Source organism: Rhizobium sp. Leaf311 (assembly GCF_001423445.1).
In the GTDB taxonomy this organism is placed as follows: Bacteria; Pseudomonadota; Alphaproteobacteria; order Rhizobiales; family Rhizobiaceae; genus Agrobacterium.
Window position 1 is genome coordinate 766,810 of the sequence record NZ_LMNZ01000001.1, and the last position, 57,671, is coordinate 824,480.

The following is a 57,671-nucleotide window of genomic DNA, read 5'->3' on the forward strand; positions in this document are numbered from 1 at the left end:
TTTTCGAACTGCCCGATCTTGCCAGCCTTGAAAAGATGGGAGGCTGATATGCTACGGACCTTTGATTTCATTCTCATGGGCGTGATGGTGGCGGCAGCGGTCGTTACCTATTCCATCAAGCATCAGGCCGACCTGAAGCTCGATTCCGTGCGCAAGCTCGAAGCCGAGATCAAGCTTGAGAAGGATACGATCGATCTTCTGCGTGCGGACTGGGCGCTGCTGACGCAGCCAAACCGTCTGCACCGGCTGGTCAATGCCTATCAGGGCGACCTTGCGCTTGCGCCAACACAGCCCACGCAGCTATCGCAACCCAAGGAACTGCCGATGCTGCGCTCGCAATTGCCGCAGCCGCCGGAGCCGCAGGGCATGAGCGTCGAGGATGTGATTGCCGCCGCGATGAGCGGCTCCAAGCCTGGCGCAACATTGGGTGGTGTAAAGCCGAAATCAGCGCCTGCGGGGCAAATTGCAGCGACGGGCGGTGTGCCCGTGCCGCAGCCGCGTGCGCGTGTCACACGTCAGCCAGTTCCCGCACCTGTTGTGCGTGCGCAGCCGGGTGACGAGTCTGGTGACATGGATGAAACGATAACTGGATCGGTGGACTGATGTCTTTTCTCTCCCGCGTCATGGTTCTGAAAAGCAGGGCTCATTTTTCCGCCAGCACCACCGGCTTTGCCGATCATGCTGCCTTTGAGGGTGCCCGCAAGCGCCGCGCCACGCAGGCAAAGACGCGTGTCGGTCTCCTGATCGTCGGTTTCGTTGCATTTTACGGTGTCGTCGGCGGACGTCTTGTGCAGTATGGGATGACACAGCCGGAAACCGTATCCAGCATCGCGCCTGCCGACCGCCTGATGGCGTCGCGTCCCGATCTCCTGGACCGTAACGGTGAAGTGCTGGCAACGGATATTCGCACCGTTTCACTGTTTGCCGAACCGCATCGCATTGTCGACGTCGATGAAGCCATCGAGAAACTGCGCACCGTTCTGCCCGACCTCGACACGCGCGGAACCTACCAGAAGCTCAAATCCGAATCCCGCTTCCAGTGGCTGCGCCGTCAGTTGACGCCCAAGCAGCAGAGCCAGATTTTGGCGCTCGGCATTCCCGGCATCGGCTTCAGGCCTGAGAAGCGACGCTTCTATCCCGGCGGGCCGACCGCTGCCCATGTCGTTGGCCACGTCAACATCGACAACCGCGGCGTGGCTGGCATGGAACGGTATCTCGACAGCCAGGGCCTTGCAGACCTGACCGCGCTTGGCATGACATCCGATCAGCCGCTGGAACCGGTCAAGCTGTCCATCGATCTGCGGGTACAGGCCATCGTTCGCGAAGTCGTCGTGAACGCAATCCAGAAGTTCGAAGCTCTCGGCGCAGGCGCCGTGGTGATCAATGTTCACACCGGCGAAATTCTCGCCATGGTTTCAGCACCGGATTACGATCCCAACAATCCCGCCGAAGGCGCCAAGGAAGGCTGGCTGAACCGCATGTCGAACGGTACGTTCGAGATGGGCTCCACCTTCAAGTCCTTCACCATTGCCATGGGTCTTGATTCCGGAAAGGTTCGCATCGGCGATACTTTCGATGCGCGTTTTCCCATCCGCATCGGTGGCTTCACCATCAAGGATTTCCACGGCAAGGGACGCGTGCTCTCGGTGCCGGAAATCTTCCAGTATTCCTCCAACATCGGTACCGCGAAGATTGCCGATACGGTTGGCATCGAGGGACACAAGGAATTCCTTACGCGTCTCGGCCTGTTGACGAAGATGCAGACGGAACTGCCTGAAGTCGCTATGCCGACGCAGCCGCGTCAATGGAAGAAGATCAACTCCGTTACAATTTCCTTCGGTCACGGCGTTTCAACGACACCGCTGCAAACAGCCATTGCAGGTGCTGCCCTCGTCAATGGCGGCAAACTTATCGAGCCGACATTCCTGCCCCGTTCGCAGGACCAGGCCGATCAGGTTGCCAAGCAGGTGCTGCAGCCCGGCGCCAGCAAGGACATGCGCTTCCTGTTCGAGTGGAATGGCGTCAACGGCTCTGGTCGCAACGCGCGTGTTGAAGGCTTCAATGTCGGTGGCAAGACCGGCACGGCCGACAAGGTTGTCAACGGTCGCTACGTTCACGACAAGAACTTCAACGCCTTCCTCTCCGCTTTCCCGATGGACAAGCCGGAATATGTCGTTCTGTCCTTCATCGATGAGCCGAAGACGGACAAGGGCAATGGCGCAGCACTTGCCGGTTCCTCTGCGGCACCGATGGTGCACGATATCATCACCCGTTCAGCGGCAATTCTTGGTGTAAAACCCAAATTCGGTAAGGACGGTTCGGCCTTGCTGGTGTCTTATTGATTGGTACAGCTTACGACGGACCGGCGAATCACGCCGGGGGGACAAGACGGACACATTCATGAATTTGCGAGATCTATCCGGGAGCGAGTTCCCGGAACTGAATGAAATGCTTCAGGCAGAGGCCGGAGCTATCGAGGTAACCGGGATCACCGCTGACAGCCGCAAGGTCCAGCCCGGATCGATCTTCGTTGCCGTGGCCGGAAGCAAGGCGGATGGCAGCGCCTTTGTGCAGGATGCGGTCGCCAAGGGTGCGGTTGCCATCGTTTCAGGTCTCGAAATCGACGCCCACGTGCCTGTGTTGGTCGTTTCCGATCCGCGTCGCTTCCTCTCTCTTGCTGCCGCCCGATTTTACGGAAAACAGCCTGAAACCATGATCGCGGTTACGGGTACGGCGGGCAAGACCTCGGTCGCCTCCTTCGTTCGCCAGATCTGGGCCTTTGCAGGCCATGCGGCAGCCCAGATCGGCACGACGGGTGTGATTGCGCCCGGTCGCGAAGATTATGGCTCTCTGACCACCCCGGACCCTGTTTCCTTACACGCGCTTCTGGCAGAACTTGCCGCAGAAGGTGTGACCCATGCGGCGATGGAGGCATCCAGCCATGGGCTGGACCAGCGTCGTCTTGATGGCGTTAAGCTTGCCGCCGCCGGATTTACCAATCTCGGCCGCGACCACATGGATTACCATCCAACGGTCGAAGACTACATGGCAGCGAAAATGCGCCTGTTCGATACGCTCCTGCCAAAGGGTTCGCCGGTTGTCATCTTCGCGGATGATCCGTGGTCGGAACGCGCGATCAAGGTGGCGACAGATGCAGGCCACGATGTCCGCACGGTCGGTCGCAAGGGTGAATATCTCGCACTGAAGCGCGTCGAGCATTTTCGCCACAAGCAGATGATCGAGGTCCATCATGAGGGCCAGATATATGAAGTCGACATGCCGCTTGCCGGAGATTTCCAGGTTGCCAATGCGTTGGTGGCGGCAGGGCTTGCAATGTCTACCGGTGTCTCGCCCTCGGTGGCAATGAAGGCGCTGGAAAAGCTGTTCGGTGCTGCGGGCCGTCTGGAGCTTGTCGGCCAGACCAAGAACGGTGCCTTGGCTTATGTTGACTACGCCCACAAGCCCGACGCGTTGGAAAATGTTTTGACCTCTGTGCGTCCATTCACCTCGGGCCGCATCATTACGGTGTTCGGCTGCGGGGGAGACCGCGACAAGGGTAAGCGCCCCATCATGGGCGAAGTGGCAACGCGGCTTTCAGACGTCGTGATCGTAACGGACGATAATCCGCGCTCCGAAGAGCCGCAGATCATCCGTTCCGAAATCATGGCGGCAGCACCGGGTGCGCTGGAGATTGCAGACCGGGCAGAGGCGATCAATCACGCCGTATCGATGCTGGGGAATGGAGATACACTGATCGTTGCGGGCAAGGGGCATGAGGAAGGTCAGATCGTCGGCAATATTACGCTGCCGTTTTCAGACCATGAACAGGTGCGTACTGCGCTGGAAGGATTGAAGATTTGAGCTGGTTATGGACAGTACCGGATATGGTTGCCGTCATGGCGGGCCGTCCGGTTGGCAATCTGCCTCAAGGCATCACAGGCATTTCCATCGACAGCCGCACGGTGCAGCCGGGTGAAGCATTTTTCGCCATCAAGGGCGACCGTGTGGACGGCCACGACTATGCGAGCTTTGCGGTCGCCAACGGGGCGGGCCTGCTCGTCGTGTCGGAGGCGAAGCTGCCAGCGCTCGGTCGGCTAACGGTGCCGATGATCGTGGTCGAAGACGTGCTTGCGGCCATGGTCAAGCTTGGACAGGCCGCGCGTGAGCGCACATCGGCCCGCATCATTGCCATCACCGGTTCTGTCGGCAAGACGACGACAAAGGAAATGCTGCGTCAGGTTCTGGGACCGTCGGGCAAGGTCCATGCAGCCGTCTCGTCCTTCAACAATCATTGGGGCGTTCCGCTCACCCTGGCGCGTATGCCTGTCGATACGGAATACGGGATTTTCGAAATCGGCATGAACCATTCCGGCGAGATCAGTCCGCTGGTAAAGCAGGTAAAGCCGCATCTTGCCATCATCACGACAATCGCGGCTGCGCATCTCGGCAACTTCAAAAGCCTGGAAGAGATTGCTGCGGCAAAGGCCGAAATTTTCGATGGTGTTCTGCCCGGCGGCGCTGTCATCCTCAACCGCGACAATGCGCAGTTCGAGCAGCTTGAACAGGCGGCCTATAATGCGGGCATCGAGCATGTTCTGACATTCGGCCAGCACGCCAAGGCCGAGTTCCGTCTGGCCGATTATGAAAGCACACCCAATGGTTCAACCATCTGGGCAATCATCAACGGTGAAACAAGCGAACTGCATATTGGTGCAGCTGGCCGCCACATCGCTGAAAACGCCATGGCGGCCCTTGGCACGGTGGCCGTGACCGGCGCCGATCTCGACAGGGCATTTGCTGCGCTCGGCACACTGGAAGCGGTCAAGGGCAGGGGGCAGCGACATCGCCTTTCGGTTGGCGACGGCTCTTTCCTGCTTATCGATGAAAGCTACAATGCAAACCCGGCCTCTATGCGTGCGGCGATTGCGCTGCTCGCTGCGGCAGAGGTGCGTGGAAGCGGCCGTCGCGTCGCCGTGCTCGGCGATATGCTCGAGATGGGTGAATTTGCCGCCGAAGTGCACGAGGATCTTTCCGGGCCGATCCTGTCTGCGGGCATTGAGCATGTATGGCTTGCCGGTGAGTCGATGGCGGCACTTCGCGACGCGCTTCCTGAAAGCGTCCATGTTGCATGGTTCCCCACGACTGCCGAACTCAACGAATTTGTCCTGAAATGGGTCCAGCCGGGCGATGTGGTGATGATAAAATCGTCACTTGGTGTGGGTTTTGGCAAGATCGTTGCGGCGCTTCTTGACAAGTATCCGGCATTCCCCGAGACGGAACGCCAAATCTAAAGCATTTAACCAAACGCTAAGACAGCATGTTCTGTGCGTTGGTGGTGAAACGAAAACTTGGAGCGGCACAGGACGTCCCACCGTCCGTCTGCCGCTTTAACGGCCTTTTGAAAGGGCAAATATGCTGATCTGGCTCGTTGAACTGTCGGACAAAGTTCAAATCTTCAATCTGTTCCGCTACATCACGTTCCGGGCAGGTGCTGCATTGTTCACCTCTGCCCTCATCGTATTTCTTTTCGGACCGGCAATCATCAACTCCCTGCGCATTCGCCAGGGCAAGGGTCAGCCGATCCGCGCCGATGGTCCGCAGACCCATTTCAAGAAGGCCGGCACGCCAACCATGGGCGGGCTGATGATTCTTGCGGGCATCCTCGGCGGCTCTCTGCTGTGGGGTGATCTCTCCAATGTTTATGTCGTTGCGGTTCTGATGGTGACGCTCGGCTTCGGCGCCATCGGCTTCTATGACGACTATCTAAAAGTCACAAAGCAGAGCGATAAAGGCTTTTCCGGCAAGGCACGCCTTGGTATCGAATTCCTGATTGCCGCCATCGCTGTGTTCTTCATGATGGAAGTTGCGCTGGCAACAGCGCCGCATGGTGGCACGCTTGGCAGTTCAATCGCTTTCCCGTTCTTCAAGGAATTCGTCATTGATCTCGGCTATTTCTTCGTCCTATTTGGCGCTTTCGTCATTGTCGGCGCGGGCAATGCCGTCAACCTGACCGATGGACTGGACGGGCTTGCCATCGTGCCGGTCATGATTGCCGCCGCGACATTCGGCGTCATTTCCTATCTCGTCGGCAACGCGATCTTCGCGAATTACCTCCAGATCAATTTTGTACCCGGCACGGGCGAACTGGCTGTCATCGTCGGCGCCGTCATCGGTGCTGGTCTCGGCTTTCTATGGTTCAATGCCCCGCCTGCGGCCATCTTCATGGGCGACACCGGCTCGCTGGCGCTCGGCGGTCTGATTGGCTCCATCGCGGTTGCGGTCAAGCATGAGATCGTCATGATCATCGTTGGCGGATTGTTCGTCATGGAAACGCTGTCGGTCATCATTCAGGTCTTCTGGTTCAAACGCACCGGACGGCGCGTCTTCCTCATGGCACCCATCCATCACCATTTCGAGAAAAAGGGATGGACCGAGAGCCAGGTGGTCATTCGTTTCTGGATCATTTCTGTCGGGCTGGCGATGCTTGGCCTTGCCACATTGAAGTTGAGGTAGTCGATGATTCCTGTCACCTCATTTGCGGGAAAGAAGGTTGCACTGTTCGGCCTTGGCGGCTCGGGCCTTGTCACGGCGCGGGCGCTGGTAGCGGGCGGTGCTGATGTGACCGCATTTGACGACAATCCCGACAGTGTTGCCAGGGCGCAGGCCGAGGGCATTCCGACCGGGGATCTTCGCACACTGGATTGGTCGAAGCTCTCGGCCTTCGTTCTCGCGCCCGGCGTGCCGCTGACCCACCCCAAGCCGCATTGGTCCGTCGATCTTGCCCGTGCCGCCGGCGTGGAGGTGATTGGCGATATCGAACTGTTTGTTCGCGAGCGCAGGGCGCATTCACCCGATTGCCCCTTCATCGCGATTACGGGCACCAATGGCAAATCCACCACCACGGCGTTGATTGCACATATTCTGACGGCCTGCGGTCGCGACACACAGCTTGGCGGCAATATCGGCACAGCTGTTCTCAGCCTCGAACCGCCGAAGGCGGAACGCTTCTATGTGGTCGAATGCTCGTCCTATCAGATCGATCTCGCGCCGACGCTCAATCCAACAGCGGGCATCCTGCTCAACCTCACCCCTGACCATCTGGATCGTCACGGCACGATGCAGCATTATTCCGATGTCAAGGAGCGTCTGGTCGCGGGCAGCGGAACGGCGGTTGTCGGCGTGGACGATAGTTTCTGCACCCTGATTGCCGATCGTCTGGAGCGGGCCGGTGTCACGGTCTCGCGGATTTCCAAGCGCAACGTGGTTGCAAATGGCCTCTATGCCGAAGGCAGCCAGATATTCAGGGCAGACGGCGGTACATCCTCGCTGCTGGTCGATCTGGACGGCATTCAGACGCTGCGTGGCAGCCACAATGCGCAGAATGCGGCGGCAGCGATCGCAGCCTGCCTTGCCGTTGGCGTTTCGGTCGAAGAGGTGAAGGCGGGGCTGAACTCTTTCCCCGGTCTGAAACATCGCATGCAGCCGGTTGGCCGTCGAGGCAACGTTACCTTTGTCAATGACAGCAAGGCGACCAATGCGGATGCGGCGGCTCCCGCGCTGTCCAGCTATAACCGCATTTACTGGATCGCCGGTGGCCTGCCGAAAGCGGGCGGCATTTCAAGCCTGTCGCCGCTATTTTCCCATATTGCCAAGGCATATCTCATTGGCGAGGCGGCGGCTGAGTTTGCGGCAACGCTTGGCGAGGCGGTGCCCTATGAAATCTCCGGCACACTCGACAAGGCTGTCGAGCACGCCGCTCGCGATGCGCAGGAAGACGGACGAGATGGAAATGTCGTCATGTTATCACCGGCCTGCGCAAGCTTCGACCAGTACAAGAACTTCGAAATTCGTGGTGATTCGTTCGTTTCTCATGTTTCAGCCCTGGCTGGCGTGACGATGTTGGTTGGCTCGGAAAAGGTGGAGTGATGAAATGGTAAGCCGTATTGACCGAGGCCCGGTCGCGGAATGGTTCTGGACCATCGACCGTTTCTTCCTGACTGCGTTCATCGCTCTCATGGGCATCGGGCTGATGCTGTCCTTTGCGGCATCGCCAGCGGTGGCTGAGCGTATCGGTCTCAACAGCTTCTTTTTCGTCGAGCGGCAGGCGATGTTCATGGTGCCATCTTTGGCGATCATGATCGGCCTTTCGTTTCTCTCGCCCCGACAGGTGCGCCGCGTTGCCGTCATCATGCTCGTGGCCTCCCTGCTGATGATGATCTTTGCGCTGTTCTTCGGTATAGAGGTCAAGGGTGCCCGTCGCTGGATTTCCATCGGCAGCTTTTCCATTCAGCCTTCCGAATTCATGAAACCCGCTTTCGTCATCGTCTGCGCGTGGCTGTTTGCGGAACGGGCACGTCATCCGGAAATTCCCGGCAATCTCTTTGCCATCATCACCTTCGGCATCGTTGCCGCACTTCTCATCGCCCAGCCGGACTTCGGTCAGACCATCCTGACATCCGTTGTCTGGGGTGGAATGTTCTTCATGGCTGGCGTTCCCTGGTTCTGGATCATCATGCTGGGTGGCCTCGGCGTCGGCGGCATCATCACCGCCTATCTGATGTTGCCGCACGTGGCCGGTCGTATCGACCGGTTCTGGACGGGCGAGGGCGACACGTTCCAGGTGGATACGGCGCGCGAAGCCATCATCCGTGGCAACTGGTTCGGTCAGGGGCCGGGCGAGGGCATCGTCAAGCGCATCATTCCCGATAGCCACACCGACTTTATCTTTTCCGTCGCGGCGGAAGAATTCGGCATCCTGTTCTGCATGTTGCTGGTGATGATCTTTGCCTTCATCGTGTTGCGCGGCCTGGCCCATGCATTCAAGGAAAAGGACGATTTCGTCCGCTTTGCGGTGGCTGGTCTGGTGTTGCAGATCGGTATGCAGTCGATGATCAATATCGGCGTCAATCTTGAACTCATGCCCGCCAAGGGCATGACGCTGCCGCTGATTTCCTATGGTGGTTCCTCGATGATGGCGATCTGCGTCACAGCTGGCTTCCTTCTGGCCTTGACACGACATCGCCCCGAAAAACGGGCCCAGGAACGCAGTTTCTTCCGGGTCAATGCAGGGCTTCCTGCGGAGTAAAGAGTATGAGCAAAGGCATCGTTCTGCTTGCCGCCGGGGGAACCGGCGGCCATGTGTTTCCGGCCGAGGCATTGGCTTACGAGTTGAAGGCGCGAGGCTATTCCGTCCATCTCGTTACCGACAGCCGCGCTGAACGCTACGCGGGCACGTTCCCGGCGGATGAGATCCATGTCGTGCCGTCCGCAACCATCGGATCCAAGAACCCGATTTCCGTGGCCAAGGCGCTGCTGAAACTCTGGACCGGCCTTCGTGCCGCGCGCCGCCTGGTGACAAAGCTGAAGCCGGTTGCCGTCGTGGGTTTTGGTGGTTATCCAACCGTGCCGCCGCTTCTGGCGTCCACTGGTCTTGGCATACCTTCACTCATTCATGAGCAGAATGCCGTGATGGGCCGTGCCAACAAGGCGCTGGCGAAGAGAGTCAAGGCAATCGCAGGCGGGTTCTTGCCGGAAGGCAAGGGGCAATATGCCGACAAGACGGTGGCGACGGGCAACCCGGTGCGGCCAGCCGTGCTTTCTGCTGCCGATGTCTCCTACACTCCTTCCAGCGCAGGCGAGCCGTTTCAGCTGGTCGTCTTCGGCGGAAGCCAGGGCGCGCAGTTTTTCTCAGGCGCCGTGCCAGCGGCCATCTGCCTGATGCCGAACGAGATGCGTTCCCGCATCACCGTAACCCAGCAGGCCAGACCCGAAGACAAGGACAGCGTGACAGCGTCCTACGCAAAGCTCGGCGTAAAGGCGGATATTTCGCCTTTCTTCGGTGATATGGCGCAGCGCATAGCAGATGCCGATCTCGTCATCAGCCGTTCAGGGGCATCCACGGTTTCGGAGCTTTCCGTCATCGGACGTCCCTCGGTGCTGGTGCCTTATCCGCACGCACTCGACCACGATCAGGCCGCCAATGCTGCGGCACTTTCCGCTGCTGGCGGCGCGAGCGTCATCAAGCAATCCGAGCTGTCACCGCAAAAGCTGTCGGCGCTGCTCAGCGATGCGATGAACGATCCGGAGCGCCTGGCGCAGACGGCGGCAGCAGCCAAGGCGACCGGCAAGCCGGACGCGGCGCAACGGCTGGCCGATCTTGTGGAGGCGATTGCCGCCGGGCAGTCCGTCCAGCAATTCAAATTGAAGAATAAAGAAGGAGTGCATCCATGAAGATGCCGAAAGCCATAGGTCTTGTCCATTTCATCGGTATAGGCGGGATCGGCATGAGCGGTATTGCCGAGGTGCTTCACAATCTCGGTCATCGCGTGCAGGGCTCCGACCAGGCAGACAGCGCCAATGTGCAGCGTCTGCGGGAGAAGGGCATCGAGGTGTTCGTCGGTCAGACGGCCGAGAACCTTGGCGATGCCGAAGTTGTTGTTGTCTCGACCGCCATCAAGAAGAACAACCCGGAGCTGATTGCAGCGCGCGAGAAGCATCTGCCGATCGTTCGTCGTGCCGAAATGCTGGCTGAACTGATGCGCTTCCGCAACGCGATTGCCATCGGCGGCACGCATGGCAAGACGACGACCACCTCCATGGTTGCCGCGTTGCTTGAGGCAGGCAATCTTGATCCGACCGTCATCAACGGCGGCATCATCAACGCCTATGGCACCAATGCCCGCATGGGCGAGGGCGAGTGGATGGTTGTCGAGGCCGACGAATCGGACGGCACCTTCCTGAAGCTTCCTGCCGACGTTGCCGTCATCACCAATATCGATCCGGAACATCTGGATCATTATGGCAATTTCGATGCCGTCCGCGCCGCATTCCGTCAGTTCGTGGAAAACGTGCCCTTCTATGGTTTTGGCGTCATGTGCCTCGATCACCCTGAAGTGCAGACGTTGGTTGGCAAGATCGAAGACAGAAAGGTCATTACCTACGGCGAAAACCCGCAGGCCGATGTGCGCTTTTCCAATGTCCGAATCGATGGCGTCCGCTCCATCTTCGATGTGGAGATTCGCCGCCGCCGCACAGGCAAGATCTACAGTTTCAAGGATCTGGTCCTGCCGATGCCCGGCCGTCACAACGTTTCGAACGCGACGGCTGCGATTGCGGTGGCAAACCGTCTGGGTATCTCCGAGGACGACATCAAGAAGGGGCTGGGCTCCTTCGGTGGCGTGAAGCGTCGCTTCACCCTGACGGGCGAGTCCAATGGCGTTCAGGTCTTCGACGATTACGGACACCACCCCGTCGAGATCAAGGCAGTGCTCAAGGCGGCCCGCGAGGCTTGCAGCGGGCGCATCATTGCCGTGCATCAGCCGCATCGCTATTCGCGGCTTGCCAGCCTGTTTGAAGATTTTGCGCATTGTTTCAACGATGCGGACACAATTCTTCTTGCTCCGGTTTATGCCGCAGGCGAAGATGCAATCGATGGGGTGAATTCCGAAACGCTCGTTTCAGCCACAAAGGCTGCCGGACATCGGGACGCGCGCCATCTCGCCTCTCGCGACGATCTGGCAAGAACCGTCGCAGCCATTGCAAATCCCGGTGATTTCGTGGTTCTGTTGGGGGCTGGTAATATTACGCAGTGGGCGGCAGCGCTGCCCTCGGAATTGGATAGCATTTCAGGAAAGTCTGCATGAGACAGGTGGATGGGGTAAAGTTGCTGGAGAGGTTCGGCGACGGAGTAAAGGAACTCAGAGGACGTTTGACGCCGGACAGTCCCATGGACCGCGTGACGTGGTTCAGAGCAGGTGGCCTGGCGGAGCTGATGTTCCAGCCCCATGATACCGACGATCTCGTTGCCTTCCTTAAAATTCTGCCGGAAGACGTTCCGCTGACGGTTGTCGGCGTTGGCTCGAACCTTCTGGTGCGCGATGGCGGTATTCCAGGCGTGGTCGTGCGTCTTTCCGCCAAGGGTTTTGGGCAGGTGGAACTGGCGGGTGAAAACCGCATCAAGGCCGGTGCGATCTGCCCGGACAAGCATATTGCAGCCATGGCCATGGATAATGGCATTGGCGGCTTTCACTTCTATTACGGCATTCCCGGTTCCATCGGTGGCGCTCTGCGCATGAATGCTGGCGCTAATGGCGGCGAAACGCGCGAGCGCGTGGTGGAAGTGTATGCGGTGGACCGGCAGGGCAATGCCCATGTCCTTTCCAACGCTGATATGGGCTATAGCTACCGCCATTCGGACGCGTCGAAGGATCTGATCTTCACGGGCGCTCTGTTTGAGGGCTATCCCGAAGACCGTGCGAAAATCCGCGCCGACATGGATGCGGTTCGTCATCATCGCGAAACGGTTCAGCCAATCCGTGAGCAGACCGGCGGTTCGACCTTCAAGAACCCCGAGGGACATTCCGCCTGGAGCCTCATTGACGAGGCTGGTGGTCGTGGCATGGTCATTGGCGGTGCGCAGATGTCATCGCTCCACTGCAACTTCATGATCAATACCGGCCACGCGACCGGCTATGATCTCGAATATCTTGGCGAAGCGGTTCGCAAGCGCGTCTTCGAACATTCCGGCATTCGTCTGGAATGGGAAATCAAGCGTCTGGGATTGTTCATGCCCGGTCGTGAGGTTGAGCCGTTTCTCGGGGCATAGCGACCAGATTTCCCAAAATCGTCCATTTTGGAAAGAACAAAAAAGCCCGCGAAGCCAATGACTTCGCGGGCTTTTCTCTGTGTTTGATTCCGGTTCAGACTTCGTTTTTGCCGGACATGAAGATGCAGGCCAGCGTGATGAGCGCGGCGACGCAGAGATAGTAACCGACATAGCTCATGCCGTAATTCACCTGCAGCGAGGTGGCGATGTAGGGCGCAAGCGACGCACCGAAAATGCCAGCCATGTTGAAGGTGATGGACGAACCCGTGTAGCGCACGGATGTCGGGAAGGGGGCGGCCAGAGCCGTTCCGATCAAGCCATATGTCATGCCCATGAGCGCCATGGAGAGGGCCGCGAAGATGAAGATGGAGCCTTCGCCGCTTGTCATAAGGCTCGGCAGCAGGAAGGAGAAGGCAGCGATCAATACGGTCGTTGCAATCAGGACTTCACGACGGCCGAAGCGTTCTGCCAGCTTTCCAGCGATGGGAATGAAGATGCCGAAGAGGATGGAGCCCAGGATCTGCACTTCCAGCGCATCAAGGAAGGGAATCTTCAGGACCTTGACGTTGTAGGAAAGCAGATAGGCTGTGCCGATGTAGAACAGCACGAAGGTGGCCAGAGCAACGAAGGTGCCAAGCGCGAGGCTGCGCTTGTGATTGCGGAAAAGCTCCGCAACAGGCACTGCAACGCGTTCCTGCTTGTCGATTGCTTTCTGGAAGGCCGGTGTTTCGGTGATGGAAAGACGCACCCAAAGGCCGACAGCGATCAGGATGATCGATGCGACGAAGGGAATGCGCCATCCCCAGCTGAGAAGGGCTTCCTGAGACATGAAGTGCAGCAGGATCCAGAAGACGCCGGAAGAGAGAAAGAGACCAAGCGGCGCGCCCAGCTGCGGGAACATGCCGTACCAGCTGCGCTTGCCCGGAGGTGCATTTTCCGTTGCCAGCAGAACCGCGCCACCCCATTCACCACCAAGGCCGAAGCCCTGACCGAAGCGGCAAAGTGCCAGCAGCAGAGGTGCCATCACGCCAACAGTCTCATAGGTCGGCAGCAGGCCGATGATGACGGTGGACACGCCCATGGTCAGCAGTGCTGCAACGAGCGTCGTTTTGCGCCCGATGCGGTCGCCATAATGGCCGAATACGACGGCCCCGAGTGGACGTGCGAAGAAGGCGATGGAGAAAGTCGCAAATGACGCAAGAAGCGCGGTCATCGGATCGTTGTTGGGGAAGAACAACGTCGGGAACACGAGCACTGCTGCGGTCGCATAAACGTAGAAATCGAAAAACTCGATGGTCGTGCCGACCACGCTGGCAGTAAGAACTCGTGCAGGCGAATTTGTCTTTACATCGTTCGCATTGTCAGCGGGCGGCGATACGGGAGATATCGCGTCGGTCATCATATGGGTTCCATTGTTAAGTAACACTTATCACTCTGGGAAGAGATTGTGCTGCGTTAACGCAATTTTCAGACGTTTGAAACGCCTTAAGCGCAATAATTTGTAAAAAATGACGGGTTCCGGCGGCGAAATGCATTGGAAGGCAGAGGTCTGGTCTGTTTTTCCGGGAAACAGCGGCAGCCTTTCAAAGAGGTTTTCTGACCCAAAATTGGTTGGGGAAAAATGCCGTCCGTTAACGAATCAGCCTTGCTTTTCTCCGGGTGGCTTTGCGCCCGCGCAAGAATTTTATTTCGCCTGCCTGCAATTCTGAATCTTGCATTGGCTGCAACTCTCTGATTCCAAGGAAGGAATCCGGGCCTCATGTGATTCTTTAAGAAAAATCGCATCATGGGCGCCACTGGTTAACGAAAGTAAACACTTCATTAACCTTAATGGCGCTTAGTGAATGGTAACGGAGCGGGCGAGAGAATCGCAGGGCTGACGAAGGTTCTGCTGATCTCGTTCATGTGATTTTTGTGTCAGAGGTTTTCATGAGCGGCAAACACGTAGCTGTTCTTATGGGTGGGTTTTCTTCGGAGCGGCCGGTCAGCCTCTCATCGGGAGAGGCTTGCGCATCGGCTCTCGAAGGCGAGGGCTACAAGGTTACGCGTGTCGATGTGGATCGCAATATCGCCGCAACGCTGGCTGCCTTGCGTCCCGATGTCGCTTTCAACGCCCTCCACGGCCCCTATGGGGAAGATGGCACCATCCAGGGTATCCTCGAATATCTCGAAATTCCCTATACCCATTCCGGCGTTCTTGCCTCTTCGCTGGCGATGAACAAGTCGCTCGCGAAGAAGATTGCGGCGGCAGCAGGCATTCCCGTTGCGCCAGAGAAAATTCTTAATCGTTTCGATATCGGCAACAAGCATCCGCTTGATCCACCTTACGTCGTCAAGCCTGTGCGCGAAGGCTCCAGCTTCGGTGTCGTCATCGTCAAGGAAGACCAGTCTCATCCGCCACAGATTTTGGGATCTGCGGAATGGCGCTATGGCGACGAGGTCATGGCCGAGCGCTACATTGCCGGACGCGAGTTTACCTGCGGCGTCATGAATGGCGAAGCCTTGGGCGTGACCGAGGTTTTGCCGATGGGCCACGCCTTTTATGATTATGATGCGAAATACGCCAAAGGTGGTTCAAAACACATCATTCCGGCGGAAATTTCACCGAAAATTTACCAAAAAATCCAATCATTGGCGGTCATGGCGCATCAGGTGATTGGCTGCCGTGGCGTGAGCCGTTCCGACTTCCGCTACGACGATCGTTTCTCAGAAGAAGGCGAACTTATCTGGCTGGAGGTCAATACTCAGCCAGGCATGACGCCAACCTCCCTTGTGCCGGAAATGGCAGCTCATGCAGGACGCTCCTTCGGTGAGCTGGTCCGCTGGATGGTGGAGGACGCTTCGTGTTCGCGATAGCAGGCAAAAAGTCGGCAGCAAGAAAGCGCGAGCAATTCGCCTCGGGGTCCACTGACGAGCGGATGGTTCTGCCACGCCCGTTTCGCAAGGGCTTTCGCTTCATCGTTTCGCTGGCGACCGGGCGTATTCACATTCCCGCCCACACGGGAACGCTTGCCACCGTTGGCTTCTTTTCCGTGATCGGTCTCTATGGCATGTCTCTGGGCGGCCATACGGATGTCGTTGCGCAGGCGACAACATCCGCCGCCGGGTTTGCCATTGAAGACGTCAAGGTTTCTGGCAACATCCAGACATCTGAAATCGATGTCTTCCAGCTGCTCGGGCTGGATGGCGCAACCTCGTTGATCGCGCTTGATGTCAATGCTGCCCGCAAGAAGCTGACCGAGCTTCCCTGGGTAGAGGACGTCGATGTTCGCAAGATCTACCCGAAGACGATCGAGGTTCGCTTGAAGGAGCGGCAGGCTTTCGGCATCTGGCAGCACGGTTCGGAACTGTCGCTCATTGAAAAGAGCGGCAGCGTGATCGCTCCGCTGCGCGATAATAAATATGCCGGATTGCCGCTGTTTGTCGGTCGCGATGCCGAAACCGGTGCCGCAGGCTTCGTCGATGAACTGGCCGACTGGCCTGAAATCCGCAACCGCGTGCGGGCCTATGTTCGCATCGCCGGACGCCGCTGGGATTTGCATCTGGACAACGGCATCGTGGTCAAGCTGCCGGAAGAAAACGTGCCGAAGGCGCTGCAACTGCTTTCTCGCATGGACATGGAAGAAAAGGTTCTTTCGCGTGATGTCGCGGCGGTTGATCTGCGCCTGCCGGACCGCACCACGGTTCAATTGACCGAAGGTGCGGCAGAGCGCCGCCAGAAGGCGGTCGAAGCACGTTCGAAGGCACTCAAGGCTGCGGAGAAGAACACATGAGCTTTTTCGGTTCTTCCCATTTCGGCCTTCCGCGCCTGAAGCCTTTGTCTTCGAAGCGCAGTCATGTGGTGTCGGTCCTCGATATCGGTTCGACAAAGGTCGTTTGCATGATCGGTCGTCTCACTCCGCGTGAGGAAACCGAAGTTCTGCCGGGCCGCACGCACAAGGTCGAGGTCATCGGCATTGGCCACCAGCGTTCGCGCGGTGTGAAGTCCGGCGTCATTGCCGATCTGGATGCGCTGGAAGGCGTCATTCGTCTGGCTGTTGATGCAGCCGAGCGCATGGCAGGTTTGACCGTTGACAGCCTGATCGTGAATGTCTCTGCAGGGCGTTTGGCCAGCGACATCTATACGGCCAGCATCGATCTGGGCGGCCAGGAAGTCGAATCGGGCGATCTTCGCAAGGTTCTGATCGCCGCAAGCCAGCAATCGCTGCGGCAGGATCGCGCCATTCTGCACTCGCTGCCAACAGGCTATTCGCTGGATGGTGAGCGCGGCATTCGTGATCCGCTTTCCATGTATGGCGATATGCTGGGCGTGGACATGCATGTGGTGACAGCCGAGCGCACCGCGCTGAAGAACCTGGAATTGTGCATCAACCGCGCTCACTTGTCTGTCGAGGGCATTGTTGCGACCCCTTATGCCAGCGGCCTTGCGGCTCTGGTGGATGATGAAGTCGAGCTTGGCTGTGCTGCCATCGACATGGGCGGCGGCACGACGACGATTTCGGTTTTCGCCGAAGGTCGTCTTGTCCATACCGACGCCATTGGTCTTGGCGGTCATCATGTCACCACGGATCTGGCGCGTGGTCTGTCCACGCGCATCGAAGATGCCGAGCGTTTGAAGGTGGTGCACGGGTCTGCACTCGCCAATGGAGCGGATGATCGCGATCTGATCGCCGTGCCGCCTATCGGAGAGGACGACCGCGACCAGCCTTCGCAGGTTTCGCGGGCGCTTGTCAGCCGCATCGTTCGGGCACGAATCGAAGAAACATTGGAACTCATTCGCGACCGTATCCAGAAATCGGGATTCAGCCCGATTGTCGGCAAGCGCGTGGTTCTGACGGGTGGCGCCAGCCAGCTGACCGGTCTGCCTGAAACGGCGCGGCGCATTCTGGCCCGCAATGTACGTATCGGCCGCCCGATGGGCGTGTCCGGTCTGCCGGTCGCGGCCAAGGGCCCGGCCTTTTCTACAGCCTGCGGGCTGATGATTTATCCGCAGATCGCGGACATCGAAATCCATGCGGCGCAGAGCGGAATGTTCTCGCCGTTCGGAACGGGTAGCGGCCGGATTGCCCGCGTAGGGCAATGGCTGAAGGAAAGTTTCTGACCTCTGTCTCGAGTAACCGACAGAGGACTGAGTGAAGTTTGATTAAGAATTGGCCTGCGGGGCGATGCGGCCAGAGAAAGAAGGAATGTTATTATGACGATACAGCTGCAAAAGCCGGATATCACCGAGCTGAAGCCACGCATCACCGTTTTCGGCGTTGGCGGTGGCGGCGGTAACGCTGTCAACAACATGATCACGGCTGGCCTCCAGGGCGTCGACTTTGTCGTTGCCAACACGGATGCACAGGCTCTGACGATGACGAAGGCAGACCGGGTCATCCAGCTCGGCGTCAACGTTACCGAAGGTCTCGGCGCCGGTTCCCAGCCTGAAGTCGGTCGCGCTGCTGCCGAAGAGTGCATCGATGAAATCATCGACCACCTGAACGGCACGCATATGTGCTTCGTCACAGCCGGCATGGGCGGTGGTACCGGCACCGGTGCTGCTCCAGTCGTTGCACAGGCTGCCCGCAACAAGGGCATTCTGACGGTTGGCGTCGTGACCAAGCCTTTCCACTTTGAAGGCGGTCGCCGTATGCGTCTGGCCGAACAGGGCATCGAGGAACTGCAGAAGTCCGTCGATACGCTGATCGTTATTCCGAACCAGAACCTCTTCCGTATTGCCAACGACAAGACGACCTTTGCCGATGCCTTCGCAATGGCTGACCAGGTTCTCTATTCGGGCGTTGCCTGCATCACCGATCTGATGGTGAAGGAAGGTCTTATCAACCTCGACTTCGCCGACGTTCGCTCGGTCATGCGCGAAATGGGCCGTGCAATGATGGGTACCGGCGAGGCTTCCGGCCAGGGCCGTGCAATGCAGGCTGCCGAAGCCGCGATTGCAAACCCGCTGCTGGACGAAACATCGATGAAGGGTGCGCAGGGTCTCCTGATCTCCATCACCGGTGGTCGCGACATGACCCTGTTCGAAGTGGACGAAGCTGCGACACGTATTCGCGAAGAAGTCGATCCGGATGCGAACATCATCCTCGGCGCAACCTTCGATGAAGCTCTCGAAGGCCTCATCCGCGTCTCCGTCGTTGCCACCGGCATCGACCGTGTACCTGGCCAGATGGAACAGAACATCGCGGAAATGCGTGCTGCTGCCGCTGCAAAGCCAGTTATCCGTCCTTCCGCGGCCGTTGCTTCTGCTCCGGCCGCAGTTCAGCCTGCCGCAGTCTCGCAGGCACCAAAGACCGTAGACCCTATCGCCCAGACCATCCGTTCGGCTGAAGTCGAAATGGAACGGGAGCTGGCACTGGCCGCTGCTGAACAGCAGCTTCGTCAGGCCCAGGCAGAAGCCGAATTCCGTCCCCAGAGCAAGCTGTTCGCTTCTGCTCCAGCGGAAGCACCGGTTGCTGCTCGCCCCGCAGCACCGGTGCACGCCGCCCCGGCGCCTGCCTATCATGCCCCGGAACAGGTCGCAGCACCTGCTCCACGTATGCAGCAGGCCCCGGCGCCGGTTTACCACGAGCCCGCTCCAGTCGCCCGTGCGCCTGAGCCGGTCCGTATGCCCAAGGTCGAGGATTTTCCTCCAGTCGTGAAGGCTGAGATGGATCACCGCGCCCACCCGGCCTCTGCGGTTCCGGAAGAGCGTGGCCCGATGGGTCTTCTCAAGCGGATCACCAACTCGCTTGGCCGTCGTGAAGAAGAGGAATCCGTTCCTTCCGACATGATGGACGCGCCGAGCATGGCTCCACAGCAGCGCCGTCCGCTGTCGCAAGAGGCAAGCCTCTATGCACCACGCCGCGGCAATCTGGATGATCATGGCCGCCAGACGCCATCTTCCGCCAGCCAGCACGAAGACGATCAGCTGGAAATTCCAGCCTTCCTTCGCCGCCAGTCGAACTGATGGCATAAACAGAGTCGTGACTTTGCACGATGTGGTACCCGGGCTCGAAAGCGCCCGGGTATTTCAGTTTCATGACATCTGCCACGCTGCTTTTCCACAAGCTTTTTCAATGCGTTGTGTCTGTTACAAAGCGACATTAACAGTGATTTGAGATGGCCACGAACAGTGCGTATGTATGAGCATGAGACGAGGATGGAACACGGCACGGCTCGTGTTTATTTCCCTCGGTTGAAATTCGGATCGCGCCGGTGTAGCAGGCAGGTCCGCACGAAAAGGCTATACTCGCATGACCATCGGACTGCTCGGTTTCCAGACAACTATCGCCAATCCTGTTCAGCTCAAGGGCATTGGCGTTCATTCGGGCAATCCGGTGTCCATGACCTTCCAGCCAGCGGAAGCGGGTACAGGCATCGTTTTCAGCCGCCAGTATGAAAATGGAACCTCGGTCGAGCTCAAGGCCGTATCCGCCAATGTCGGCAATACGGATCTCTGCACGGTTATCGGTCGCTCGCTCCCTGAGTCGATCGCCACTGTCGAGCACGTCATGGCGGGCATCTATGCAATGGGTATCGACAATCTCATCGTTGAAGTCGATGGTCCCGAAGTTCCGATCATGGACGGCAGCTCCGCGCCATTCATCGAAGCCATCGAATCGGTTGGCATCAAGAACCTTGGTGTGAAGCGTCGCTACATCAGGGTGACCAAGCCGGTGCGCATCGAAGCCGGTGCCTCCTGGGCCGAATTCCGCCCCTATGACGGCACGCGGTTCGAGGTCGAGATCGATTTCGACACGCCGCTGATCGGCCGCCAGATCTGGCAGGGTGATCTTACTGCCGAGACCTTCAAGAACGAGCTGTCGCGTGCACGCACCTTCGGCTTCATGCGGGATGTTGAGCGCCTGTGGGCTGCCGGTTACGCGCTTGGCTCTGCACTTGAGAATTCCGTCGTCATTTCCGATGATCACACTGTCATTAACATGGAAGGCCTGCGTTACGAGAAGGACGAGTTCGTCCGTCACAAGACGCTGGATGCCGTTGGCGACCTGGCGCTTGCGGGCGCGCAGTTCATCGGTTGCTACCGTTCCTATCGCGGTGGTCACAAGGTCAATGCCAATGCATTGAAGGCATTGCTGAGCGATCCGACGGCTTATGAAATTGTCGAGGCACCTGCTGCCCGTCATCCCGTTGTCCGGGCTCGGGAATTCGTAGCTGTGCAGCAGCCTGAGTTTGCGCCCTGGTCTGCGTAATCAATATAATCTGGAAATTGAAAGCCGTCCTTCCGGGCGGCTTTTTTGCATGTCGATGAGTAGGTTTAAGCGAGTAACAGAGGCAAAAACGCGCTCTCGGGGCAGAGATAATCATCAGCTTCAGGTCGCCATGCCATAAAAATGCGTTATTGCGTCATCATTGCGTTGCCCTGCAGACGCTTTTATGGCTAGAAACGCCACTGGAAAAGCCGATGTTCTGTATTTACGCAGGAAGTGGGAACTGACGAATGAAGCGTGTAGTGTCTGGTGCGATGAATGGTACGGTGCGGGGAGCTCTCGTATCGCTGATGCTGATTGGCGCCGGAACGCTGGTAACATCCTGCCAGTCTGACCCCGATATCGACATCACCAAGCTTGGCGTTGAGACCGATCCGCCGGACGTTCTGTACAAGCAGGGTCTTGCCAACATGAATGCTGGCAACATGACCGAGGCTGGTCGCAAGTTTTCCGCTATCGACAAGCAGTATCCCTTCACGGAGTGGGGCCAGAAGGCTCTCGTGATGAACACCTTCATCGCAACCCGCCAGAACAAGAATGATGTGGCGATTTCGTCCGGTACGCGCTTTCTCAAGCAGTATCCGCGCGCAAAAGACGCGGCTTATGTTCAGTACATGATCGGTCTTGCCTATTCCAAGCAGATCGCCGACGTCACGCAGGATCAGCGCGCTGCACAGCGCACGATCGAAGCGATGAACAAGGTGGTCACCGATTACCCTGATTCGGAATATGTCGCCGATGCGCAGGCAAAAATCCGCTTTGCGCGTGACCAGCTCGCTGGTCGCGAAATGCAGGTCGGCCGTTATTACCTTGAGCGCAAGGAATATCTGGCAGCTGTTTCCCGCTTCCGCATCGTTGTGGAGCAGTACCAGAACACCAACCAGATCGAAGAAGCCCTGGCACGTCTGACCGAAGCCTATTATGCGATGGGTCTGGCAGACGAAGCGCAGACGGCAGCGGCGGTTCTCGGCAACAACTACCCTGACAGCGAATGGTATCAAGACTCGTACAAGCTCCTCAAGGGGCAGGGGCTTGAGCCTCGCGAGAACAAGGAATCCTGGATTTCTCGCGCCGGTAAAAAACTGGTGGGAGCCTGAGGACAGAGCGTAAGCCATGCTGGTCCAGCTATCGATCCGCGATATCGTTCTGATCGAACGGCTCGACCTTGGGTTCGAGGCCGGTCTTTCCGTGCTGACTGGTGAGACGGGCGCTGGTAAATCGATTCTTCTCGACAGTCTCTCGCTGGCCCTCGGTGGGCGCGGCGATGGCGGACTTGTGCGCCATGGTGAAGACAAGGGCCAGGTTACCGCGACGTTCGAAGTGGGCATGGATCATCCCGCGCGCGCGCTTCTTCGCGAAAATGCACTTGATGACGATGGCGACCTGATCTTTCGCCGTGTCCAGTCTGCCGATGGCCGGACCAAAGCCTACATCAATGACCAGGCCGTTTCCGTGCAGCTCATGCGCCAGCTTGGGCAGCACATGGTCGAAATCCATGGCCAGCATGATGACCGGGCCCTGGTCGATACAAATGCCCACCGCACGCTTCTGGATGCCTTTGCGGGTCTCACGGATGAGGTTGCCTCAGTGCAGTCACTCTACCGCATCTGGAAGGATGCAGAGCGCGGCCTGAAAACGCACCGCGCCAAGGTGGAGGCTGCGGCCCGCGAGGCGGATTATCTCAGGTCTTCCGTCGAGGAGCTTGAGGTGCTGTCGCCACGCGATGGCGAAGAGGATGAGCTTGCCGAGCGCCGGGCTGTGATGCAGAAGTCTGAACGCATTGCTGGCGATATCGCCGAGGCGAGTGAATTTCTAAACGGCAACGCCTCGCCCGTTCCGATGATTGCTTCGATGATGCGGCGTCTTGAGCGCAAGAGCCATGAAGCTCCGGGCTTGCTGGAAGAAACCGTTCAACTGTTGGACGCCGCGCTGGACAATCTTTCCAATGCTCAGATGGAAGTCGAAAGTGCGCTGCGCCGTACCGAGTTCGATCCGCGTGAGCTGGAGCGCGTGGAAGAGCGGCTCTTTGCACTGCGTGCTGCGGCCCGCAAATATTCCGTACCGGTCACAGAGCTTCCGGCGCTTGCAGAGCGCATGGTGGCGGATCTTGCGGATCTGGATGCGGGCGAGGAAAAGCTGGCGCAGCTCGAAAAGCATCTTGGCGTCGTAAAGTCCGATTTTGATCGCGCCTCTCAATCGCTTTCGGAGAAGCGCCAGAATGCGGCCTCGGCTCTTTCCGATGCGGTCATGGCGGAATTGCCGGCATTGAAGCTTGAGCGCGCCCGTTTCACTGTCGAGGTCACCAGCGACCCTTCCGCTGCCACGGCCGATGGTATTGATGTGGTCGAATTCCACGTCCAGACCAACCCGGGCACGCGTCCCGGCCCCATCATGAAAGTGGCCTCCGGTGGCGAGCTTTCGCGCTTCCTGTTGGCGCTCAAGGTGGCCCTTGCCGACCGAGGCTCAGCCCCCACGCTGGTCTTTGATGAAATCGATACCGGTGTTGGTGGCGCGGTGGCGGATGCTATCGGCCAGCGCCTAAAGCGCCTGTCGAAAACCGTGCAGGTTCTTTCCGTTACCCATGCGCCGCAGGTGGCTGCGCGCGCCGGTACCCATCTGCTGATTTCCAAAGGGCCGTCCGGCGATGGCACGGAGCGCATCGCCACCCGCGTCGCCACCATGCAGCCTGAGCATCGCACCGAAGAGATTGCCCGTATGCTGGCCGGTGCTTCCGTTACGGATGAGGCGAGGGCTGCGGCAGCCAAGCTGCTCGCAGCGCAGGATTAAGGCGTTTCCGTTTTAAAAAAGGATACGCCCTAGCGGCTGACGGCAACTGCCACGCCTGAACCGATCATCACGCCTCCTGCCGTGCGGTTGACCCGCCGCACGATTTTTTCCGAGCGCAACAAACTGCGGGCTCTGACGGCAAGCGCGACATGGCCGCCGATGACGATGACTTCAACAGACAGAATAACGCCCGCCAGCACAGCCAGATGATCGACCGTCAGCGATGCTCCGACAACATTGGGCAGCAGCGCAACATAAAACAGTGGCATTTTGGGATTGCCGAGATTGAGCGCCATGCCCGTCATGAAGATCGATAACAGGCTGCCCCGCGCTTTCACGGCATGCAATTCCGGCACGACCGGTTCTGCCGTCCACAATTTGATGCCCATCCAGATCAGGTAGGCTGCTCCCGCATAGCGCAGCACAGCCATCACCGTGCCCATCTCGGCTGCCAGAACCGAGAGGCCGAGGGCGGCGAGCGCGAGAAAGATGAGGATGCCGGCAACCGTACCGGCACCATAGGCAAGGCCGGACGCCGCACCATGGGTAATGGTCCGCGCGACAATGGTCATATTATCGGGCCCAGGGCTGGCTGCAAAAACGAAGAAGGCAGCGGCGAATGCAATAAGCGTCGTCAAGTCCATGCTCGTACCCCTTGCTGCTCACTCCCGGAAATCAGATTACGCGAAAGCTTAACGTTGAAAAGTGGGCAGGCTGCGGTAAAAACAATTTCGATTCCTGCACGAGGCCTGCTCCATGTCCCAAGATCAAATCCCGGTGGAAAAACTGTCCGAGCTTGAGGCGTCTGCCGAGCTTGCCTTTCTTGCGGCAGAGCTTGCGCGGCATGATGCGCTCTACCATGGCAAGGACGCACCGGAGGTTTCGGATGCCGAGTATGATGCGCTAAAGCGCCGCAACGATGCCATCGAGGCTGCATTTCCCGATCTGGTGCGTGCAGACAGCCCTTCCAAGAAGGTCGGCTTTACGCCGCTGCCAACTTTCGCGCCTATCGTCCATGCGCGGCCCATGCTTTCGCTCGACAATACGTTTTCCGATGATGACGTGCGGGATTTCGTGGCTTCGGTCTATCGCTTCCTCGGCAACATGCCTGACGATTCGATTGCCTTTACTGCGGAGCCGAAGATCGATGGCCTCTCCATGTCTATCCGGTATGAGGCGGGACGATTGACGACGGCTGCCACGCGGGGCGATGGCACCACGGGCGAGAATGTCACGGCCAACATCCTCACCATCAAGGAAATTCCCAACACCCTGCCGAAGGGCGTGCCTGATGTGGTGGAGGTGCGTGGCGAGGTCTATATGGCCAAGAGCGACTTTCTGGCGCTCAATGCGCAGATGGAAGCCGAGGGCAAACAGACTTACGTAAACCCGCGCAACACCGCCTCCGGCTCGCTGCGGCAGCTGGACGCGAATGTGACCGCGCGGCGCAAGTTGCGCTTCTTTGCCTATGCCCTCGGTGAAGTGTCCAATGGCGGGCAACCCACGCGCATTGCCGACACTCAGTTTGGTATTGTCGAAAAGTTTCGGGAATGGGGATTTCCGGTCAATTCGTTTATGAAGAGATTCACGTCCGGCCAGCAACTGATTGAACATTATCAGGAAATCGGCATCGCCCGGCCTGACCTCGATTACGATATCGATGGTGTCGTCTACAAGGTCGACCGGCTGGACCTGCAGGAACGGCTCGGCTTCCGTTCGCGCAGTCCGCGCTGGGCAACAGCACACAAGTTCCCGGCGGAGCAGGCTTTCACGACGGTTGAGAAGATCGAAATACAGGTAGGCCGCACCGGCGCGCTGACCCCCGTTGCACGCCTGACCCCGATTACCGTTGGTGGTGTGGTCGTGACCAACGCCACGCTGCACAATGCCGATTACATCGAGGGCATCGGCAACAATGGCGAGCGGATCCGCCCGGAAGAGCATGACATCCGTGTTGGCGATACCGTCATCGTGCAGCGGGCGGGCGATGTCATTCCGCAGGTGCTGGATGTGCTGCTGGAAAAGCGTGATGCCGGTTCGAAGCGATATGAGTTTCCCAAGCAATGCCCGGTCTGCGGCAGTCACGCGGTGCGCGAGCGCAACGAAAAAACCGGCAAGCTCGACTCCGTCACCCGCTGTACCGGCGGTTTCGCCTGCTCTGCACAGGCAAAGGAGCACCTCAAGCACTTCGTCTCGCGCAATGCCTTCGATATCGAGGGGCTCGGTACCAAGCAGATCGATTTCTTCTTCGAAAGCGAAGACCCGGCTTTGTCCATCAAGACTGCGCCTGACATCTTCACATTGAAGGCGAGGCAGGAAAAGTCGCTTGCCAAGCTGGAGAATATCGATGGCTTCGGCAAGGTCAGCGTGAAAAAACTCTTCGATGCCATCGATGCGCGGCGCGAGATCGATCTCCATCGGCTAATTTTCGCGCTCGGTATCCGCCATGTGGGGGAAACGACAGCCAAGCTTTTGGCGCGCACCTACGGTACCTATGATCATTTCGAAGAAGCTATGAAAGCTGCAGCCGATCCGGCCGGCGATGCCTGGGCCGAACTCAATAGCGTCGAGGGCATTGGCGAGGTCATGGCCCGCGCTATCGTGGAATTCTACAGGGAACCGCGCAATCTCGACGTCATCGACCGGCTGATGAAGGAACTGAGGCCGAAAGAGGCTGAAAAGCCAACGACAGATGGCAGCCCTGTGGCGGGCAAGACGGTGGTCTTCACCGGCTCGCTGGAGAAGTTCACCCGCGATGAGGCAAAGGCGCGCGCTGAAAGTCTGGGTGCCAAGGTGGCCGGTTCCGTCTCCAAGAAAACCGATTACGTGGTTGCAGGGCCGGGCGCTGGCTCCAAGCTGGACAAGGCGCGGGAACTCGGTGTGCAGACAATGGATGAGGATGAGTGGCTGGCGCTGATCGGCGGGTGAAACCGGTTATTGCGCTGCCTGTTTTCTGCGAAACAGCCGACCGTCCATCGCCAGCAACCCGGCAGCAATCATTGCCATTCCGATGAAATGCTTTGCCTCCAGCTGTTCGCCAAGGACCAGAGATCCCATCAGGATTGCGCTCACCGGGATGAGGAAGGTGACGAGAGCGAGGTTGGTGGCACCCGCCGAGGAGAGGATGCGGAAGAAGATCAGGTAGGCCAGCGCCGTCGAAAGCAGCGCTATTCCAAACAGCGCGCCCCAGGCAGCACCGCTAGGCATCGGCAGCAGCCAGGGCTTGTCGATGATGAGCGCAACGGGAATGAGAACGAGGGACGAGGCTGAGATTTGCCCCGTGGCGGTGACGATTGGCGCAACGCCCATGGCCTTGAAGCGGCGACCGAAAATGCCAGCAAAAGAATAGGAAACTGCTGCTCCCAGAATGGCGAGTTGACCCCAAAGGCTGGAGCTTTCGCCGGTCAGGGCGGCAGGACCGATCATGGTTGCCACGCCTACAAAGCCCATGACGATGCCTGCGAATTTGTTGACCGAAATCTTTTCGTCTGACGTCAGCAGGTGGGCCACGATGACGGTAAAGAGCGGCGTGGTGGCATTGAGAATGGAAGCGACACCGCTGGCAATATGGGTTTGGCCCCAGACGATGAGGCTGAAGGGTATGATGTTGTTGAGAAGCCCCATGCCAAAGAAGGCGCGGATGACACCAGGCGTTTTCGGCAGCCGGTAGCCCATGACCTTGCAGACGGTCAAAAGGGCGAGTGCCGCGATGGATACGCGCAGCATCACAATGGTCAGCGGCGGTAGTTCCTTGACAGCAACGCCGACAAAAAAGAACGATCCGCCCCACAGCAGGGACAGGAAGACGAGCATCGCCCATTCTCTTGCATTCATCTGCTGTTGCACGGCCATGTCGGGTTCTCCCATTTGCGGCGTATGAGAAGCCTCTACCGGCTGCTCTTGCCCCGTTCCACCCGAATCCGGCTCGCCTGTTCATTTTTTCTCGGGTTTGTTCTATGCCGTGCAAGCAGCCAACGGGAATCGCTACTTGAAAACCATCGCCATCGATTTCGAAACCGCCAATGAAGAACGCGGAAGCGCCTGTTCCGTCGGGCTTGCATGGATCGAGAACGGACAGATCGTGCGGGTCGAGGAAAGACTGATTCGGCCCAGGGATATGCGCTTCTCTCCCTTTAACATCGCGGTTCATGGCATTCGTCCGCATGATGTGGAAGATGCGCCTGAGTTCCCCGAGGTGATGGACGAGTTTGCCGACGATCTGCGCGACTCGACGATGATCGCCCATAATGCGGCGTTCGATTTCAGCGTCATGCGGGCAAGCTTCGACAAGTACCGACAGAGCTACCCGCAGCTCTCCTATCTGTGCAGCGTGAAGATGTCGCAGAAGGTCTGGCCATCCCTGCCGTCGCACAAGCTCAACATCATCGCGCATCATCTGCAACTGCGCTTCGTGCACCACAATGCGGCGGAAGATGCGGTTGTCTGTGCGGCTGCATCGATTGCTGCGGCAAAGGCCCTTGCGGTGGACCACATCCATCACATTCCTGAAAAGATCGGAATGGTGGCCGGCAGGCTCCACGCCACGGGCTATGCGCCCTGCACCATGAGAAAACGCTAGGCCCAAGCCTTGTTGTGCAGCCGCATAGACCTATCTCTATGTCAGTTCATCAAGGGGATAAGGGTAATGGCTAAAGCGTTTCGTTCCATGCTGGCTGCGGGTCTTGGTCTGTTGCCGTTTGCCGCACAGGCGCAGGTGGTTGGCCAGGTTGGCGTAGACTGGACAGGCAACGACATCGTCGTAGAGGCGATTGCCGATCCTCAGGTCAAGGGCGTGACCTGCCACATAACCTATTTCGACAGAGGCGTGATCGATCGTCTCAAGAACGGAAACTGGTTCGAGGATCCGTCCAATAATGCGATTTCCTGCAGTCAGACAGGTCCGGTCGAGATCGGCGACATCGAACTCGGCAAGAAGGGCGAGGAAGTCTTTCGCCAAGGCATGTCCCTGGTCTGGAAGAAAATGGTCGTCAACCGCATCTACGACAAAGCCAATGATACGCTGATCTACCTGGTTCACACGCGCGAACTGACGGATGGTTCGGCCAAGATGGCAATTTCAACGGTTCCGCTCTATGGGCAGACGGTGACGTGGAAGAACGGAAAACCGTAAGTTTTTCAGGTGTTTCCGCCACTTTTTTAAGCTGCGTGCCACGCCGTGCCTGGCGTGATCATCCCTGCTTCAAATACCAAAACGGCGAGCTTTCAGGCCCGCCGTTTTTCGTAATGCATATTGAATTGGACTAGCCTCAAGCGGCTTCGCGCGAAAGCTCGTCGGCGATGACTGTGTCGAGGTTGAGGAAGCAGACCATGCTCTTTTCCAGCGCCACGATGCCGCGGCAGAAATTGCGCTGCTCTTCTGGAATGATTTCCGGTGCTGGCTGGAGGTCTTCGGAGCGAATCGTCATCATGTCGGAAACCTGTTCAACCAGCAGGCCAACGAGCTTTCCGCCGATATCGGTGACGATGATTGCGGAACGCTCGGAGGGTTCCGTCATCTTCATGCCCAGACGGCACGCCATATCGATGACTGGAATAACGGCACCGCGCAAGTTGATCAGGCCCAGGACGTAAGGTGGTGTGTGGGGCATCGGCGTGACGGGTGCCCAGCCGCGAATTTCGCGGATCACCATGATATCAATACAAAATTCCTGATCGCCGAGATGGAAGGAAACGATTTCAAGATATGCGCCGGATTGTTTGATGGCGTTCGACATGGTCGCAACTTTTCCTGACGGCTCTCTTGGCTGGCCGAATTAGATTTGGAAGGTGATGCGGAGCCGGACATATGCCCGTTGACGTCATGTCGTGCGCTCAAAGCGAACCGCTGGTCAGCATCATGCTCAAAAACAATTTAAACTTTTCCTAACGCCGGACTGTAAACTACCGCAGGTGCGGGTATTTCGTTGTTTCACCTGCCAGGCTTTTGCAGTATATTTGCGGCATGAAAGTCTTAACCCACGGTCCGATGAAATTTCTTGCTGCGGCACTGGCAACCGTAACGGCGTTGTTTCTCGTTGTTTTGACGTTTCAGGGCTGGATGCGGCACGGCACGGACATATTTCTGTCGGCCATGCAAAGCGGCATCGCCTGGTGTCTCTGAGCTACTTCATCTGCATTTTGAGACAAATCAGCGCGGTTCGCGGGGTGAACCTTTTCTTGAATTGCTGAAATGACGTGGCTTGGGCTAGAAGCACTGAGATGCTGGCTCTAGGCTGATCGGAAAATGCCATGAAGAATATTCGAATCGCTCTTTGGGGTGCTGTACTCGTCCTTCTCGGTGTCATGGGCTGGTTGACGATGGAGCTGACCAAGAGCCGTGATCAGATGGTCGAAGAGGTCTATGGCGTTCCATTCCAGCTTGTTGCGCAAAACGGTCAGCCGATCACCGAAAAGGCATTTCAAGGCAAGCCGACCGCCCTGTTCTTTGGCTTCACACACTGCCCGGAAGTCTGCCCCACAACGCTGTTCGAGTTGAATGGCTGGATGGAGAAGATCGATCCCGCCGGTGACAAGATGCAGGCCTATTTCGTTTCCGTGGATCCCGAGCGCGATACGCCTGAGATTCTCAATCAGTATGTATCCAACGTATCGAAGCGTATTACCGGCATTACCGGTACGCCGGACAAGATTGCAGATACGCTGAAGGGCTACCGCATCTACGCCAAGAAGGTGCCGGTGGATGAAAAGGACCCGAACGGCGATTACACCATGGATCACACTGCCTCCGTCATTCTGCTGGATGCCAAGGGGCGGTTCGCCGGAACCATTGCCTATGGCGAAAATCCTGATGTCGCGGTGCAAAAGCTGCAAAATCTTACCAAGAGCTGATCTTGGCTCAACAATCTCGCGGCATGTCCATTGGACTGCATGGAGATTTGTGGCAAAGGCTGACGGCTGAAACCGATGCAAGGAAGCGTAAGCCGTGAGCGAGATTCGTCTTTTTGTAACCACCACCGAAGCGCAGGCCGGAGAAGTGCTGGATCTTCTTTCGGAGGTGTTTGGAGAAGAAGACGTCGCCATTGCCACGACCGAGGTGGATGAGAAGAAGGATATCTGGGAAGCCTCGATCTACCTTCTTGCTGCCGAGGAAGAGGATGTGCGCAGCCGCTTCGAAGAGGCGTTGAAGGTCAGCTATCCCCATTTGAGCCTTGAGCGTGAAATCATCCCCGATGTCGACTGGATTGCAAAATCGCTTGAGGGGCTGACGCCCGTCCGGGCAGGGCGCTTTCTCGTCCATGGTTCCCACGACCGCGACAAGGTTCGCATCAACGATCTCGCCATCGAAATCGAAGCGGGTCAGGCTTTCGGCACCGGGCACCATGGCACCACGGCGGGTTGTCTCGAAATGATCGAGCAGGTCCTGCGGTCTCGCACCATTCGCAACGCGCTGGATCTCGGTACCGGCAGTGGCGTCCTCGCAATCGCTGTGGCCAAGATGCGGCCGGTGCCGGTATTGGCAACGGATATCGATCCTGTTGCCATCAAGGTCGCGAAGGAAAATGCCAAGCTCAACGGCATCGTATCGGGAATGTCACTGGAAACCGCGCCCGGCTTCCATTCGGATTCCTTCCGCAAGCACGGACCATTCGATCTTATCATCGCGAATATCCTTGCCCGCCCATTGATAAAGATGGCGCCGCAACTGGTGACCCACCTGGCGCCGGGCGGAACCGTCATTCTGTCGGGCATTCTTGCTTCGCAGCGGTGGAAGGTGCTGTCCGCTTATAACGGGATGCATCTCAGCCATGTCAAAACCATCTGGCGCAACGGCTGGGTAACAATCCATCTGCGCAAAGACTGACGACCGGTTGATCTAACCGAAAATCGCTTCACAGTTTTTGTTCGCATGCTTATGGTCTGCACCGAAATCAGCATTCGGAAAGCAGTTCATGTTCCAGTCATTCGATAACAAGTCCACTCCGCAATTTGGCAAGGCCCGCGTCGAGGCCCTGCGCGCAACATTCGATGCGCTTGGCATTGACGGCTTTCTGGTGCCCCGCGCTGACGAGTATCAGGGCGAATATGTTCCCGAATGTGCCGAGCGGCTGTCTTGGCTGACCGGCTTTACCGGTTCTGCGGGGATTGTTCTCGTCACCCGCACGCAAGCGATCGTCTTCGTCGATGGTCGTTACACCACACAGTTGGCGTCGCAGGTGGACCAGTCGGTCTTTACCGGTGGTGATCTGGTGGGTGCTCCTCCGGCAAAATGGCTATCGGACAATGCGCCTGAGGGCTTCCGCCTGGGTATCGATCCATGGCTGCACACGGGTGCAGAGCTGAAGCGGCTGGAAAAGGCCCTTGCCGAGAAAAGCGGCTCGGTCGTTCTTCTTGAGAGCAATCCGTTGGATCCCCTCTGGCAGAATCGTCCTCAAGAGCCCATGGAGCCCGTCAGCATCCAGCCGGATCATGTTACCGGAACGCCTGCCCAGCTCAAGATTGCGACGATCGGGGAGATCGTTGCCGCGCGACAGGCCAATGCGGTCCTGATTACCGATCCATCTTCTATCGCATGGATATTCAATATTCGTGGCAATGATGTACCGCATACGCCGCATCCGCTGGCGCGCGCCATTATCTATGCCGATGGCAAGGCAGATCTGTTTCTCGATGAACGCAAGACCGGCGACGAGGTGAAGGCCTATCTTTCGCAACTCGCCACCCAATTGCCGCCTGAGGACATAGAGGCGCGGCTGCATGCCATTGCCAGCGCCGCAGGCCGTGTGCTTGCCGATGTCGATGTGACACCGGTCGCGTTGACGCTTTCCATTGTCGAAGCGGGCGGTGAGGTGATCGAAGCTGCCGATCCCGTAAAGCTGCCGCGCGCCTGCAAGAACAAGGCGGAGCTTGATGGTTCTGCCGCCGCGCATGTTCAGGACGGTGCCGCGATGGTGGAGTACCTGGCATGGCTGGATGCTCAGGCACCCGGCAGCGTCACCGAGATTGCCGCGGTAAAGGCTCTGGAAGCGACACGTGCGCGGGTGGGGCAGGCGATGCAGAACCCGCTCAGGGATATTTCCTTCGATACGATTTCCGGTGCAGGGCCCAATGCCGCCATCATTCACTATCGGGTCACGACCGACAGCGATCGCACCCTTGGTGACGGCGAGATGTTTCTGGTCGATTCCGGCGCGCAATATGTCAATGGAACCACTGATATCACCCGCACCGTTGCCATCGGCAATGTCCCGGAAAAACAGAAGCGGTTCTTCACCCTTGTGCTGAAGGGCGTAATCGCCATCAGCGCGGCCCGTTTCCCGAAGGGCACACGCGGCTGCGACCTCGACCCGCTTGCCCGTATCGCCTTGTGGAAAGCAGGTGCCGACTACGGACACGGGACGGGTCACGGCGTTGGTTCCTACCTTTCCGTGCATGAGGGGCCGCAGCGGATTTCACGCGTTTCCCAGCAGGAAATCCTGCCCGGCATGATCCTTTCCAACGAGCCCGGCTACTACCGCCCCGGCGAATTCGGCATCCGCATTGAAAACCTGATCTATGTGCGTGAGGCAGAAGCCATCGATGGCGGCGATCAGCCCATGCTGTCGTTCGAGACCCTGACATGGTGCCCCATTGATTGGCGCTTGATCGTCGTTTCTCTTTTGACGGATGAAGAGTTGCAGTGGCTCAATGCCTATCACGCCACCGTGCGGGAGAAGCTGATGCCATTGATTTCTGACGCCGACGTGCAGCGGTGGCTGACCGCTGCAACGGAAAGCCTTACGCGATAGAGAAATAGCGCATGGCCACAACAAGCGCCCAGCCTGATATGAGCATGATCAGGCCGGGAAAGCGCAGGCCAATGACAAGCGCAAACACCATTGCCAGCTTGACCTCATAGCCGCCCTCGAAGAAAGCGGGCGCAACAAGCGTGGTCAGAACCGCGACGGGGACGGCGTTCAGCCCGGCCTCGACACGGGGCGGGATGGTCTTCATGCGCACCATAAGCACATAGCCACCAACACGGGTAAGATAGGTGGCGACAGCGCCGGCGATGATAATGAAGAGGGTCTGCGGATCGAAAAGCGCGTCCATCATGCGTGCTCCCCGGAAGCTTCCGTCACTTCGGTTTCTGGCCGGGCAGGTGGCAGAATGACAGCAAGCAGGATGCCCGTCATCGCGCCTATGCTGACATGCCAGGGCGAGCCGACGAAGTGGAATGCGGCGATTGCCCCGATGGCACTGGCAAGCATGACGGGGTAGAAATTTCCGCGTTTTCGAAAGCCCATGACCATTCCCATGAAATAGACGGGCAATAGCACATCAAACCCGGCCGCCTTGGGATCACCGATGAGATTGCCGAGTGAAGCCCCGGCGACGGTGGAAATCATCCAGCCGGTATAAACGATCAGCGCATAACCCATGTACCAGGCAAAGCCGACCTTTCCGTGCATTTCCTTTTCCCGCACGGCTTCGGCAAATTGCGGATCGACCATGAAAAAGAAGCCGACCGCCTTTTTGGCGACCGACCAATCCGGCACAATGCGCACCATGGCTGCGGAATAGAGCACGTGGCGGAAATTGACCGCAAAGATGGACAGGATAACGAGCCAGGCAGGCAGGTTCTGGTTGAACAGCTCGATGCCGACAAGCTGGCTTGCCCCTGCATAGAGCGTGCCGCTCATCAAGACGGCTTCGGCAATTGTCAGGCCGTTATCGATCGCAACAGCGCCAAACAATGCGCCGAACGGAATGACGGAAAGAGTGACGGGTAGCCCGCGTTTGACGCCTGACCGGAATGTGGAAACTGACATATGTTAGTGGCTCCGAATTTCTCCTGCTCCTAGCGCCACAATTGCGCAATGACAAACGAATTGCTGGAATAGATCGGATTGATTCCGTTGAACCATGGATTACGATCACAGCGAAACAGGGGGGCATTGAATGAAGGATCTGAAGCTGGAAAAACAGCAAAAGACCGATATGGTTCTGGCATTGCGCCATTATCTTACCCAGGAGCTTGATGTCGAGATCGGCGCGCTTCAGGTCGAAATTCTGGTTGACCATCTGGCGGAGGTGATAGGCCCGGTCTTTTACAACAAGGGTCTGCGTGACGCCCATGAGGCGGTGCTGCAACGTATGGAATATGCCGCTGCCGATATCGATCTGCTGGAACGTTCAATTCCGCGCCGGTAACGCGGCTTCGAATCAATCGCTCAATATGTCGGTGCTGTTGACGATGCCTGCGCCCTTTGCGCGCATAAGCGAGATAGCGTTTCTGATACCCTCCGGGTCGATGCCACGGCTTGCGTCCTCGATGAAGCGAACCTTGACGCTGGGCAGCATCTCCATCGCATCCAGCACGGAAAAGCTGACGCAATAGTCGGTGGCCAAGCCGCAGACATCCAGATCTGTCACCCCCTGCCGCTGAAGATACTCGCCAAGCCCTGTCGTTGCGAGGTGGTCATTGTCGCGGAAGGCGGAATAGCTGTCGACAGCTGCGTTCTCACCTTTTTGCTGCACATAGTCGAAAGCCTGCACATTCAGGTCGGGATGAAAATCGGCATCCGCGGTTTCCTGCACGCAGTGATCCGGCCAAAGGACTTGCGGTTTTCCGGAGAGTTCGCCCATTTCGAAAGGCTTTTTCCCGGGATGCCGTGAAGCAAAGCTGCCATGATCGGCAGGGTGCCAATCCTGCGAGGCGACGATGAGGTCGTATCCGCCATTGTCTATCAGCGCGTTGGCAATGGGGACGATCTTGTCGCCATCCGGTACTGGCAGGTTTCCGCCCGGGCAGAACCCGTTCTGGATATCGACCAACAACAATGCCTTCATGATGCTTCCTCCAGTCATCGTGACAGGATGCCAAGCGAGCGACGATGGATCAAGGGGAAAGGATCGAGATCGTTGCTGCAGCTTCTCATCTGCCGTAACACCGCCGCATTTGTAGCCAAATTTCGGCAAAGTCGGCATTTAGGGGAGCGGTGTCGATGGGGAGAATCATTCAGCATCCAAATCGAATCTCAAACAGCGCTCATTCCGGATCTCCTGTGTAACATCGTTACGTGTGGCGCCCGGTGCTGTTGCAGAGAAACATGCAAGCTTGAAAGAACTGCGTTTTCAGGGGACTTGTAAAGACTTTGGTTACCATAATTCGTCATGCTTTGAACCAGTCAGCCAGAGGACCAGCGCAAGCAAGGCGCGGTGCTCTTTGCATCAACACGGTAGCCGGTCATGCCCGGTTTTGCGTAAACGGTTCGAGTAACGAGTATCATGGCGTCATCAGTCGTGGCCTATAGAGATGCGCGCATCGGCGCGTCCCTTACCAGAAAACCAAAGAGCTTCGGCATCTCAGGCCTTTCCGCCATGCTTGGCGGCGGGGTTCTGGCGAGCATCTGTGCGGTGACGGCCTTTGCTTCGCTGCATGGCATGGCGCAGGCCTCTCACGGCACCGGACGGTTCGAAACGATGCTGGTCTCCAACCTGGCAAGGCTGGAGCAGGGGGCCGTCGACGCTACTGGGCGCAATGTCCATATCCGCAAATTCTCCCGCCTTTCCGAAGGTGGCCATGCCGGTAGCCAGAAAGCCATGCGGCTTGCTGCCGAGCATCACATTGGCGCCAAGGCTTTCACCGAGCGATTCGGAGCAACTGCTGCCATCAACGCCCATGAGAAGGCGACGATCGAGGCCTTGGCCGCTTTGCGCCCATCTGCCATTGTCGATTCCGCTCTTGGACGTTCGGCTGACAATCCCGAACTGGCAATGCTGGAAACGCAGGCGCGCGAGCATCCGGCATTTGAAGTGGCGCTCGGCAAACCGCAGACCACCACTGACGATGAAATAGATCTTCTGCCCGAAACCGTTCCGCTGCCAAGCTTCCGGCCACAGATCGCACGGGCAGTGGACGTCGAGCCGACACCCCGCCCTGGCAATCCCTCATCTTCTGAAAAGCAGCTTGCCGCTATCCCGGCACAGGTGCCCACCCGCCCGGCACCGCCGCAAGCGCCTGCGACCAACACGATGGTGGCATTTGCGCGTCCCGACAATCCGATGCGGGAAACCAAAATGGACGCGGTTCCATGGCCTGACCGGGGCAATGGCACGGCAATCTACGATATTTCGGCAGGCGTCGTTCACATGCCAAGCGGTGAAAAGCTGGAAGCACATTCGGGCATCGGCAAGATGCGCGACAATCCGGATTTCGTGCACGTCAAGATGCGCGGCGCTACTCCGCCATCCAGCTACAAGCTGACCATGCGCGAATCGCTCTTCCATGGCGTTGAAGCGATCCGTCTGACGCCTGAAAGCGGAATCAAGCCGCATGGCCGCGATGGTCTGCTTGCGCATACCTACATGCTGGCCCGGCGTGGCGAATCCAACGGCTGCGTGGTCTTCAAGGATTACCCACGCTTCCTGGCCGCCTTCAAGCGCGGAGAAGTCAAGCGTATCGTCGTTGTTCCCAAGCTTTCCGGTCGGCCTGCCATGACGGCTGGCGGCACGAAGAGTGGCGGCAAGACCCTGTTCGGCATGTTGTCCGGGCGCGGTACGGACTCCTGATCCCGCCTATTTTCGGCGCTGCGTCAGCAGCATTCCGCCAAGGATCAGCAGAACGCCGAGAGCACTTGCCCAGAGCTTCGGTGGCTGGTCGCTGAAAAGGTCGAGCACCACTCCGGACACCATCTGGCCGCTGATGACCAGAAGTGCCGTATTGACGGCACCGATGCGCGGGATCAGCCAGCTGCCGGAAGCGATGAAAATCACCCCGATCGGTCCGCCGATATAGGCGTACCAAGGCGCATCCGCTGCGCCTGATGGCAGCAGGCCGCCAACCAGAAGTCCGAGGATCGTCAGCACGACAAAGCCGACAAGGTGGTTCCACAGCGATGCGATCAGGGGCGAGTTGGACAGGCTGAGCCGCCCGTTGACCTGCCGGCTGAGAGAAACGAGTACGCCGCCCAGAAACGCCATTGCAATCCAGAGGGTCATGCGGTTCTCCCGACCAGGATGATGAGCGCGCTGCCCGTGAGAATAAGGGCGATGGCGGTCATATCGCGGCCATCCGGCCGGCGTTTCGGCAAGCCAAACAGGCCCCAGGCATCTGCAGCGAGGCTGAATATGACCTGTCCGCCAAGGCCAAGAGCAAGCGTACCGGAGAGCGCAAGTGGCGAGTTGACGGCGGTGGAGGTGAGCATCACGATGGCTGCACCGATAACGCCGCCGCAATAGGCCCAGAACGGTGCCTTTGGTTTGGGCGCCACATCCGCACTTTTTGGCTTTCTATAAAGAAGTGCAAGATAGATGAGTGCGGCGACGGTGCCTGTGCCATGTGCCGTCCAGGAGGAAAACAGGGCGCTACCGAAATGCGCGAGCATACCGTTGAAATGCACCATGAGTGTCAGAAGGCAACCGCTTGCAAATGCCGCAGCAAGGTGAAGCGGATTGAGGCTCGTCGATGGATTTTTTTTCATGTGAGGCCAAAAATTGAGGAAGCGAGGCAGCACTAGCCCATATGGCTTTGGAACGAAATTGATTTCCGACAAAAAGGCAATCATGAGCCAAAGGTCATGCCATTTTATCGGAACCAAAAACCGGTTGGACGGTTATTGGGCCATGAAGAAAACGACCCGCAAACCTCTGAACCGCATGACGCTTTTCGTCATCTCCATTTTTGTCCTCGCCATCATCGTGGCCGCCATTTACCTCATAGGCTTCACACCAGGCGAGACCCAGGTGTAGTGTCCGATAGCTCGTCTTCACTGACCTGCGGCTGCGCTTTAGCCTCGCGATCACTGCCTGCCGACAGCACTCCGTATTTCACTTTGTAAAAGCCGAGCAGTGCGCTGCGGCAGATGAACCGCGATGTTTCAAGAAATGCGCGGTAGGGCAATACCGTCAGGTACCGCCAGCGTGGCAGGCGGTAGTTGCGGATATCGATCTGTATCTGGCTTTCGTGCTCCAGATAGGCGTCCTGAGTGGCGCAGATCGGATAAACGAACGCGGCCCTCAGACCAGTGAAAAACTCAAGATCATAGGCGATATCATAGGCAAGCCGCATCGGCAGCAATCTGTTCGCAATCCAGTCTGCGGCCTTTCTGTTGATGATATAAGCGCCTGCGCCTTTCTCCCGTGTCAACGCGATGGCCAGCTGCCGGTCTGGTGAAATGGTTTTGAAAGGAAACTTTCGGCCCCGGTTGACGGTCGTCAGCCGCAGAATATCCCAGTCCTGCGCATGACAGATGGCGTCATCGATTGTTTGCAGGAAGTCATCTGCGAATATGACGTCGTCTTCCAGGATAAGCGCAAAATCGGCATCCCCCTTCAGAAAGGTCTTAGCGCATTCGACATGGCTGAGATAACAGCCGACTTCCGGCGGGCAGGTGCGGCGGCCGTGGAGGGCGCCATAAGACAATGCGCAGAAATTTGGTGACGGAAATGACAGCAGTTTGCCATCGATAGCAGCGATGCGTTGCGCTGAAAGGCCCGTCGCAGCCAGTTTCGAAAGCATCGCATCGCGTCGCGTTTCAGCCCGGTCCAGATTGATCAGATATACGTCGAGACGAGCGTTTGATGCTTTCAATAAGTGCACAGAAATCCCCAGATACGGTGTCGCGACGTGTATGGCACAGGTCACCGGGACGAGGAAACATCAAGTTGTATCGGCGAAAAATTTCCCGCAATGTGTTGCGCTGGAGAAACGGTTGTTCAGCCGACAGGCTCGACAAATCCATCCAGGACTTTTTTCTGACCGGCACGGTCGAAGTCGATGGTCAGCTTGTTGCCTTCGACACTTGCCACATTGCCGTTCCCGAATTTGATATGGAAGACGCGGTCGCCGATATTGTATTTGGAAGGCGTATCGGCAACAGACTTCGCAACCAGTTCACCATCGATGGTGCGGGTCTTTGGTCCGCTTTCGCCATAACCAATCCGCTCGACCGAATGTCCTGATCGCGTACCCCAATTGTCGCGTGTGGCGTCTGACTTGTTGGCCTGGGCGCGCTTCCACCCCGGGGTGGAATAGGTGTTGGTGAAGGGGTCGGCCTTGTCGAAACGGGATTGGCCATAACCGCCGCGCCCGCCATAGCCACCATAATTGCTTTCCGAAGCCGACACTTCCACGTGGGAAGGCGGCAACTCATCGAGGAAGCGGGAGGGCAGGGTGGATTGCCACAGCCCGTGGATACGGCGGTTGGAGACGAACCAGATATGGCACCGGCGTTTTGCGCGGGTAATGCCGACATAGGCAAGGCGGCGTTCTTCTTCCAGCCCGGAGCGACCGCCCTCATCAAGCGAGCGTTGATGGGGAAACAGGCCTTCCTCCCAGCCGGGAAGAAATACGGTTTCGAACTCCAGCCCTTTTGCCGAGTGCAGTGTCATGATCGAAACCGCATCCAGCTCTTCGTTCTGTTCGGCGTCCATCACCAGCGCGACATGTTCCAGAAAGCCGCGCATGCTTTCAAAGGACTCCATGGAGCGCACGAGTTCCTTGAGGTTTTCCAGGCGGCCCGGTGCTTCGGCGGATTTGTCGGCCTGCCACATGGCGGTATAGCCGCTTTCGTCAAGAATCTGCTCGGCCAGCACCGTATGTTCGGTGTTCTCCAAGAGGTTCTGCCAGCGCCGGAAATCCTGCACCACATCAAACAATGCCTTGCGTGCTTTAGGCTTCAGCTCGTCCGTTTCAACGATGTCGGCTGCGGCTGCGAGCATGGGAATGTCGCGTGCACGTGCGTAATCATGCAGGTTGCGAACCGTCGTGTCGCCAAGGCCGCGCTTGGGCGTATTGACGATACGTTCGAAGGCCAGATCGTCCGCCGGTTGGCAGACGAGACGAAAATAGGCCATGGCATCGCGTATTTCGAGCCGCTCATAGAATCGCGGTCCGCCAATGACGCGGTAGTTCAGGCCAAGTGTGACGAAGCGATCTTCGAACTCACGCATCTGGAAAGACGCGCGCACGAGAATAGCCATGTTGTTGAGCGGATGCTTGATCCGCTGCAACTGCTCGATTTCTTCACCGACGGCGCGGGCTTCCTCTTCCGAATCCCAGGCTGCGTGAACGACGACTTTTTCGTCATTCGGATCAACACGGTCGGTAAACAGCGTCTTGCCGAGGCGACCTTCATTATGGGCGATCAGGTGGCCAGCAGCGCCGAGAATATGTTCTGTGGAGCGATAATTGCGCTCCAGCTTGATGACTTTAGCGCCCGGAAAATCCTTGTCGAACCGCAGGATGTTATCGACCTCGGCTCCACGCCAGCCATAGATCGACTGGTCGTCATCGCCAACGCAGCAGACATTTTGCGGCTCGCCCTTGGGGCGCTGTGCCAGGAGCCGCAGCCACATATATTGGCAGGTATTGGTGTCCTGATACTCGTCCACCAGAATATAGCGGAACTTCTGGTGATACTCCTTGAGAATATCCGGGTGCTTGCGGAAAATGGTGATCGGGTGCAGCAACAGGTCGCCGAAGTCGCAGGCATTCAGCGTCTTCAGACGTGCCTGATAGGCGGCATAGAGCTCGCGCCCCTTGCCATTGGCAAAGGCACGACTGTCGCCTTCTGGAATTTCGGATGGGGTGAGCCCCTTGTTCTTCCAGCCATCGATCATTCCAGCGAACTGCTTGGCGGGCCAGCGTTTATCATCCAGACCTTCCGCTTGGATTAGCTGCTTAATTAGCCGCACCACGTCGTCCATGTCGAGAATGGTGAAATCCGACTTCAGTCCCATCAACTCGGCGTGCCTGCGCAACAGCTTGACACCGATGGAGTGGAACGTGCCGAGCCATGGCATTCCTTCAACCGCACCGCCCACGAGAACGCCGATACGTTCCTTCATTTCGCGAGCGGCCTTGTTGGTGAAGGTCACAGCCAGGATCTGGCTGGGATAGACGCGGCCAGTTGCAAGAATATGAGCGATACGGGTGGTCAGCACGCGCGTCTTGCCAGTTCCGGCGCCGGCAAGGACAAGGACTGGACCTTCAAGTGTCTCGACGGCTTCGCGCTGCTCGGGGTTCAGCCCGGCCAGATAATCAGGCGCAGAACGAGACTGGTCGCGTGCCGCCATCGCACGCGCGGCAATGCCCAGGCCGCCCTCAGCGGGAGGGGCAGCCGGCTGGCGGCGAGGCTCGGAAGGTTCCTCATCGAAGAACGGCATATCGTCGAAACTGTTACTCATGCGGCCCAATGTAGTGATTCGGGGCGGAAAGGCCAGAACCGTGTTCTGCTTTTATTCCGGTATTAACCGTCAAAACGCCTATTCCAAGGCATTTCTATGCTGACTTGTCATCCTCATCGAAAGCGGCATCGACGGGAAGTTGCAGCGCTGTGGCGAGCTGGTTGGTCTTGCCGGCCAGTGCAATGACCCGCATCAAGTCGGCATGTTGTTCGCCCGTCATGCCCTTGGCCTTTGCCGCAGCCGTATGTGAATGGGCGCAATAGGAGCAGGCGTTGGTCACCGACACGGCAATATAGATCATCTCCTTGACCAGCGGGTCCAATGCGGATGGTGTCGCCATGACGCTTTTGACCTCTGCCCACGTCTTCTCCAGAAGGTCGGGATCAAAGGCGAGATAGAGCCACATATTGTTGATGAAATCGGATTTTCTGGTGGCACGAATGTCGTCGAAAACTCCCTTGACGCGTGGGTCTGCTTCCGGATTGTCCGGCTTTGCAACGGTGCTCATGATTGCTCCTCCTCGGCCTGTCTCTCGAGACTGGATCATAAGCGGATCATGCTGGCAACAGTCTCGCGTGAGGCTGATGTGACATTATGTTTGCCGGTTTTTAGAAAAACGTCGCAAATTACAAATATGTAAGAAACGGATTTGTGCGTTGCGTTGTTCTAGCTCGGCTAACATACTGCCGGCCAATCCATAAAGCGGCTGTATCTTACTTTAACGCAGCGGTTGCGCTGTTCATTCGGAGATGTGTATGCAGGTTTGGAAGCAGGTTGGTGTCAGTCTTGCTATTGTGGGCGCAGGTGCCTGTCTGTGGGCTTATACCTCACAGGATGGTAGAACTCTGCTTGCAAAAGCCGGTCTCATCAGCGCCGAAAAGCCAGCAGTTGCCGCATCTGGAGCAGGCGCAGCGGCGCCGCGCGGCGGGCAGGGCGGTGGCCGAGGCAACAGCGCAACGCTGGTTTCCCTTGCAAACGTCAAATCCGGCACCGTCAACGACCGCATGAACGCCATTGGTAACGGTGAGGCGATCCAGTCCGTGGTGGTCACGCCGCAGGCTTCAGGCCTTATTTCGGAAATCCTCGTCTCATCCGGTCAGACCGTGAAGAAGGGCGATGTGCTTGCGCGGCTGGATGACGATGAACAGGTCATCGAGCGTGAGAAGGCCCAGGTTGCGCTGAAAAGTGCCGTCGAGAAATCGACCTCCTACAGAAATCTGAGGTCTGTCGCGCGTCTCGACGTTCTGGACGCGCAGATTGCCGAAGAATCTGCAAAGCTTGCGCTCAGCACGGCAGAACTCAATCTCAAGCGCCGTGATATCGTGGCTCCCATCGATGGCATTGCCGGCATTGTCGCAATCAACATTGGCGATAACGCAACAACGCAGACCAGCATCGTCAGCATTGACGATCGCTCGAAGATTCTCGTGAATTTCTGGGCGCCGGAGCGTTTCACCACCGCCATCAAGCTTGGAATGCCAGTCGAAGCGACGTCGATTTCGCGTCCTGGCGAGACATTCAGCGGCAAGGTCGAGGCAGTCGATAACCGCGTGGACGAGGCGAGCCGAACCGTCCGCGTCCGGGCTGTCTTCGACAACGCCAATGATGAGTTGCGCGCAGGCATGTCCTTTGCCGTGACCATGGCTTTCACAGGTGAAAATTACCCTTCTGTCGATCCCTTGGCGGTACAGTGGGATGCCGAGGGCTCGTATGTCTGGCGCGTCAAGGATGACAAGTCCCATAAGGTCCGTGTCCAGGTGGTTCAGCGCAATCCGGACTCAGTGCTCGTCAAGGCCGAACTTGCGCAAGGCGAGCCTGTCGTGATCGAAGGCCTGCAGCGCGTGCGCGAAGGCGGTGCCGTTCGCACGGCGGGCCAGCAGAAGACGCCAGAGGTTGCCAGCCGATGACAGCACAGACACCTCCTGCCGGTAACGATTCCAAGCTGGCCTTTACCGCTCTTTTCGTGCGCCGTCCCATTCTGGCTGCGGTCATCAATACGCTTCTGGTCGTTGCCGGTTTGGCAGCCCTTGTTGGCGTTGATGTGCGTGAATTGCCTGACGTCGACCGGCCCGTCATCACCGTTCGCACCACCTATGACGGTGCATCGCCGCAAACCATCGATCAGGAAGTAACCCAGACTATCGAGGGTGCCGTCGCGCGCGTCAGCGGCGTCAAGTCCATATCCTCGGCATCGCAATTCGGCACAAGCCGCGTGACGATGGAATTTAATGACAGCGTCGACATCGCGGTTGCCTCGAACGATGTGAGAGATGCGATTGGCCGTATCACAAACCAGATGCCTGATGATGCGGATGAACCGCAGATCATCAAGGCCGACTCCGATAGCCAGCCTATCATGCGTCTCGCCGTCACCTCGTCCAGCCTCAGCATGGAAGACCTGACCAAGCTGGTTGACGACGAGGTGATCGACCGTCTGGCCGCCGTGGATGGCGTTGCCGATGTGGAACTCTACGGCGATCAGGAAAAGGTGTTCCGCATCGATCTCGATCAGGGTGCGCTGGCAAGCCGTGGCCTGACGGTAACGGATGTTTCCAATGCGCTGTCGACTGCCGCGCTCGATGTTCCCGCAGGGTCGCTCAAAAGCTCGACGCAGGACATCGTCGTGCGTGCCACCGCCAATCTGACGACGCCCGCCGAGTTTGAAAACCTCATCGTGAAGGACCGTGTGCGTCTGCGCGATGTTGCCAGTGTCATGCTCGGTGCCAATGACGAGACCACGTCGCTGCGCTCCAACGGGGTTCAGGGCGTGGGTCTTGGTGTTATCCGTCAGGCGCAATCCAACACACTCAACATTTCGACGGGCGTGAAGGCAGCCGTTGCTGCGATGGTGCCGAACCTGCCCGAAAACACCCGTATCGTTATTACCAGCGATGATGCGGTGTTCATCGAGGGCGCGTTGCACGAGGTCGAGCTTGCGCTTGGTCTTTCGGCGCTCATCGTCGTCGTGGTCCTCTATCTTTTCTTCCGCGATTGGCGTGCCACACTCATTCCGGCCATCACTATGCCGGTTGCGCTCATCGGCACCATCGTGGCCATCTATATGGTCGGTTTCTCGGTCAATATTCTCACGCTGCTTGCCATCGTTCTCGCCACCGGTCTGGTGGTGGATGATGCCATCGTGGTTCTGGAAAACATCGTGCGCCGTCGCTCCGAAGGCATGGGCCCGCGCGCCGCCGCCGTTCTGGGCACGCAGGAGGTTTTCTTCGCGGTTATCGCAACGACAGCCACGCTTGCTGCTGTGTTTATCCCGCTTTCTTTCCTTCCCGGCCAGCTGGGCGGCCTGTTCCGCGAATTCGGCTTCGTGCTCGCATTTGCCGTGGGACTGTCTTCCATTGTGGCGCTCACGCTCTGTCCGATGCTGGCATCGCGTATGCTCAAGAACGCTACCAAGGAACAGACGGGGCCTCTTGCCTGGCTCGGCAATGTCTTTGCATCCACCTACAAATCGACCCTTTCCGCCTGTCTCAACAACCCGTTGATTGTGGTCATGGTCGCGCTGGTCTTTGCGGGCATGTCATGGATCGCTTTCGGCATGGTTCAGAACGAGCTGACACCGCGCGAAGATCGGTCCTCCGTCATGATGCGCGTGACCGCACCTCAGGGCGTCAGTCTGGAATATACGCGCGATCAGCTGCAGCGCATCGAGGAAAACCTGCAGCCGCTGCGCGACAGCGGAGAGATCCAGAATATTTATTCCATTACTGGAATGAACGGTTCTTCCAATACCGGTTTCGTGGTGCTGACCCTGGCACCTTGGGCTGATCGCGAACGAACGCAGAATCAGATTGCGCAGGATATCAACGCCGCCGCGCAGACGGTGCCCGGTCTTCGCGCCACCGCCTCGCAGCCCAACAGCCTGCGCATCCGCGGGGCAGGTAATGGCCTCAGCATGGCTATGATTGGCTCCAACTATCAGGCACTGACAGAGTCCACGCAGAAACTGTTGCTCGCGATGGAAGAAAGCGGGCTGTTCGATACGCCCCGCTTCGACAACGAGCCCAATCAGGCGCAATTGTCGGTCTCCATCAACCGTGAACGCGCATCCGACCTTGGCATCGACATTACGGGCCTCTCCCAGGCCATGCAGTCCCTGCTGGAAGGACGCTCCGTTCTGGATGTCTTTGTCGATGGTGACGCCGTTCCCGTCAGGCTCCTGTCTTCGACACGGCCAATCAACGACCCGACCGATCTTGAAAACATCTTCCTGAAAGCAAAAGATGGACGCATGGTGCCGATGTCCGTCATCGCCACTTTGAAAGAGACCGCCGTCGCACCGCAGCTCAACCGCGAACAACAATTGCCATCGGTCGGCTTTACTGCAAACCTGAGGGAAGGTGTTTCGCTTGGCGATGCTGTTGCCAAGGTAGACGAGCTTGCATCGTCGATCATGCCGGCCGGTGCGCGTCTTTTGCCGCTGGGCGAAGCTGCGACATTGCAGGAAAATTTAAGCGGGATGCTGCTGACCTTCGGCTTTGCGATTGCCATCATCTTTCTCGTGCTTGCGGCCCAGTTCGAAAGTGTGCTGAGTTCCGTCATCATCATGTCTACCGTGCCGCTGGGGCTGGCCTGCGCTGTCATCGCACTGCTGGCAACCGGATCGAGCCTCAACGTCTACAGTCAGATCGGACTTGTGCTTCTGGTGGGCGTCATGGCCAAGAACGGCATTCTCATCGTGGAATTTGCCAACCATCTGCGCGATCAGGGAGCCACGGTGCGCGAAGCCATCGAGAAGGCCTGCACCATCCGTCTTCGCCCTGTCATGATGACGATGATCGCCACGATCCTGGGCGGTGTGCCGCTGGTCATGGCGCAGGGGGCGGGTGCGGAAGCACGTATTGCGCTCGGCTGGGTAATCGTGGGTGGCCTTGGCTTTGCAACGCTTGTCACGCTCTACATCACGCCGGTCTCCTACCTGCTGATTGCCCGCTTTGCCAAGCCGCAGGCGGATGCCGAAGTCCGGTTGCATCGCGAGCTGGAAACCGCCATTCGCCGCCGCGCGATTGAAGAAGACAAGCCACTGCTGGCAGCGGAGTAAGCCTACAGCGCGAAAAAGCGGTCATCCGCAGGAATGCTGGACAAACACAGTCTGCTGTCACATACCAACCGGGCTTGCCGTAAAAGGTGAGTCCGGTTTTGCATTGCGTGGGAGAAATACATGGCGTTGAAGGATGTGATCGCGGGCCCAAGAAACGAGGCGGGCATTCTGGCCGTGTTGGACCTGCTGCGCCAGCAGCTCGGCGAAAAGCTCCAGACCGGACAGTCTTTCCGTGAGCAGCACGCGCACACCACGACCTATCTCACCACGCAGCTGCCCGATGGCGTCGTGTTTGCCGAAAGCTCCGATGACGTCAAAACCGTTGTAAAAGCCTGCGCGCAGCACAAGGTGCCCATCATTCCCTTCGGTGTCGGCTCCTCGCTCGAGGGGCAGGTCAATGCGCCCAGCGGCGGCATTTCCATTGATTTTACGCGGATGAACCGCATCATCTCCGTCAATGCCGAAGATCTGGATGTGACGGTTGAGCCGGGTGTGACGCGTGAGCAGCTGAACACCTATCTGCGTGATACCGGCCTATTCTTCCCCATAGATCCCGGCGCCAATGCATCCATCGGCGGCATGGCGGCAACCCGCGCTTCGGGCACCAATGCGGTACGCTACGGCACCATGAAGGATAATGTGCTGGCGCTGACAGTCGTGACGGCCAAGGGCGAGGAAATCCTGACCGGACGGCGGGCACGCAAATCTTCCGCCGGCTATGATCTGACGCGGCTTTTCGTCGGCTCGGAAGGCACGCTCGGCGTCATCACGTCTGTCACGCTGCGGCTTCAGGGTATACCTGAGAAAATCGCGGGCGGCGTGTGCACCTTCGATACAATAAAGCAGGCATGTGATGCGGTCATCATGACCGTGCAGATGGGCGTTCCGGTTGCGCGGATAGAATTGCTCGATGAGGTTCAGATCAGGGCTTGCAACGCCTATTCCGGTCTTGCCTATGAGGAAAAGCCGACGCTGTTTCTGGAGTTTCATGGCACCGAGGAAACGACGGCGCTGCAATCCCGGCAGTTTGCCGAGATCGTGCAGGAATGCGGTGGCGGCGAGTTCCGCTGGACGGGCGACGCCCAGGAACGAGCAAAGTTGTGGAAGGCGCGCCACGATGCCTATTGGGCATCCAAGGCGCTTGCACCGCATCTCGACGCGCTTTCGACCGATGTCTGCGTGCCGATTTCGCGCTTTGCGGAGTGCGTGACGGAAACGCAGCAGGACATTATCGACAACAGGATGCTGGCCCCCATCGTCGGCCATGCGGGTGACGGGAACTTCCACGTGCTTGTCTTGTTTGATGGCAAGGATGCCCGCAGCGTGGCCGATACCGAAGCCTTTGTGGCGAGGTTGAACAGGCGGGCCATTTCTATGGATGGAACCTGTACGGGTGAGCATGGCATTGGACAAGGCAAGATGAGCTTTCTCGCAGAGGAGGCGGGCAATGCCCTGGATGTGATGATTGCCATCAAGCGGTCACTCGATCCCGATAATATCTTTAATCCAGGCAAGCTTTTTCGCTTTGATCCGGTGTGACCAGTCGGGCTAAAAAGGCGGAAATGGTGCTTGCTCTGGCAGCAAAAAGAGTTAGTTTTCATCGTTAGTTAAGGGAGACGTCGGGTCGTGCTCGGACGCATATTGGTATTTCTGGGCGGACTGCTGGTCGTGGCGTTGTTTGCGGCGCTTCTCATCCCCTATTTCATCGACTGGACTGACTTTCGCCGCGACTTCGAGGATCAAGCTAGCCGTATTCTTGGCAAGAAGGTCGTCGTGCATGGCCGGGTTGAAGCAAGGCTTCTGCCTTTCCCGTCTGTTACGTTGCATGATGTGCGCGCGGGAATGGATGCCGATGGCTCGCCGCAAATTCAGGTCGCCCGCTTTTCCATGGATGCGGAACTGGCGCCGTTTCTTTCCGGCGAGGCGCGGATCTTCGACATGCGTATCGAAGAGCCGAAGGCCCGCATTCGGCTGTTGAAGGACGGTACGCTGGACTGGACGCGTGGCAGCCGTGCGGTCATTCCGGCAAAAACAGTCGTTCTTGAAAATGTCAGCATCGCAGGCGGGCAGATCGATTTCATCGACGAACAGTCTGGCCGCAATCGCGTGGTGACCGGGCTGAACGCAGAGATGTCTGCCAAGTCTCTGGCGGGCCCATGGCGGGCCGAGGGCAGGGCGGCGGTCGATGGTCATGCAGGCTCGTTTTCGCTTTCCAGCGGTGAACCTGATCCCACAGTCGGGCGCATGGGACTTCGCCTGCGTATGCTGCCGGATGAACACCCTGTCGAAATCGATCTAGACGGTGCCATCGCCGCTACCGAAGGACGCCCCGTCTACAGCGGCTCCTTCACCTTCAATTTCCGTCAGGACGAAAAGCAGAAGCAGCAGACGGCCCAATCCAATTTCTCCGCACCACGCACGCGCGGCAGCTTTGAGCTGACGAACGGGCGGGTCCGCGTTCCCAGCTATCGCATGGAACTTGGCGGCGTCGAGAACCCCTATATCATCACCGGCGAGGCAACCCTCGATACCGGGACGGCTCCTGAATTTCTGCTGACGGCCGATGGCCAGCAGATTGATTTCAATCGCTTTGCGCCCGCGCCGGTGCAGACCGGCAAGACATCGCGCGTGCCCACCGTTCCGGTTCGCCAGCGCATTGAAGCCTTTGCGAGCCTGATTGCCCGTATTCCGGTGCCGCAGGTTCCAGGCAAAGCCAGTATCCGCCTTCCAGCGCTGGTCTCCGACGACACGACAATCCGCGATATCAGGCTCGATGTGCGCCCCAACGGTGCCGGTTGGCAGGTTGAGAACGCCGTTGCCGTGCTTCCCGGTCGTACCCAGCTGGAGGCCAAGGGCGCTTTGACGCTGACGGGCGGCCCGGCTTTCAATGGCGATCTTCTGGTTGCTTCCAATCAGCCATCGGGCCTTGCCAACTGGTTGTCGGGGACGGTTGACCCGGCCATCCGGCAGCTGAATGCCGCAGGTTTTTCCTCGACAGTTTCGCTGACAACCAAAAGCCAGCGCTTTGAAAATCTTGAGCTTGCCATCGGCCAGGCCTCGCTTCGCGGCCGCCTTGCACGGCAGGCAGAAGACAAGGGTGCCAGCATCGACATCGACCTGTCCGGCGATGAAATCGATCTCGATGCGCTGCGGGCGCTTGGCGGGCTGGTGCTTGGCGATCAGGTTGGCAGCAGCGTGCTGGACCATCGCATCACTGCCAAGTTCAAGGCGGACCGCTTCAACATGGCTGGGGTAACCGCCAATCGTGTCGATACCGCCTTTTCCATGGCCAATGGCGTGGTTACGCTCGATAGCCTGACGGCGGGCGACATTGCCGGTGCCGAGCTGCGGGCAAAGGGCCAGTTGAAGGGCACAGTTCAGGACTTCGCAGGCAAGGGCACCTTCAATCTCCACGCTGTCGACATGCAGCCGCTTCTTGATCTCCTGAAGCAGAAGTTGCCGCACCACCCGCTCATCGACCGGCTGGTGCGCAGCGCGCCCTGGTACGCGAATTCCGATATTGCCGTTGACCTTTCTGTCGACAAGAACAACGGCGGCGCCAATGCGGCCGTATCCGGCACCATCAATGGCAGCCGCGTTTCTGCCGTTGCCAAGATGCCGGATGTACTTTCCGACTCGGACGACACGGCGCTCACTCTCGAAGCTGTTCTGAAGAACCAATCCACTGCCATCCTTTTCGGTCAGGCCGGGCTTGATCCTCTCCCCTTCGATGCCGATGGAGAGGGCCTTCTTTCGGTCAAGCTGAACGGCACGCTCGGATCGCCTGTGTCGACGGACTTCCGGTTTTCAACGGAAAGAACGCATTTTTCCGCCAATGGCAGCTTTTCGCTGGCGTCCGAAAGCTTTGGACAGGGCAGCGCCGATGTTGCGCTCGAAAGCGCCGACATCGAGCCCTATCTCATCATGAATGCCGTCGGGCTGCCGCAGTTGGGCGGTGGCATGTCGACAAAGGTCAATGGCAAGCTTTCGGTCGACAAGGACAAGGCGACGGTGTCGGCGCTTGCTGGCCAGGCTGGCGGCAATGGCTTTTCCGGGAATCTCTCTGTTTTGAGGGTAGCGCCCTACAAGGTGACCGGCGACCTTGCCCTGAATACTGTCGATCTCGCATGGCTGGGTGACACGATTTATGGTCCGGTCATCGACCCGGAATCCGGTGCTCTCAGCGCAAAGCCTGTGTCTCTTCCAGCGTTCCCGAAACTCGATGCGTCGCTCGCAATCAAGGCGGCGACGTTCCAGACCGGCACTTTTGGCGATGTTAACGGTCTGTCTTTCGTCTTCAATCACGCCAACGGAACACTGTCGCTGGATGACATGACGGGCGACTGGATGGGTGGCAAGGTCTCAGGCCGCTTGTCCATGGCAACCGGCGATGGCGCGGGCATATTCCGCACAAAAATCGCCGTTTCCGGCGCAAACCCGGAAAGCGTGATGTGGAAAAGCGGCGAAACACCGGTTGCAAGCGGACGCTTCGCCATTGATCTGAGCGCGGAGGCGACCGGCAAGAGCGTTGCCGAATTGTTGTCCAACGCCGGTGGCTCCGGCCAGATCCGCACGGGCGGGCTTGTTCTGCGTGGATTGAACCAGGCTGCATTCCAGCCGTGGCTTGAGGCTGCGAATGCGCTTCAGGGCACTATCGATGCGGCCAAGATACGGCCTTTGGTCGATGCGCAGCTGTGGAAGGGCGAGGTTCCGCTGGGCGAGGTGGCGATGCCCTTCACCATCAATGACGGCAGTCTGCGTATGCAGAACGTTGCCGCAGCAACGCCTCAGCTGGCATTCGATGGCAACCTCCTGCTGGACATTGCTGACCAGACGCTAACGGGCGGCATCGAGCTTCGCTACAATGCGGGAAACGAAGAGCTCGCCGGTGCCGAGCCAACCATTACCCTGAATTACACCGGACCACTTGCGCAGCCCGCATTGACCACCGATGTCTCGGGGCTGACCGGCTATCTCTCCCTGCGTGCCTTCGAGCGCGAACGCCGCCGTGTAGAAGCGCTTCAGGCCAGCATCATGGAAAAGCAGCGCCTGCGCCGCGAAGTCGCGCTTTATCGCTTCGCGGCGGCTGAACGTCAGGCCGCATTGGAGCGCCAGAAGGCTGCTGAGGAAGCGCGCAGGCAGGAGGAGGAACGCCTCCGAAACCTGGCGCAGGAGCGTCTTCAGGCGGAGAAAGCCGAGCAGGACAGGCTGCAACGCCAGCAGGACAATCAAGCCAGACCGCAGACGCCCACGCTGACCGTGCCACCGACAGAAGAAAACATCCGCTAGACCTGCACGATGTCTGGCGGCTCTGTCTAGGAAGCAGAGCCGTATGCTTCCCGTTCGGCCCTCAGTGTCCAAGCTTCCCCATCAGAAAACGGCCCGCGTCCGTGTAGGCGTTGCGAGCGTCAACGCTGTCCGGTTTTAAAAAGAAGTCATGCCTTGCGCCTTCGTAAAGATTGATCGAGGCAAGCGCGTCCGCATCTTTTGCGAGCGTCACAAATCGCTGTGCTTTCGGCAGAGGATAGACGCTGTCTGCGGTGCCCCACATGAGATGCAAGGGCGGTGTCTGCTTCGAGAACCGAATGTTTGCTGAGGGCACACCAGCGACCAGCACCGCTGCGTCCACGGACAGTCCCTCCGATATCGCAATTGCAGCGGTCTCAGCGCCCAGCGAAATCCCGAGGAGGCCCGTCTTTGCGTGATGTTCCTGATGCCGAATGTGGTGAACGACGCCTGCGAGCCTTGCTAGCCAGACGTGCCGCCGCTTTTCATAATAGGCAATGCGGGCGCGGCTGTCTTTTGCAGCCTGGATGGACTTGAGATCGTCCCGCGATAGGAGATGGGCAAGATAGACGTCGAGACCAGCGTCCACAAGGGAGGCGGCAATGTTATCATAGGCCAGAGGTTTAAACCCCCTGCTGCCGCTGAGAATAATGACTGCTGGTCGTCCTGTTTCTTGCTTGCGGGCAAAGGCGTCCACAGGAACTATGTCTGCGCCCATGTTGACGTTGAATGCTTCGCGAGCATCAGCCTTTGCTGCGCCGGAAATGAGGAGAGCCAGCGCAACCAGTGGCCAGGTTTTCATTGTAGGTCCGCTTCTACGATTGGCTTTTCAACCAATTTAAAACATAGACGCGCAATGCGGAAGAGAGGTTGCTGTCTTCGCTGCGGTTATCGTCGATCTCGGCGAGAAGGGCGGCAAAACTCATTTTTCGTTTTTCCGCGATGGTGCGAAGCTCGTCCCAGAACGCGTCCTCAAGTGAGATGCTCGTGCGGTGACCGTGAAGTGTGGTGGAGTGCTTGCGGATCAAATTTGTGGCTTTCCAAACTGATTCAACGCGCTGCCAAGCCGATTCACATTCCGCGCGTAAGCTTATGATTTTGAAATCGTTTCATTCCGGTGGCGTGCAATAACGTCCTGTGTGGAACGGAAGTTCCGCGCTCTCGTCATCTTGTGATTGTTCTTCATGAACAGCTGTGGCGGGGAGCGCTGGACATACCTCGCCAGAGGGCAAGGCGATATTTGAACGCCTTGCCTGTTTGTTTTTATTCGAGAGGCACTGCAACGAAGCGCAGATTGCCCTGTGCGTCGGCTACCATTATGTGGGCATTCTTGCGCCCTGCGGATTTCAGGCCGTTTACACGCACCATCACATCGCCGGGAACCTCCATGAAGTCTTGGCCGACCTCAACGATAACGTCTCCAGCTTTCACGCCCTTCTGTTCGGCGGGTGAGCCTGCCTCGACACTGGCAACGAAAACGCCTTCGACGCTTTCGGCAATGCCCTTTTCACTGCGCAGCTCGTCCGTCAACGCAACGAGGTTCATGCCAAGCACGGTTTGGGGTGCCTCGCGCTGCTCCGGCGCCTGTTGCTGCGTCTGATCGCCGTCCTTGTCATCGGGAACGGTCATTTCGTTGCCTTCGCCATCGCCATCATCCGGCGTCGCTTCTTCATTGGTGGCACCGGGCTGCTGATCTTCTGCCGTATCCTGCAACTGGCCGAGCTTGACTTTGAGTGTCTGCTCCTTGCCGTCGCGCAAGACTACAACGTCGACTTCCTTGCCGACAGGGCTTTCGGCCACGACGCGAGGAAGATCACGCATTTCCTGGATGTTCTTGCCATCGAAAGTCAAGACGACGTCGCCGGGCTGGATCGGTCCGTTTTCGACAGGGCCGCCTTTGACGACGCCGGAAATCAGCGCGCCGCGCGCCGTCTCCATGCCGAGGCTTGCGGCGATGTCTTCAGTTACGGGCTGCACGCGCACGCCGAGCCAGCCGCGTCGGGTCTCGCCGAATTCGATCAACTGCTGAACGATGTTCTGTGCAAGTTCGGTCGGAACGGAAAAACCGATACCGATCGAGCCGCCGCTTGGCGAGATGATGGCGGTATTGATGCCGATCACTTCGCCCTTCATGTTGAACAGGGGGCCACCGGAATTGCCTTTATTAATAGCGGCATCGGTCTGGATGAAATTGTCATAGGGACCGGCATTGATATTGCGGCCCCGCGCCGAAACGACACCGACGCTCAAGGAGCCGCCAAGCCCGAACGGGTTGCCGATGGCCATGACCCAGTCACCGATGCGCATGGCGCGCGAGTCACCGAACTTTACGGCCTTGAGCGGTGTCTTGGGCTCGACTTTCAATACGGAAAGGTCGGTCTTCGTATCCGTGCCGACCAGCTTGGCCTTGAGCTTGTTGCCGTTTGGAAAAATGACTTCGATATCGTCGGCGCCTTCGATGACGTGATTGTTGGTCACCACATAGCCTGCGGGATCGATGACGAAACCGGAACCGAGCGAGCTGACCTTGCCGCCGCTTTCCGGTGTCTGGTTATCGAAGTAGTCCTTGAAGAACTCCTGGAAAGGAGAGCCCTCGGGAATGCGTGGCGGGGTGGGGCCCTTGCCCTCGGATTTCACGCTCTGCGAGGTGGAGATGTTCACCACCGCATCCAGCAGGGGCGCAGCCAGATCTGCCACGGATGCCGGACCGTTCGTTTGCGCCATTGCGCTGCCGGGAACGGTGATTGCGCCTGCTATCAAGGCAAATCCCGCCACGGCGGCAATGCCGCTGCGGAGTGGCGACAGAGTGGTAACGGGCATACAGCGTCCTCGCATCTTGCAAAACCTGGAGCTAGCTTAATAGCCAAGCATAAGGCGGAATGATGAAGTGTAAAAATACCTTTTCGTGAATAGCCGCGAATCCATTGCTCATCCACTGCAATCAAAGGCGTATATGAAAGTGGTTGCCACGCAAGAGTTTCGCCTCAATCCACAATAAACAATTTTGCCCCCGTGGCAGTCGAGGAGCGGTGCGGTTCTGCATTGTCTGCCACCTGGTAGCTCATGCCCGCTTTTAAGAGAAATGTCCGGCCATCTTCCAGCTCGGTGTGCAATTCGCCTTCAAGGCAGAGAAGAATATGACCCTTGCTGCACCAGTGATCGGCCAGATATCCGGGCGTATACTCCACCATGCGCACACGGATATTGCCGAAGTGGCGTGTGCGCCACATGGCCTTCCCCGTTACCCCCGCATGTTCTGTTTCCTCGATTTGCGACCAGTCCGTAATGCCAAAGGCAATGTCTTGTATATTCAACGTCATCCCCGGTGTTTCTCAAGTCGATCCCTTATGGCGCGACCGGCCTGTCCTTGCCCAGCGGAAAAAGCATCGAAACGGAAAAGGGGCCGATGTTTCCACCGGCCCCTTTCTGTTCATGATGTATGCGAAATCAGTTCGCAGGTGCTGCCGGTGCCGCAGGCGCGGTTGCCGGTGCTGGTGGCTGTGCAGACGGCTGCGTCAGCGTACCTTCGATATTGTTGAAATACCGGAAGAAGGTCGAATCTGGTGAAAGCACCAGCGTCGTGCCATTCCCGTTCAACGCGCTGGCATAAGCACCCATCGAGCGGTAGAACTCGAAGAAGCTTGGGTCGCGCTGGAAGGCTTCACCGAAGATGCGGTTGCGCTCGGCATCGCCTTCACCGCGCAGCACTTCGGACTGACGACGCGCGTCGGATTCGAACTCGACGACCTGGCGATCCGCAATGGCGCGGCGACGCTGGCCTTCTTCATTACCGCGAGCGCGGATGAGTTCGGCTTCCGCCAGACGTTCCGACTTCATGCGTTCGAAGGTCTGCTGCGAGACTTCCTGCGTGAGATCCGTTCTACGGATGCGAACGTCGACAATGCTCACACCAAGCGATTCCGCATCAGGACGCAGATCGTCCCGAACTTCCTGCATCATGGACGCGCGTGCGTCAGACAGGGCCGATTCGAAGCCACGCAGACCGTAGACCCGGCGCAGAGAGGCGTCGAGGCGGGTGCGAAGACGCATTTCGGCAGACAACTGATCGCCTGACACTGTCTGGCGGAAGCGGCGGGCATCTGTAATGCGGTAGACCACGAAGGCATCGACTTCATAGAACTTGCCGCCAGATACCTGAACGCGGATGTTGTCATGGTCGAAACGCAGAGCGCGGTTTTCGACATACTGGACGCGGTCGGCGTCCATGAATGCGAATGGCAGCTTGAAATAGAGGCCAGGCTCGGTCTTCACATCCTGGATCTGACCGAAGCGCACAACGATTGCCTGTTGCCGCTCATTGACCACGAAGAACGAGGAATAGACGAAGAACAGGATGACGGCGAGGCCGACGAGGATAGCGGTTAGACGATTACCCATATCAGTTGCCTCCCTGCTGTGCTGCGCCGGTGTTGCCGCGCATGATTTCGTTCAGAGGCAGATACGGTACCACTCCCTGCTTTTCATCGATGATGATCTTGTTGGAGCCCTTGAGAACCTGTTCCATCGTTTCGATGAACATGCGCTCACGCGTGACTTCCGGTGCTGTGCGATACTGGTCGTAGATCGAGATGAAGCGCTGTGCCTCACCCTGTGCTTCGTTGACCACACGGCTCTTGTAAGCGCTCGCCTCTTCGACGATCTGCGCGGCCTGACCGCGCGCGGCACCGAGTTTCTGGTTGGCGTACTGGTTGGCTTCCTGAACGAAACGGTCTTCGTCCTGTTCAGCGCGCTGCACTTCGTCAAACGCATCGGCGACTTCGCGCGGCGGAGCCGCATCTTCGATCGCAACCGCATTGATGGAAATGCCGGCGCCATAGCCATCCATGGTGGCCTGGATAATGCCGCGCACGTCTGCCGCTATTGCCTGGCGGTTATCGCGGAAAATGTCCTGGGCAGGACGGCGACCGACTACCTCACGCATGGCGCTTTCGGAAACCTGCTGAAGGGTTTCGGCAGGAGCATCTACGTTGAAGAGGTAGGATTTGGGGTCGGAGACCGTGTAAAGAACGGAGAACTGAACATTGACAATATTCTGGTCGCCCGTCAGCATCACGCCGGTTGCTGCCGATGTTGATGTGGCGCGAGCGCCGATGTTCTGCTGCTGCTCTGTGACCTTGACGATCTCGACCGTCTCAATGGGCCAGAAATGGAAGTGAAGCCCCGGCATCGAAATCTCGTCCTTGGGCTTGCCAAAGCGAAGTTCCACGCCGCGTTCATCCGGCTGGACGGTGTAGATGGACTGAATGCCGACAAAGGCAAGGATGACCAGAACGAGGATGGCAATGACGCCGCCGTTGAAGCCACCGGGCAGGATGTTCTTGAAACGGTCCTGACTGCGACGGATGATCTCTTCCAGATCGGGAGGTCCGCCATTGCCTCCACCACCGCCACCGCGTGGGCGGTTCGGTCCCTGTCCCCAAGGCCCGCCTTGGTTGTTTCCACCGCCGCCGCCGCCGTTACCGCCGCCACCCCACGGGCCGCCGCCGCCATTCTGATTGCTCCAGGGCATCCATACCTCTTATGCTAAAAACTCTCCCGCTCCCTCTTGAACAGGCTTGCGCATGTCAGGCGGGAA

General features: G+C 58.2%; 50 protein-coding genes (1 of these 50 running past the window's edge). 32 read left to right on the forward strand and 18 right to left on the reverse strand.

The window, feature by feature from the left end:
• The 11 genes from rsmH to murB all read left to right on the forward strand — a co-directional run.
• On the forward strand, positions 1–47 hold the final stretch of the coding sequence (gene rsmH / locus ASF69_RS03610; RefSeq protein ID WP_062585327.1) for a 16S rRNA (cytosine(1402)-N(4))-methyltransferase RsmH. 979 nt of this gene lie to the left of the window's left edge; 47 of the gene's 1,026 nt are visible here — the last part of the coding sequence; the start codon falls outside the window, past its left edge; the stop codon is at positions 45–47.
• Between the two features lies 1 nt (position 48).
• Entirely contained in the window at positions 49–603 is a 555-nt protein-coding gene (locus ASF69_RS03615) for a hypothetical protein (RefSeq protein ID WP_062585329.1), read from the forward strand.
• Positions 603–2,342 (forward strand): penicillin-binding protein 2, encoded by a 1,740-nt coding sequence (locus ASF69_RS03620; protein WP_062585331.1) that lies wholly within the window; start codon positions 603–605, stop codon positions 2,340–2,342. The genes ASF69_RS03615 and ASF69_RS03620 overlap by 1 nt, the downstream gene beginning before the upstream one ends.
• A gap of 58 nt (positions 2,343–2,400) precedes the next feature.
• Positions 2,401–3,861, forward strand: a complete 1,461-nt coding sequence (locus ASF69_RS03625) for a UDP-N-acetylmuramoyl-L-alanyl-D-glutamate--2,6-diaminopimelate ligase (protein ID WP_062585333.1) — start codon at positions 2,401–2,403, stop codon at positions 3,859–3,861.
• The gene (locus ASF69_RS03630; protein ID WP_062585335.1) at positions 3,858–5,291 is read left to right on the forward strand and encodes a UDP-N-acetylmuramoylalanyl-D-glutamyl-2,6-diaminopimelate--D-alanyl-D-alanine ligase; all 1,434 of its coding nucleotides are present in this window, start codon (positions 3,858–3,860) and stop codon (positions 5,289–5,291) included. The genes ASF69_RS03625 and ASF69_RS03630 overlap by 4 nt, the downstream gene beginning before the upstream one ends.
• A gap of 121 nt (positions 5,292–5,412) precedes the next feature.
• A complete protein-coding gene (mraY, locus tag ASF69_RS03635; protein WP_062585337.1) occupies positions 5,413–6,513 on the forward strand; it encodes a phospho-N-acetylmuramoyl-pentapeptide-transferase in 1,101 nt (366 codons plus the stop codon).
• A 3-nt stretch (positions 6,514–6,516) separates the two neighbouring features.
• Entirely contained in the window at positions 6,517–7,926 is a 1,410-nt protein-coding gene (gene murD / locus ASF69_RS03640; RefSeq protein WP_062585339.1) for a UDP-N-acetylmuramoyl-L-alanine--D-glutamate ligase, read from the forward strand.
• 4 nt (positions 7,927–7,930) lie between these two features.
• Positions 7,931–9,085 carry a putative lipid II flippase FtsW gene (ftsW, locus tag ASF69_RS03645; protein ID WP_062585340.1) on the forward strand — a complete coding sequence of 385 codons (1,155 nt, stop codon included), beginning with the start codon at positions 7,931–7,933 and terminating at the stop codon, positions 9,083–9,085.
• Between the two features lie 5 nt (positions 9,086–9,090).
• Complete coding sequence (gene murG, locus ASF69_RS03650) at positions 9,091–10,230, forward strand: undecaprenyldiphospho-muramoylpentapeptide beta-N-acetylglucosaminyltransferase (RefSeq protein ID WP_062585341.1); 1,140 nt, start codon at positions 9,091–9,093, stop codon at positions 10,228–10,230.
• The gene (gene murC, locus ASF69_RS03655; protein WP_062585342.1) at positions 10,227–11,642 is read left to right on the forward strand and encodes a UDP-N-acetylmuramate--L-alanine ligase; all 1,416 of its coding nucleotides are present in this window, start codon (positions 10,227–10,229) and stop codon (positions 11,640–11,642) included. The genes murG and murC overlap by 4 nt, the downstream gene beginning before the upstream one ends.
• Positions 11,639–12,604: a UDP-N-acetylmuramate dehydrogenase gene (murB, locus tag ASF69_RS03660; RefSeq protein ID WP_062585347.1), complete on the forward strand. Its 966-nt coding sequence runs from the start codon at positions 11,639–11,641 to the stop codon at positions 12,602–12,604. The genes murC and murB overlap by 4 nt, the downstream gene beginning before the upstream one ends.
• A 94-nt stretch (positions 12,605–12,698) precedes the next feature.
• Here murB and ASF69_RS03665 read toward each other — a convergent pair whose 3' ends face one another.
• Positions 12,699–14,003, reverse strand: coding sequence for an MFS transporter (locus ASF69_RS03665; protein ID WP_062585670.1), 1,305 nt, complete (start codon positions 14,001–14,003; stop codon positions 12,699–12,701).
• Positions 14,004–14,533: 530 nt separating this feature from the next.
• On the opposite strand from ASF69_RS03665, the gene ASF69_RS03670 reads away from it, so the two are divergent.
• From ASF69_RS03670 to recN, 7 genes are all read left to right on the forward strand, one after another.
• The gene (locus tag ASF69_RS03670; protein ID WP_062585349.1) at positions 14,534–15,460 is read left to right on the forward strand and encodes a D-alanine--D-alanine ligase; all 927 of its coding nucleotides are present in this window, start codon (positions 14,534–14,536) and stop codon (positions 15,458–15,460) included.
• On the forward strand, positions 15,457–16,377 hold the full coding sequence (locus tag ASF69_RS03675; protein WP_244475387.1) for a cell division protein FtsQ/DivIB: 921 nt from the start codon (positions 15,457–15,459) through the stop codon (positions 16,375–16,377). Before ASF69_RS03670 ends, ASF69_RS03675 begins: the two co-directional genes overlap by 4 nt.
• Positions 16,374–17,705 (forward strand): cell division protein FtsA, encoded by a 1,332-nt coding sequence (ftsA, locus tag ASF69_RS03680; RefSeq protein ID WP_062585353.1) that lies wholly within the window; start codon positions 16,374–16,376, stop codon positions 17,703–17,705. The genes ASF69_RS03675 and ftsA overlap by 4 nt, the downstream gene beginning before the upstream one ends.
• A 93-nt stretch (positions 17,706–17,798) precedes the next feature.
• Positions 17,799–19,553 (forward strand): cell division protein FtsZ, encoded by a 1,755-nt coding sequence (gene ftsZ / locus ASF69_RS03685; RefSeq protein ID WP_062585354.1) that lies wholly within the window; start codon positions 17,799–17,801, stop codon positions 19,551–19,553.
• Between the two features lie 286 nt (positions 19,554–19,839).
• Positions 19,840–20,799, forward strand: a complete 960-nt coding sequence (gene lpxC / locus ASF69_RS03690; protein ID WP_062585360.1) for a UDP-3-O-acyl-N-acetylglucosamine deacetylase — start codon at positions 19,840–19,842, stop codon at positions 20,797–20,799.
• A 248-nt stretch (positions 20,800–21,047) separates the two neighbouring features.
• Entirely contained in the window at positions 21,048–21,914 is an 867-nt protein-coding gene (locus ASF69_RS03695; protein WP_082469609.1) for an outer membrane protein assembly factor BamD, read from the forward strand.
• 16 nt (positions 21,915–21,930) lie between these two features.
• A complete protein-coding gene (gene recN, locus ASF69_RS03700; protein WP_062585362.1) occupies positions 21,931–23,604 on the forward strand; it encodes a DNA repair protein RecN in 1,674 nt (557 codons plus the stop codon).
• 29 nt (positions 23,605–23,633) lie between these two features.
• On the opposite strand, the gene ASF69_RS03705 is transcribed toward recN, so the two are convergent.
• Positions 23,634–24,248 carry a LysE family translocator gene (locus ASF69_RS03705; protein ID WP_062585364.1) on the reverse strand — a complete coding sequence of 205 codons (615 nt, stop codon included), beginning with the start codon at positions 24,246–24,248 and terminating at the stop codon, positions 23,634–23,636.
• A 112-nt stretch (positions 24,249–24,360) separates the two neighbouring features.
• Between ASF69_RS03705 and ligA the strand changes: the two genes are divergently transcribed.
• Positions 24,361–26,532: an NAD-dependent DNA ligase LigA gene (gene ligA, locus ASF69_RS03710; protein ID WP_062585366.1), complete on the forward strand. Its 2,172-nt coding sequence runs from the start codon at positions 24,361–24,363 to the stop codon at positions 26,530–26,532.
• Positions 26,533–26,538: 6 nt separating this feature from the next.
• On the opposite strand, the gene ASF69_RS03715 is transcribed toward ligA, so the two are convergent.
• Complete coding sequence (locus ASF69_RS03715) at positions 26,539–27,456, reverse strand: DMT family transporter (protein ID WP_062585368.1); 918 nt, start codon at positions 27,454–27,456, stop codon at positions 26,539–26,541.
• Between the two features lie 136 nt (positions 27,457–27,592).
• Here ASF69_RS03715 and ASF69_RS03720 point away from each other — a divergent pair, with 136 nt between their 5' ends.
• Together ASF69_RS03720 and ASF69_RS03725 are read left to right on the forward strand one after the other, a co-directional pair.
• A complete protein-coding gene (locus ASF69_RS03720) occupies positions 27,593–28,183 on the forward strand; it encodes a 3'-5' exonuclease (protein ID WP_062585674.1) in 591 nt (196 codons plus the stop codon).
• Between the two features lie 66 nt (positions 28,184–28,249).
• A complete protein-coding gene (locus ASF69_RS03725) occupies positions 28,250–28,735 on the forward strand; it encodes a CreA family protein (protein WP_062585370.1) in 486 nt (161 codons plus the stop codon).
• Between the two features lie 136 nt (positions 28,736–28,871).
• Here ASF69_RS03725 and ASF69_RS03730 read toward each other — a convergent pair whose 3' ends face one another.
• Entirely contained in the window at positions 28,872–29,339 is a 468-nt protein-coding gene (locus ASF69_RS03730; protein ID WP_062585371.1) for a chemotaxis protein CheW, read from the reverse strand.
• 227 nt (positions 29,340–29,566) lie between these two features.
• Between ASF69_RS03730 and ASF69_RS23315 the strand changes: the two genes are divergently transcribed.
• The 4 genes from ASF69_RS23315 (at position 29,567) to ASF69_RS03745 (ending at position 33,350) form a co-directional block, all read left to right on the forward strand.
• A complete protein-coding gene (locus tag ASF69_RS23315) occupies positions 29,567–29,725 on the forward strand; it encodes a hypothetical protein (RefSeq protein WP_200939018.1) in 159 nt (52 codons plus the stop codon).
• Between the two features lie 128 nt (positions 29,726–29,853).
• Positions 29,854–30,453 (forward strand): SCO family protein, encoded by a 600-nt coding sequence (locus tag ASF69_RS03735; protein WP_062585373.1) that lies wholly within the window; start codon positions 29,854–29,856, stop codon positions 30,451–30,453.
• A 94-nt stretch (positions 30,454–30,547) separates the two neighbouring features.
• Positions 30,548–31,426, forward strand: a complete 879-nt coding sequence (locus ASF69_RS03740; protein WP_062585376.1) for a 50S ribosomal protein L11 methyltransferase — start codon at positions 30,548–30,550, stop codon at positions 31,424–31,426.
• Positions 31,427–31,514: 88 nt separating this feature from the next.
• Positions 31,515–33,350 (forward strand): aminopeptidase P family protein, encoded by a 1,836-nt coding sequence (locus ASF69_RS03745; protein ID WP_062585378.1) that lies wholly within the window; start codon positions 31,515–31,517, stop codon positions 33,348–33,350.
• Here ASF69_RS03745 and ASF69_RS03750 read toward each other — a convergent pair.
• Positions 33,340–33,654 (reverse strand): AzlD family protein, encoded by a 315-nt coding sequence (locus ASF69_RS03750; protein WP_082469610.1) that lies wholly within the window; start codon positions 33,652–33,654, stop codon positions 33,340–33,342. The genes ASF69_RS03745 and ASF69_RS03750 overlap by 11 nt on opposite strands.
• Positions 33,654–34,373 (reverse strand): AzlC family ABC transporter permease, encoded by a 720-nt coding sequence (locus ASF69_RS03755; RefSeq protein ID WP_062585381.1) that lies wholly within the window; start codon positions 34,371–34,373, stop codon positions 33,654–33,656. The genes ASF69_RS03750 and ASF69_RS03755 overlap by 1 nt, the downstream gene beginning before the upstream one ends.
• A 130-nt stretch (positions 34,374–34,503) precedes the next feature.
• Between ASF69_RS03755 and ASF69_RS03760 the strand changes: the two genes are divergently transcribed.
• Positions 34,504–34,755, forward strand: a complete 252-nt coding sequence (locus tag ASF69_RS03760) for a DUF2164 family protein (RefSeq protein ID WP_062585383.1) — start codon at positions 34,504–34,506, stop codon at positions 34,753–34,755.
• Between the two features lie 12 nt (positions 34,756–34,767).
• Here the strand turns inward: ASF69_RS03760 and pncA are convergent, their stop codons facing one another.
• Positions 34,768–35,394, reverse strand: coding sequence for a bifunctional nicotinamidase/pyrazinamidase (gene pncA / locus ASF69_RS03765; RefSeq protein ID WP_062585385.1), 627 nt, complete (start codon positions 35,392–35,394; stop codon positions 34,768–34,770).
• A gap of 438 nt (positions 35,395–35,832) precedes the next feature.
• Here pncA and ASF69_RS03770 point away from each other — a divergent pair, with 438 nt between their 5' ends.
• Positions 35,833–37,116 (forward strand): DUF2778 domain-containing protein, encoded by a 1,284-nt coding sequence (locus tag ASF69_RS03770; protein ID WP_062585387.1) that lies wholly within the window; start codon positions 35,833–35,835, stop codon positions 37,114–37,116.
• Positions 37,117–37,122: 6 nt separating this feature from the next.
• Here ASF69_RS03770 and ASF69_RS03775 read toward each other — a convergent pair whose 3' ends face one another.
• Together ASF69_RS03775 and ASF69_RS03780 are read right to left on the reverse strand one after the other, a co-directional pair.
• Entirely contained in the window at positions 37,123–37,545 is a 423-nt protein-coding gene (locus ASF69_RS03775; RefSeq protein WP_062585389.1) for a DMT family transporter, read from the reverse strand.
• Entirely contained in the window at positions 37,542–38,027 is a 486-nt protein-coding gene (locus ASF69_RS03780; protein WP_062585676.1) for a DMT family transporter, read from the reverse strand. Before ASF69_RS03780 ends, ASF69_RS03775 begins: the two co-directional genes overlap by 4 nt.
• A 142-nt stretch (positions 38,028–38,169) precedes the next feature.
• Here ASF69_RS03780 and ASF69_RS23725 point away from each other — a divergent pair, with 142 nt between their 5' ends.
• On the forward strand, positions 38,170–38,295 hold the full coding sequence (locus tag ASF69_RS23725) for a hypothetical protein (RefSeq protein WP_280136375.1): 126 nt from the start codon (positions 38,170–38,172) through the stop codon (positions 38,293–38,295).
• On the opposite strand, the gene ASF69_RS03790 is transcribed toward ASF69_RS23725, so the two are convergent.
• The 3 genes from ASF69_RS03790 to ASF69_RS03800 all read right to left on the reverse strand — a co-directional run bounded on the left by ASF69_RS03790 (position 38,270) and on the right by ASF69_RS03800 (position 42,241).
• Positions 38,270–39,145: a glycosyltransferase family 25 protein gene (locus ASF69_RS03790; RefSeq protein WP_082469611.1), complete on the reverse strand. Its 876-nt coding sequence runs from the start codon at positions 39,143–39,145 to the stop codon at positions 38,270–38,272. The genes ASF69_RS23725 and ASF69_RS03790 overlap by 26 nt on opposite strands.
• Positions 39,146–39,261: 116 nt before the next feature.
• Positions 39,262–41,733, reverse strand: a complete 2,472-nt coding sequence (locus tag ASF69_RS03795; protein ID WP_062585678.1) for a UvrD-helicase domain-containing protein — start codon at positions 41,731–41,733, stop codon at positions 39,262–39,264.
• 94 nt (positions 41,734–41,827) lie between these two features.
• A complete protein-coding gene (locus ASF69_RS03800) occupies positions 41,828–42,241 on the reverse strand; it encodes a carboxymuconolactone decarboxylase family protein (RefSeq protein ID WP_062585394.1) in 414 nt (137 codons plus the stop codon).
• A gap of 247 nt (positions 42,242–42,488) precedes the next feature.
• On the opposite strand from ASF69_RS03800, the gene ASF69_RS03805 reads away from it, so the two are divergent.
• The 4 genes from ASF69_RS03805 to ASF69_RS03820 all read left to right on the forward strand — a co-directional run bounded on the left by ASF69_RS03805 (position 42,489) and on the right by ASF69_RS03820 (position 52,078).
• On the forward strand, positions 42,489–43,640 hold the full coding sequence (locus ASF69_RS03805) for an efflux RND transporter periplasmic adaptor subunit (RefSeq protein WP_062585395.1): 1,152 nt from the start codon (positions 42,489–42,491) through the stop codon (positions 43,638–43,640).
• Complete coding sequence (locus ASF69_RS03810; RefSeq protein WP_062585397.1) at positions 43,637–46,789, forward strand: efflux RND transporter permease subunit; 3,153 nt, start codon at positions 43,637–43,639, stop codon at positions 46,787–46,789. Before ASF69_RS03805 ends, ASF69_RS03810 begins: the two co-directional genes overlap by 4 nt.
• 120 nt (positions 46,790–46,909) lie before the next feature.
• On the forward strand, positions 46,910–48,328 hold the full coding sequence (locus ASF69_RS03815; protein WP_062585399.1) for an FAD-linked oxidase C-terminal domain-containing protein: 1,419 nt from the start codon (positions 46,910–46,912) through the stop codon (positions 48,326–48,328).
• An 87-nt stretch (positions 48,329–48,415) separates the two neighbouring features.
• Positions 48,416–52,078, forward strand: coding sequence for an AsmA family protein (locus ASF69_RS03820; RefSeq protein ID WP_062585401.1), 3,663 nt, complete (start codon positions 48,416–48,418; stop codon positions 52,076–52,078).
• A 61-nt stretch (positions 52,079–52,139) separates the two neighbouring features.
• On the opposite strand, the gene ASF69_RS03825 is transcribed toward ASF69_RS03820, so the two are convergent.
• The 6 genes from ASF69_RS03825 to hflK all read right to left on the reverse strand — a co-directional run bounded on the left by ASF69_RS03825 (position 52,140) and on the right by hflK (position 57,605).
• Entirely contained in the window at positions 52,140–52,877 is a 738-nt protein-coding gene (locus tag ASF69_RS03825; RefSeq protein ID WP_062585403.1) for a dienelactone hydrolase family protein, read from the reverse strand.
• A 13-nt stretch (positions 52,878–52,890) separates the two neighbouring features.
• The gene (locus ASF69_RS03830; protein WP_062585405.1) at positions 52,891–53,103 is read right to left on the reverse strand and encodes a ribbon-helix-helix domain-containing protein; all 213 of its coding nucleotides are present in this window, start codon (positions 53,101–53,103) and stop codon (positions 52,891–52,893) included.
• A gap of 235 nt (positions 53,104–53,338) precedes the next feature.
• Entirely contained in the window at positions 53,339–54,895 is a 1,557-nt protein-coding gene (locus ASF69_RS03835; protein ID WP_062585408.1) for a Do family serine endopeptidase, read from the reverse strand.
• A 164-nt stretch (positions 54,896–55,059) separates the two neighbouring features.
• Positions 55,060–55,389 carry a DHCW motif cupin fold protein gene (locus ASF69_RS03840; protein WP_062585680.1) on the reverse strand — a complete coding sequence of 110 codons (330 nt, stop codon included), beginning with the start codon at positions 55,387–55,389 and terminating at the stop codon, positions 55,060–55,062.
• 133 nt (positions 55,390–55,522) lie between these two features.
• Positions 55,523–56,473: a protease modulator HflC gene (locus ASF69_RS03845; protein WP_062585410.1), complete on the reverse strand. Its 951-nt coding sequence runs from the start codon at positions 56,471–56,473 to the stop codon at positions 55,523–55,525.
• 1 nt (position 56,474) lies between these two features.
• Complete coding sequence (hflK, locus tag ASF69_RS03850) at positions 56,475–57,605, reverse strand: FtsH protease activity modulator HflK (protein ID WP_062585412.1); 1,131 nt, start codon at positions 57,603–57,605, stop codon at positions 56,475–56,477.
• Positions 57,606–57,671 lie beyond the last annotated feature (66 nt).

What these genes read in the sequence shown, in the direction of transcription:
- ASF69_RS03670 (WP_062585349.1), top strand. Translation starts at nt 14,534, where the DNA reads ATGAGCGGCAAACACGTAGCTGTTCTTATGGGTGGGTTTTCTTCGGAG.
- murG (WP_062585341.1), top strand. Translation starts at nt 9,091, where the DNA reads ATGAGCAAAGGCATCGTTCTGCTTGCCGCCGGGGGAACCGGCGGCCAT.
- ASF69_RS03665 (WP_062585670.1), bottom strand. Translation starts at nt 14,003, where the DNA reads ATGACCGACGCGATATCTCCCGTATCGCCGCCCGCTGACAATGCGAAC.
- ASF69_RS03845 (WP_062585410.1), bottom strand. Translation starts at nt 56,473, where the DNA reads ATGGGTAATCGTCTAACCGCTATCCTCGTCGGCCTCGCCGTCATCCTG.
- ASF69_RS03615 (WP_062585329.1), top strand. Translation starts at nt 49, where the DNA reads ATGCTACGGACCTTTGATTTCATTCTCATGGGCGTGATGGTGGCGGCA.
- ASF69_RS03730 (WP_062585371.1), bottom strand. Translation starts at nt 29,339, where the DNA reads ATGTCGAACGCCATCAAACAATCCGGCGCATATCTTGAAATCGTTTCC.
- ASF69_RS03770 (WP_062585387.1), top strand. Translation starts at nt 35,833, where the DNA reads ATGGCGTCATCAGTCGTGGCCTATAGAGATGCGCGCATCGGCGCGTCC.
- murD (WP_062585339.1), top strand. Translation starts at nt 6,517, where the DNA reads ATGATTCCTGTCACCTCATTTGCGGGAAAGAAGGTTGCACTGTTCGGC.
- ASF69_RS03825 (WP_062585403.1), bottom strand. Translation starts at nt 52,877, where the DNA reads ATGAAAACCTGGCCACTGGTTGCGCTGGCTCTCCTCATTTCCGGCGCA.
- ASF69_RS03835 (WP_062585408.1), bottom strand. Translation starts at nt 54,895, where the DNA reads ATGCCCGTTACCACTCTGTCGCCACTCCGCAGCGGCATTGCCGCCGTG.
- ftsA (WP_062585353.1), top strand. Translation starts at nt 16,374, where the DNA reads ATGAGCTTTTTCGGTTCTTCCCATTTCGGCCTTCCGCGCCTGAAGCCT.
- recN (WP_062585362.1), top strand. Translation starts at nt 21,931, where the DNA reads ATGCTGGTCCAGCTATCGATCCGCGATATCGTTCTGATCGAACGGCTC.
- murB (WP_062585347.1), top strand. Translation starts at nt 11,639, where the DNA reads ATGAGACAGGTGGATGGGGTAAAGTTGCTGGAGAGGTTCGGCGACGGA.
- ASF69_RS03780 (WP_062585676.1), bottom strand. Translation starts at nt 38,027, where the DNA reads ATGAAAAAAAATCCATCGACGAGCCTCAATCCGCTTCACCTTGCTGCG.
- ftsW (WP_062585340.1), top strand. Translation starts at nt 7,931, where the DNA reads ATGGTAAGCCGTATTGACCGAGGCCCGGTCGCGGAATGGTTCTGGACC.
- ASF69_RS03735 (WP_062585373.1), top strand. Translation starts at nt 29,854, where the DNA reads ATGAAGAATATTCGAATCGCTCTTTGGGGTGCTGTACTCGTCCTTCTC.
- ASF69_RS03715 (WP_062585368.1), bottom strand. Translation starts at nt 27,456, where the DNA reads ATGGCCGTGCAACAGCAGATGAATGCAAGAGAATGGGCGATGCTCGTC.
- ASF69_RS03800 (WP_062585394.1), bottom strand. Translation starts at nt 42,241, where the DNA reads ATGAGCACCGTTGCAAAGCCGGACAATCCGGAAGCAGACCCACGCGTC.
- ASF69_RS03805 (WP_062585395.1), top strand. Translation starts at nt 42,489, where the DNA reads ATGCAGGTTTGGAAGCAGGTTGGTGTCAGTCTTGCTATTGTGGGCGCA.
- ASF69_RS03755 (WP_062585381.1), bottom strand. Translation starts at nt 34,373, where the DNA reads ATGTCAGTTTCCACATTCCGGTCAGGCGTCAAACGCGGGCTACCCGTC.
- ASF69_RS03620 (WP_062585331.1), top strand. Translation starts at nt 603, where the DNA reads ATGTCTTTTCTCTCCCGCGTCATGGTTCTGAAAAGCAGGGCTCATTTT.
- hflK (WP_062585412.1), bottom strand. Translation starts at nt 57,605, where the DNA reads ATGCCCTGGAGCAATCAGAATGGCGGCGGCGGCCCGTGGGGTGGCGGC.
- ASF69_RS03775 (WP_062585389.1), bottom strand. Translation starts at nt 37,545, where the DNA reads ATGACCCTCTGGATTGCAATGGCGTTTCTGGGCGGCGTACTCGTTTCT.
- ASF69_RS03695 (WP_082469609.1), top strand. Translation starts at nt 21,048, where the DNA reads ATGAAGCGTGTAGTGTCTGGTGCGATGAATGGTACGGTGCGGGGAGCT.
- ftsZ (WP_062585354.1), top strand. Translation starts at nt 17,799, where the DNA reads ATGACGATACAGCTGCAAAAGCCGGATATCACCGAGCTGAAGCCACGC.
- lpxC (WP_062585360.1), top strand. Translation starts at nt 19,840, where the DNA reads ATGACCATCGGACTGCTCGGTTTCCAGACAACTATCGCCAATCCTGTT.
- ASF69_RS03625 (WP_062585333.1), top strand. Translation starts at nt 2,401, where the DNA reads ATGAATTTGCGAGATCTATCCGGGAGCGAGTTCCCGGAACTGAATGAA.
- ASF69_RS23725 (WP_280136375.1), top strand. Translation starts at nt 38,170, where the DNA reads ATGAAGAAAACGACCCGCAAACCTCTGAACCGCATGACGCTTTTCGTC.
- ASF69_RS03705 (WP_062585364.1), bottom strand. Translation starts at nt 24,248, where the DNA reads ATGGACTTGACGACGCTTATTGCATTCGCCGCTGCCTTCTTCGTTTTT.
- ASF69_RS03795 (WP_062585678.1), bottom strand. Translation starts at nt 41,733, where the DNA reads ATGAGTAACAGTTTCGACGATATGCCGTTCTTCGATGAGGAACCTTCC.
- ASF69_RS03810 (WP_062585397.1), top strand. Translation starts at nt 43,637, where the DNA reads ATGACAGCACAGACACCTCCTGCCGGTAACGATTCCAAGCTGGCCTTT.
- mraY (WP_062585337.1), top strand. Translation starts at nt 5,413, where the DNA reads ATGCTGATCTGGCTCGTTGAACTGTCGGACAAAGTTCAAATCTTCAAT.
- pncA (WP_062585385.1), bottom strand. Translation starts at nt 35,394, where the DNA reads ATGAAGGCATTGTTGTTGGTCGATATCCAGAACGGGTTCTGCCCGGGC.
- ASF69_RS03725 (WP_062585370.1), top strand. Translation starts at nt 28,250, where the DNA reads ATGGCTAAAGCGTTTCGTTCCATGCTGGCTGCGGGTCTTGGTCTGTTG.
- ASF69_RS03815 (WP_062585399.1), top strand. Translation starts at nt 46,910, where the DNA reads ATGGCGTTGAAGGATGTGATCGCGGGCCCAAGAAACGAGGCGGGCATT.
- ASF69_RS03760 (WP_062585383.1), top strand. Translation starts at nt 34,504, where the DNA reads ATGAAGGATCTGAAGCTGGAAAAACAGCAAAAGACCGATATGGTTCTG.
- murC (WP_062585342.1), top strand. Translation starts at nt 10,227, where the DNA reads ATGAAGATGCCGAAAGCCATAGGTCTTGTCCATTTCATCGGTATAGGC.
- ASF69_RS03745 (WP_062585378.1), top strand. Translation starts at nt 31,515, where the DNA reads ATGTTCCAGTCATTCGATAACAAGTCCACTCCGCAATTTGGCAAGGCC.
- ASF69_RS03750 (WP_082469610.1), bottom strand. Translation starts at nt 33,654, where the DNA reads ATGGACGCGCTTTTCGATCCGCAGACCCTCTTCATTATCATCGCCGGC.
- ligA (WP_062585366.1), top strand. Translation starts at nt 24,361, where the DNA reads ATGTCCCAAGATCAAATCCCGGTGGAAAAACTGTCCGAGCTTGAGGCG.
- ASF69_RS23315 (WP_200939018.1), top strand. Translation starts at nt 29,567, where the DNA reads ATGAAAGTCTTAACCCACGGTCCGATGAAATTTCTTGCTGCGGCACTG.